Raw genomic sequence first — 55,498 nt, 5'->3', positions numbered from 1 at the left:
ACCAACGGCCTGAGCTACGCCTCGGAAAAGATGAAGGGCAGCCCCCTGTGCTTTCAGATCACCATGACGGCCGACGAATGCGAGCGCTCCGAACTGGCCTTAGACGCCGTTCAGCGCCTGTAAATATAAGGAAAGGATAAGGGAAGGCGCGCCGCACAGGCGGAGCCAAGGCCTTCCCTGCACAGCACGACTATGAAAAAATTTACCTATGAAAACGTAATGAACGCCAAAGAACTGAACATCTACCTCGAACAGGGCAACGAAGTGCTCGGCGTCCTGGGCTACACGGAGCATTCGCGCCGCCACGCCGCCAAGGTCGCCGTCACGGCCGGCAAAATCCTGAAAAAGCTCGGCTACGACGAGCACACCGTCGAGCTGGCCCGCATCGCAGGCTACATGCACGACCTGGGCAACTGCATCAACCGCGTCGACCACGCCCACACGGGAGCCCTCATGGCCTTCCAGTTCCTCCGCCATTGGGGCGCGCCGCCTGAGGACATCGCCGTCATCATCACGGCCATCGGCCAGCACGACGAGGGCAGCGGCACGGCCGTAGACCCCGTGTCGGCGGCCCTGATCCTGGCCGACAAGACCGACGTGCGCCGCAACCGCGTCCGCAATCAGGTCCGGGAAACCTTCGACAAGCACGACCAGGTAAACTACGCCGCCCTGTCGTCGAAGCTGAAAATCGACGCCGCCAAAAAGGTCGTCACCCTGGAAATCGAGCTGGACGAGACGATCTGCTCCATGATGGATTACTTCGAAATCTTCCTCCAGCGCATGCTCATGTGCAAGCGCGCCGCCGAACGGCTGGGCCTGCGCTTTAAGATGACGGCCAACGGCAACAAGATCTGCTGACCTGACCATACGCCGCCTCCGACCCTCTATGCCGGAGGCTTTTTCACGCCTTTATCCCATCCAATCCCCTCCAAGGTAGTCACATCGCCTCAATTCATCATGACAATTCGCAATACATATTATTCACACATAGAAAAAGATTAGATTTTTGCGGAGATTTAGTTTATAATGATGAATAAAACTTAAAACCTTTTTTGATTACCAAGGAGAGATTGCCCATGTTATTTGATAGATGCCGTATCGGCGGTATTGACGCGGCGTGTCCCATCGTCCGCTCGGCTACCTTTGAAGGGATGGCCGACGCCAAGGGATACCCTACGGATAAATTAGCTCAGATGTACGAACGCCTCGCCGACGGCGGCGTCGGCGTCATGATTACGGGAATGATGGCCGTCAGCACGCTGGAACCGCGGCAGCACCGCCAAATCCGCATCGACGACGACAGCTGCGTCGCCCCGCTGGCGGACATGGTACGGCGCGTCCACGGCCGCGGCGGCAAGATCGTCGCCCAGATCGTCGTCATGGGCTCGTCCATCATGATGCCCGAAGGGGAAGGGCGCATCATCGTCAGCCCCAGCGGCGTCACAGAGAAATTAGGCAAAATCGAACAGGAATCCCACGCCCTGACGACGGACGAAATCGCCCGCCTCACGGAAGACGCCGGCCGCGCCGCCCTGCGGGCCAAGGAAGCCGGCTTCGACGGCGTGCAGTTCCACAGCGCCCACGGCTATTTGGCCAGCAAGTTCTTATCGCCCTATTTCAACCGCCGCGAAGACGAATACGGCGGCAGCCTGGAAAACCGGGCCCGCTTCCTCTTGGAATGCATCGCCTCGACCCGCAAACACGTCGGCCCGGAATACCCCGTATGGGTAAAGATCAACAGCGAAGACTTCATGAAAGAGGGGGGCATGACCTTCGACGAAAGCCTGCAGGTCATGGAATGGCTGGCCGACGCCAAGGTCAGCGCCATCGAAGTGAGCGGCGGCAACATGTCGTCCCTGCCGCGCAAGGGCCCCATCCGGGCTATCCGCCGCACGAAGGAGCCCATGTATTTCGTCCCTTACGCTGAAAAGGCTGCGGCGAAATTAAAGGGCCGGACCGATGTCGGCGTCATCGGCGGCTTCCGCCAGGTCGGCGAAATCGAAAGCTGCCTGGCAAATACGGACATCGCCTTCGTCTCCCTGTCCCGGCCCCTCCTGCGCCAGCCCGACCTGCCCAAGCTGTGGCGGGAAGGCAGCACGGAGCCTTCGACGTGCATTTCCTGCTCCCGCTGCTTCGGCGCCGAAGACGTGGACTGCATTTTCAATAAACAAGAAAAGGCCTGACCGATAAAAGGATTTTGCCCCCTTAGCCTCGAATACTATGTACAGGCGGGAATTTCCGCCTGAAAGGGAGGGCAGCGCGTATGGGCATCGTCGTCATAACGGCAGCCGCCGTATTATGCGCGGCGGCCGTGCTGTTCATACCCTTTACCTATCATGTCAGTATCCGCACGGGCCGGCCGTTCCGCCTCTGCGTCCGGGCCGGCTGGTTCGGACGGGCCCTGGCCGGCACCTGGGATTATACCTGGGGTCAGCGGCCCGTTTCGTCGGTATACATAGGCTGGAAGCGGCAGGCCGGACCGCCGCCGGACCTATCGGAAGATCCATCGGAAAAAGGGGCTGACCAGGCCGCCGAGGCCGTCCGGCAGCAGGCGGAGACGGACAGCGCCGTCACCTATGAATCGCTGAAACAGGAAGACGACAGCGGCGCGACGAAGACAAAAGACTTTCATTGGAAGCCCCTGGTCTTCAACAGGGACTTCGCCGCAGCCTTCTTCTGCTGGCTGGGACGCATCCTGCATCATTCGCGGGTCCGCTCGCTGGACATCCGCGGCGTCATCGGCCTGGGACAGCCTCACGAAACGGGCCTTCTGGCCGGCGCGCTGTACGCCGTCGTCCCAGACGCTATCGGCGGCCTGCGCTTCGACTACCTGGAAGAACGGTACGACAGCACGATACGCGGCAGCGGGACCCTGTATCCGGCGGCGCTGCTGTGGTATTCGGCGCTCTTTATAGCGTCCCGTCCCGTTCGCCGTCTCATCGCCGGCTGGCATGCATCGAAAAGGGGAGAGCATCATGGACAACACGATAAAAAACAATCTGGAAACGATCTTCAATAATTTCAGGGAAATGATCAAGGTAGAAACCGTCGTAGGACAGGCCGTCCAAATCGGCGGCGCGACGATCATTCCCTTCGTCGACGTCACCTTCGGCTTCGGCTCCGGCTCAACAGACGGTCAGGGCAGCCGCGCCGGCGGAGGCGGAGGCGCGAAGCTGGAACCGGCGGCCGTATTGGTCATCAAGGGCGACAGGGTGGAAATGTTTTCCATCAAAAAGGACGGCTATCAGGCCTCGGCCTTTGAAAAGCTCATCGCCATGGCTCCGGAAATCATCGACAAGATGAAAAAGGATAAATATATTTACATCAAAGACGAAGACGAGGAAGCACCGGCAGCAGACAAAGAAAAGTAATTTCCAAGGTTACAAAATTGTCTCAGTTTTACGGGGCCCGTTGTAGTTTTTCAATGAGTCTGATATAATAAAAAAACGAATAAAGTTAAATCTATTCAACGCAGGAGGATTGTTAGAATGAAATTGAAAAAGCAGATAGCTTCTCTCGCAGTAATCGGTATGATGAGCGTAGTAGCCGCTACGTCCGCCTTTGCAGCCGGCGTCGGTTACGTCAACTTCGATACCTTGATTTCTTCTCATAAAGATTATCCGAAAGTCAGCGCTCAGATGCAGGAAGCCATCAAAAAAGCCGACGCAGAATTTACGAAAAAAGCTGCCAACATGAAGACGGACCAGGAAAAACGCGATCTGGCAAGACAGCTGAACCAGAACATCGCCGAATTGGAAAATAAACTGGTCGTTCCCATGGAAAAAGACGTCGTACAGGCCGTCGACCAGGTCCGCAAGAACAAGGGCTTAGACGCCATCGTCGTTCAGGGCTCCATCATCGCCGGCTTCGAAAATGCAACGGACGAAACGCAGGAAGTCGTCAATATCCTGAAAAAATAAGGAAACCTACTCCAGTAAAAATACTCCCGCTCAGGGAGTATTTTTTTATCTATGCCCCATAGGCCCCGGCAAATCCAGCAAAATCCCTGCCGATTGCCGGGCAGGCGGATACCCTCGCCTCGGTATAGATACTTTGCAGCCGACGTATTATACTAATTTATATTCAGCCTGTATTCTGTATAAAAAGGTAGGTATACTATGGATTTATTCTATATCATTTCGAACCAGCTGTTCCAATTCCTCGTCATGATGGTCTGCGGATACATTGCCGCCCGCCGGGGGATTCTGGCCCAGCCCTCGCTGGACGTATTGTCCAAGGTCATTATCGGCATTCTGCTGCCCATCCTCATTTTTGCCAACGCCATGAACGGTACGACGCGGCAGGTTCTGTTCGACTGCTACGCCATGATCCTCCTATCTGCCGGCATATACGGCGGCCTGATCATCGTGCAGGCCGTGATGGCCCGGCTGCTGGGCCGCAGGGGAAACCTGGGCCGCATATACCAGGCCACGATGATTTACGGCAACGTAGGCTTTCTCGGCATCCCCTTATTGTCGGCAGCCTTCCCCGAACGGGGCGGCCTGTACATCGCCTTGTTCAGCATTATCGACCAGCTCGTCTTGTGGACCTACGGCATGTACCTCACGACGCCGGGCGAAAAAAAGGCCGCCTTTTCGCTGAAAAAATTTTTTAATCCGGCCTTATGCGCCATCGTCTTGGCTATCATCCTGATCCTGGCCGGCATAGGCCTTCCCAACGTGCTGGAAACATCCCTGCTGACAGTCGGGCGGGCAGCGACGCCCTTGTCGCTCCTGTATCTGGGCGGCCTCATCTACTATACGGACTGGAGCGTCGGAGCCAAGACGAAGGACCTGTACGCAGGCATTGCGACGAAAATGCTGCTCTTTCCCGTCGCCTTCTTCCTCGTCGCCCGCAGCCTGTGCGGCGATCTGGAAATGGTCCAGGCGGCGACGCTCATCGCGGCCCTGCCGACGATGGCCGCCGTGGCCATGTTCGCCCAGTCCAACCGCAATCACGGCGACTACGCCCTGAGCATGGTCCTCCTAACGACGGTAGCCTGCCTGGGAACGATGACCATCGTGTCCTACTTGATGTTCAACGTATTGTAATAGGCCCTTCCTTTAGACGAAATACAGATTTATGTACGGCTTCGTGTCATCCGCGCACGCTGACAGCTAAAAACGCTTTACTGACAAGATAAGAAGGTAAAAAACAGCAAACCGGCAGGGATTGACTCCCTGCTGGTTTGCATATGGGGAAACTATACTTTATAGAGATAAAAGGCAGCCTGCCAGAAATCCATGACACGCTGCCTTTAAATGTTATTCCGATTTTTTTCGGGCCGCCGCAATAAGCCCTTTGGCTTCTTCTGTTTTTAATACCTTCCCATACGATACGACGACGTTGTCTACGACGAGGGCAGGAGTAGTCATGACGCCGTAGGCGGCAATTTGTGAAAAATCCGTCACGTCGTCGATTGCCGCCTCCAGGTGCAGTTCTTCCAAAGCGGCGCGGACAGATTTTTCCAGTGCATGGCACTTAGCGCAGCCCGAGCCTAATATTTTGATTCGGACAGATCCGCCGGTGCCTTGCCCTCCGATTTTCGGCAAGCAGCTGGCTTCGCTACCGTCGTTTTTTGAGGTTTCTTTTTTCTTGTTAAATAAATTCATACTTACCACACTCCTTTTATCAACATATATTGAAATGCGTTAAATACGCAGCCGACGAGGATAATACCGGCTGCGCAAACGCCGATAAACAGGGCCAACAGCGCCGGCTTAACGGCCTTGCGGAGCATAATGAGTGAAGGCAGGGATAAGGTCGTAACGGCCATCATGAAGGACAGGACCGTTCCAAGCTGCGCGCCTTTGGCAAATAAGGCCTCCGCTACAGGGGTGGTCCCGAAAATATCGGCATACATAGGAATGCCCACAATCGTTGCCGCAAGAACGCCAAAGGGGTTGTCCCTGCCAAGAGCTGTTTCTATCCAGCTTTCAGGAATCCAGTTGTGAATGACTGCGCCGATGCCGACGCCTGCCAGAATATACGGAAAGACCTTTTTGAACGTGTCCAGCGTTTGCTCCTTTGCGTACGTCAGACGTTCTCGCCTTGTCGGAACCGGCTCATCTATATCGGCGCTGTCCGCTGCGCGGACAAAAGGTTCTACATGTTTTTCCATACCCAGCTGTCCGATAATAGCGCCGCCGGTGACGGCAATGACAAGACCGAGGGCCACATAGATAATGGCTACCTGGGCGCCGAAAATACTCATGAGCAGCACCAAGCTTCCTAAATCGACCATGGGAGAGGAAATTAAAAAGGAAAATGTGACGCCCAGCGGCAGTCCTGCCCTTGTAAAGCCGATAAACAAGGGAATCGACGAGCAGGAGCAAAAGGGAGTGACGGTTCCCAGCAGGGCCGAAAGGATATGGGCTGAAAATCCATGAAAACGACTTAAAATGCGTTTGCTCCGTTCTGGCGGAAAGTAGCTTTGAACGTACGAAATCATAAAAATCAACAGGCAAAGCAACAGCGTGATTTTCAATGCGTCATATACAAAAAAATGGATACTGCCTCCTATACGTCCGTTCAGGTCCAGGCCGAGCGACGATAGCCCCGTCCCGACCAGGTGCTCAAGCCATTTCATGCCGAGCAGCTGATATTGAATAAATTCCCAGATATGCATGTCAACCGCTTCCTTTCTATTTCCATAATACATCAATATTTTTTGATGTGTTGGGTTAAAAGAAACGCCGTCCAGAGTCCGATGTCTTTTCTATCTGCACGGAGGAACGGGCGTTTCTTGTTCAATAGTAGGCGTCGTGAGCTTTTTCAGTAATTGCACGGCCCGGTCTCTGCCGGAAGAGCTCAACCGGTAGTGCGTCCATTTTCCTTCCTGCCGGCTGACTACGATGCCGGAATCGCAAAGGATCTTCATATGGTACGATAAGCCCGACTGGGTCAAATCCAACGGCTCCTGCAGCACGCAGGCGCATTTTTCGCCGCCCCGCAGCTGCTCCAGAATAGCCAGGCGCTTAGGATCACATAGTGCCTTAAAGACTTTCGCTTGTTCTTGGTATTCCGTTTTCATAGCGTTACCTCACATCAAATTATTTTGATGTGATTAGTATAGGCTTTATGCCGCAGCTTGTCAATACCATCGATAGTCCTTGCCCGTATCGGTTCAGCCGCACAAGGGATTTTCGCCCTCAGCTCTCACGCCGTGCTGTCAGCTTCCCATAGGAGGTTTCACGGGCAGGACGGTATTTCAGCTCCGCAGAAGGCTCTTTTGCCATGACTTTTTATGTTAATTCGTATATAATAAACACATACATACCGACGTGAACTGTTTTCCTAAAAATTGGCTATATACGAGGTGATACTATGGACGTATACCGCGAGTATCAGGCCAAGCTCCGCAGTCCGGAGCAGGCCGTGCAGATTGTCAAAGACGGCGACTGGGTAGATTACAGCCATTGCTGCTCCTTCCCGGCGGCCCTGGACAAGGCCCTGGCAGGGCGGCGGGACGAATTGAAGAACGTAAATGTACGGGGCAGCGTGACCTGCCGGCCCGTGCAGGTGTTGGAGCAGGACCCGGACAACGGGACGTTTACGTACAATGTCTGGCATTGTTCGGCCATCGACAGGAAGTACCTGGACCAGGGACGAGCCTATCATCAGCCCATGCTGTTCCGCAACTGCGGCTCCTACTACGAACGGGGATTCGCCCCCGTCGACGTGGCCATGATTACCGTAGCGCCTATGGACCGGCAGGGGAATTTTTCTTTCGGCCTGACGAACTGCTGCCAGCAGGAGGTCCTCGACGCGGCGGACCACATCATTCTGGAAGTCAATCGGGACATGCCCGTCGTGTACGGCGTAGCCAATGACCATATCCATATTTCCGACGTGGACTGGGTCGTCGAAAGCGACGAGCCGATCAGCGCCATGCCAGGGCGGCCGGCCAGTGAAATGGACAAGAAGATAGCCGCCCAGATTTTTCCCTATCTCCACGACGGCATGACCCTGCAGCTGGGCATTGGCGGCATGCCCAACGCCTTAGGCGAGCTCATCGCCGAGTCGGATTTAAAAGACCTGGGTATGCACGCCGAAATCATGAGCGACGGTTATTTGAAGCTTTACCAGTCGGGGAAGATCACCAATAAGAAGAAGCCCCTCCAGCGGGGAAAGGGCGTGTTTTCCGTCTGCCTGGGCTCGAAGGAGCTGTACGAGTTCCTCCATTACAATCAAGGCATCCTGTCGGCGCCCATGTACTACGTCAACGCCGCCGAGACCATCCGCCAGCTCGACGACTTCATTTCCATCAACAGCTGCATCGCCGTCGACTTGTACGGCCAGGTCTGCGCCGAATCGGTCGGGACGCGGCAGATCAGCGGCACCGGCGGCCAGCTGGACTTCGTGACGGGCACCTACATGGCCTCCCACGGCAAGGCCTTCCTGGCCATGCCCTCCATGTACTTCGACGCCTACGGCGTCGGCCGCTCCAATATCCTGCCGAAATTTACGGACGGCGACATCATCACGACGCCGCGGACCCAGACGCCTTACGTGGCGACGGAATACGGCGCCGTCAACCTGTCGGGCCTGGCGACGTGGCAGCGGGCCGAGGCCCTCATCAGCATCGCCCACCCCGATTTCCGCGACGCCCTGATCAAGGCCGCGGAAAAGCAGCGCATCTGGCGGCGAAGCAACAAGCGATAGGCCGCGCAATTTCATATACTCCATGTACAAAGCCCTGCACGGACGAGACGGTGCAGGGCTTTCTTGCAGTTTTGATATCGTACAGTTCGGGTACCGCCTCTATTTGCATGGCAAATCCATGAAATATAGAACTAATGTCCATTCTAAAACGACTTATTATTGACAATTTAGCATAATCCATATATTATTTACTTATAAGAACCCGAACGTGTACATGGAAATTGAATATAGAGAAACCAGCAGGGACGCCGGCAAAAGACGGCGAAGATAAGGTTTACCGCGCCGTCATCCGAAAAACAGCGCGCCCTTCATATAAACGGTTAGTTTTTATATATCCCCGACTAAAGGCTGCCCAAGGCAGTTTTGGTGATAGAGAAGACCTGTAAAGGAGGAACTGGTATGGAATTGCAGAAGTTGATTTACACGGTAGAAGACGGCATCGCCGTCGTTACGATGAATTACATGAAGAACCTCAACGCCATTGACGAGCAGATGGCCGACGAGCTCATGTACGTCGTCGACAAGGCGGAACACGACCCGGACGTGCGCGTCCTGGTCATTAAAGGGGCGGAAAAGGCCTTCTCCGCCGGCGGCGACATCGGCTATTTCTACAAACTCATCCAGGCCGGCGGCGAAGTCAACATGGACGGCCTGATCAGCAAGGTCGGCAGCGTCGCCGACGGCTTGAAGAAGATGAGCAAGATCGTCATCACCTCGGTCAGCGGCGCGGCGGCCGGAGCCGGCGTGAGCCTGGCCATCGGCGGCGACTTCATGATCTGCGCCGACAACGCGAAATTCATCCTGGCCTTCGTCAACCTGGGCCTCGTCCCCGACACGGGCGCGACGTATCTCCTGACCCGCCTCATCGGCCCGAACCGCACGATGGAACTGGCCGCTACGGGCCGCCCCGTCGGCGCGGAAGAAGCCAAAGCCCTGGGCCTGGCCTATAAGGTCACGACGGTGGAAGAGCTGGACAGCGTGACCATGGCCTTTGCCAAGAAGATCGCCGCAGGGCCGCTCCTGTCGTACAAGAACATCAAAAAGCAGATATACGACGCCATGTATGTCGACTACAAGAAGTGGCTTGACGAAACGGAAGTGCCGACGCAGCGTGAATGCTCGGCGTCCATGGACTTCCAGGAAGGCTGCAAGGCCTTTATGGAAAAACGCAAAGCCATATTCCAAGGGAAATAAGCGTATAGACGCAGTGTTATAGGAGGAAAGGAGGTCATTTTGTGTTTGCAAACAAAGTAGTGACCAAAGAAGAAGCGCTGAGCAAGATTCACGACGGCCAGACGATTATGTTCGGCGACTGGCACGGCGAATTCGCCGCCGATGAAATCATCGACGGCATGCTGGAAAAGGGCGTTACGGACATCCACGCCATCGCCGTTTCAGCCGGCATGCCCGACCAAGGCGTCGGCAAGCTGATCGTAGCCAAACGGGTCAAGAGCATTATTACGACCCATATCGGCCTGAATCCCGTAGCGAAGGACCAGATGCTGGCCGGCGAGCTGGACGTCGAATTCAGCCCCCAGGGCACCTGGGCCGAACGCATCCGCTGCGGCGGCGCAGGCCTCGGCGGCTGCCTGACCCCGACGGGCCTCGGCACGGAAGTGGCTGAAGGCAAGCAGGTATTGACCATCAACGGCAAGGACTATCTCCTGGAGCTGCCCCTGCGGGCTGACGTCGCCCTGGTCAAGGCGACGAAGGCCGACAAGGCCGGCAACATTTCCTTCCGCCTGAACTCGCGGGCGACGAACAGCACCATCGCCTTGGCGGCGGATTTCGTCATCGCCGAAGTCGAAGAGCTGGTTGAAGTCGGCGAATTGGGCCCTGAAGAAATCGACGTGCCGGCACCCATCGTCGACATGGTATACGTGCGGACCGGCGAAAAACGGCCGATGTGCCCCATGTGGCAGCGGGCGAAGGCCAAGGCCGAAGCAAAGGCTAAGGCTGCGGAAGGAGGCGGAAAATAATGGCGGCATTAACTGGACGGGCGCTCATCGCATCGCGGTGCGCTAAATTCTTCAAAAACGGCGACTTTGTCAATCTGGGCATCGGCGTTCCTCTCTTGTGCGTCAACTATCTGCCTGAAGGCGTCAACCTCTGGCTGGAAGCGGAAATCGGCACCGTCGGCAGCGGCGCGACGCCGCCCTGGGACAGCGTCGACATCGACGTCATCGACGCAGGCGGCCAGCCGGCCTCCATCATCACCGGCGGCAGCGTATACGACCATGAAATGTCCTTCGCCTTCATCCGCGGCGGACACATCGACGCTACCGTACTGGGCACCCTGCAGGTCGACCAGGAAGGCAACCTGGCCAACTGGACTATCCCGGGCAAGCTCGTCCCCGGCATGGGCGGCGCCATGGATCTGTGCGCTGGCGTCAAGAAGATCATCGTAGCGACGGACCACTGCGAAAAGAGCGGCAAATCGAAGATCCTGAAAAAATGCACCCTGCCCCTGACGGGCGCGAAATGCGTCACCGACATCGTCACCGAGCGGTGCTACTTTGAAGTCACGCCGGAAGGCTTAGTCCTGCGGGAACTGGCCGCAGGCTACACCGTAGACGACATCAAGGCCTGCACCGAAGCGGATTTCATCGTCCCCGACGAAATCGGCGTCATGGAATAAAAGTATATAACGTATAAAACGACAAAACGGTATGGGACGGCAGCGCTTATAGCAGCTGTCGTCCCATACCGTTTTTTATTTCTCAGCTCCTTCCGTACGTCCGTCCAATCTCTCTTCGGCATCTTGACATATACCCTTACTGGGTATATTATGTTTATATACCGGTATAGGGTATATCATCTCTGCACCTATGTCAGGAGGGATACATATGGATTCTATGAACGATACGAGCTGCTGCGGAGGCGTGAAGCTGAAGCACCGCGACGAGAAGGAATATAAACGACTGATTTCCCGGTTAAACCGGATTGAAGGGCAGGTACGGGGCATCAAGCGCATGGTGGAGACGGACCGCTATTGCATCGATATCCTGATGCAGGTCACGGCCATCCAGTCGGCCCTGAATTCCTTCAACAAGGAGCTCCTCGGCCAGCACATCAAGAGCTGTGTCGTCCACGATATCCGCGAGGGGAAGGACGACGTCGTCGATGAGCTCGTCTGTACCCTGCAAAAATTGATGAAGTAAGGGAGTGATTGCATGAAGCATGAAACATATCAGGTAACGGGCATGTCCTGCTCGGCCTGCTCGTCCCGCGTCGAAAAAGCCGTCTCCAAGCTGGAGGGCATAGAAAAGGCCAGCGTCAATTTGCTGACCAACAGCATGCAGGTCGATTATGACGAAACGATCCTTACGGGCCAGGCGATTATAGACGCCGTCGTCGACGCCGGATACGGCGCGTCCCTGGCCGGCGGGCAAGCAGGAACAAAGGGCGCTTCGCCGCAGGTAAGTCCGGCCAATACGGCCGAGCAGGAAGTCAGGCAGATGAAGCGGCGCCTCCTGTGGTCCATCGTCTTTCTCATTCCTACAGTCTACATCGCCATGCACCACATGCTGGCCGCTCATCTGGGCATTCCCGTCCCGTCAGCTATATCAGCAGTATTCGACGGCCCGGAAAATGCCATTTCCTTCGCCTTCGCACAGTTCCTGCTCATCCTGCCGATCATGTATTTGAACCGCAAGTACTACATCAACGGCTTTTCCAACCTGCTTCGCGGCGCGCCCAACATGGACAGCCTCGTCGGCATGGGCTCCATGGCCTCGGCGGCCTTCGGGGCCTTCGCCATCTTCCGCATGGGCTGGGGCATGGGCCACGGCGACTGGGCCTTGGTACAGACCTATAGCGCCAACCTGTACTTCGAGTCGGCCGGCATGATCGTCACCCTCATCACCGTAGGCAAGTATCTGGAAACGAGGGCCAAGGGCAAGACCAGCGCGGCCATTGAAAAGCTCATGAAGTTAGCGCCTAAGGAGGCGACGGTCCTGCGCGGCGGCGTCGAAACGGTCATTCTCGTCGAAGACTTAGCCGTAGGCGATGAAATCGTCGTCCGCCCGGGCGAGCGCATTCCTGCCGACGGCATCGTGTCTCAGGGCACGACGAGCATTGACGAATCGGCCATTACGGGCGAAAGCATTCCCGTCGAAAAACAGGTCGGCGACAAGGTCACGTCGGCGACGATCAATACGTCGGGCTATATTCACGTCACAGCCCAGCGGGTCGGCGACGATACGACGATCAGCCAGATTATCCGCCTCGTCGACGAAGCCAGCGCCAGCAAAGCGCCTATTGCAAAAATCGCCGACGCCGTCGCCGGTATCTTCGTCCCGGCTGTCATCACATTGGCCGTCGCCGCTACGGCCCTATGGTATTTCGCCATGGGAGCCGATTTGGAATTCGCCTTTTCCATCGGCATTTCCATCTTGGTCATTTCCTGCCCCTGCGCCTTAGGGCTGGCAACGCCTGTCGCCATCATGGTCGGCACGGGGAAGGGTGCGGAAAACGGCATCCTCATCAAGTCCGGCGAAGCCCTGGAACGGGCCCACGCCGTCGATACCGTCGTCATGGACAAGACCGGCACCATTACGGAAGGGAAGCCCCGCGTCACCGATATACAGGCCCTGACCTGCAGCGAAACAGAGCTCCTCGCCCTGGCTGCCGGCATGGAGCAGGGGAGCGAGCATCCCCTGGCCGAAGCCATCGTAGCCTGCGGAAAAGAAAGGGGCGTCGCGCCGAAGGCCGTATCTGATTTCCGGGCCGTCTTCGGAAAGGGCGTCATGGCCTCCGCCGATGGGAAAACCTATTACGCCGGCAACGCCGCCCTCATGGCAGAGCAGGGCATCGCCATCGGCAGCTATACGGACCGTCTCGACGCCTTAGCCGATCAGGGCAAGACGCCCCTCATCTTCGCCGACGCCAGCGGCGTCATCGGCATCATCGCCGTCGCCGACGTAGAAAAAGCCACCAGCGCCGAAGCCATTTCCCGCTTTGCCGCTATGGGCATCGATGTGGTCATGCTGACTGGCGACAACGCCCGCACGGCCGAAGCCATCCGCAAGCGCTTGGGCATTCCCAAGGTCATCGCCGGCGTCCTGCCTCAGGATAAGGAACGGCACATCGCCGAGCTGCAGGCCCAGGGGCGCACCGTCGCTATGATCGGCGACGGCGTCAACGACGCGCCGGCCCTGGCTAAAGCCGACGTAGGCATCGCCATCGGCGCCGGGACCGACGTCGCCATCGAAAGCGCCGACGCCGTCCTCATGCGCAGCGACCTCCTCGACGCCGTCAGCGCCGTCCGCCTCAGCAAGGCCGTCATCAAAAACATCAAAGAAAACCTGTTCTGGGCCTTCTTCTACAACGTCATCGCCATTCCGTTGGCAGCCGGCCTGTTTTACCCGGCCTACGGCCTCAAGCTGAACCCCATGATCGGGGCGGCGGCCATGAGCCTGAGCAGCGTCTGCGTCGTCCTAAACGCTCTGCGCCTGCGCTTCTTTAAGCCCAACCATTCGGCTGGAACTGTTTCACGTGAAACACCACGGGAAACTCCCAATACATCCATATCTGAACAAAAGGAAGGAGAACCTGCTATGAAAACAACATTACACATTGAAGGCATGATGTGCCAGCACTGCCAGAAACACGTTCACGACGCCTTAGCCGCTATGGACGGCGTAACGGACGTAACCGTCGACCTGGAAGGCAAGACGGCCAACGTCACGGCGACGAAGGACATTACGACGGACGAATTCGCCAAAGTCATTACCGACGCCGGATACGAACTGGTAAAATAAGAGGCTCCCAACAAAACGGGACTGCCGATGAAGGATTAGCTTTCTTCATCGGCAGTCCCGTTTTTATGTCTCAACTCCAATGCCGTACATATCGACAAGCCCGCAAACGCCCAATATACGGCAGATTTCCGCAGGCAGAAGATAGGCTGTTATCGTCTTTTAAATCATATAACACAACACAGGGACATACGTTTCACGTGAAACAGTATGTCCCTGTGTTAATATATCAATAGATTTTTTATGATAAAGGCCAGACGGCCCGACGCTCCCGGAAGAGAAGGGGAGGCCTTTACAGAATATATTCAAACAAATCGAATTCGGTCCATCCCGTATCTTCATAAAACATGCGGGCCGTCCGGCAGTAAGCAAATCCAACCTTTCGATAGGCCCGCTCTGCCGGAACATTTCCCTTCAGCACATCGAGGCGAATCGTCTTCATCCCCGTTTCCCGTCCCAGCCGGATGGCATATTGCGTCATCACCTTGGCTATGCCCCGGCCGGCAAAGGACGGGCGCACGCCTAAGGCGTGGACGACGAGAAGCTCGTCGTCCGACGCGTCGACAGACCACGGCGCGCGTCATAGCTTTCGTTGTATTCGTGGTTGACGACCATCGCCGCCGCAAGATGTCCTTTGATTTCGCCGACGTAGAGCTCGCCCTTATCCAGTGACGCCCGCAGAAAGTCCTGCGACGGGTACACGTCCCGTTCCCATCCCGGCTTAAATTCGGCGTCCTTCATTTCGTCGATCACAGCGTAATAAAAATCCCGTACTGCCGCAAATTCCGCCGTACTGGCTCTGCGAATCTGTAGCATAAAACTTCCTCCTGCCGTATTGTCATAGCCTATTGTTCCCGCATGCCGCCGTTTCAGCCCAAAGGGAGATACATGTAAAAGGTCGTGCCCTTGCCGACTTCGCTTTCTACTTCAAGCAGGCCGCCGTGGCTGACGACGAACTGCTTCGCCAGAGCCAGCCCGATGCCGCTGCCGCCGCTCTTGCGGCTCCGCGATTTTTCGCCGCGGTAGAAATATTGGAAAATATGGGGCAGGTCTTCAGGAGAAATGCCGTTTCCCGTATCAGCAATAGAGACGAGGACGTACTCTTTTCCTTCCTTGACGGCCCGCTCCGTGGCGACGGCAATCATATCGCCCCGGTTGATATAGCGAATGGCGTTGTTCAAAATATTGTAGACGACCTGGTTGATCCGGTCCACGTCGATGGAGATCTTCGGCAACTCAGGGCACAGCTGCAGCCGGACGGTCAATTCTTTTTCGTCGCACAGGGGCTGGAGCATGCTGACGGCTCGTTCCAGCAGTATGTTTATATCGGCCCGTTCCTTGTGGAGGACGAGCTTGTCGATTTCCGCCAGGGACAAATCGTTTAAATCCTGCACCAATCGTCCCAGCCGCAGGACTTCGTCTTCCATGGATAAAAACATCTTTTTATTAGCCGGTATGACGTCGTCGATCATGCCTTCCAAGTTTCCCTGGATAATCGCCAAGGGCGTCCGCAGCTCGTGGGCTACGCTGGCAAAGAGGTGGCGGCGCATGGTTTCGTTTTGCTCCAGCTCCGTCGACATGTCGTTGAAGGTCTTGGCCAGGATGCCCACTTCGTCCATCCGTTCAACAGGCACGGTCTGCCCGAATTTCCCTTCCTGCACGGAGCGCACGGCCTCAGTCAGGGAGAGGAGGGGACGGACGAGCTTCTGCACGACGATGTAGCTGACGCCAACGCTGATGACCGTCATGCCCAGTCCGACCCACAGGAGGGAGCGGTGGATGGACTCGACGTACTGCAGCTCCGCCGCGCCGCGCATCATGTGATGCCCCATGCCCATTCCCATGCCGCGGCGGGGAGCCATCTGCAGGTATTGGGTAAAATGCGTATCCATCTGGCTGTTTACCAAAAAGAGGATGACGGCAATCGTCACGGTCAGCAGGATGAAGACCATTGCCGTCAGGCGGAATACTAAGCTATCTGTCCGTTTCATAGGCCGCCTCCGGAAAACTTATAGCCGATGCCGTACACGGTCAGAATATACGTCGGCTTAGCCGGCTCCGGCTCTAGTTTTTTGCGCAGGTTGCGGACGTGCGTATCAATGGTCCGCTCATAGCCTTCAAAGCCGTAGCCGCCCTGGGCCTTTTCCATGATCTGCATGCGGCTGAACACCCGGTCCGGCGAAGAGGCCAGGGCGTCGAGGATATTGAACTCCGTCGGCGTCAGCACGATGGGCTCGCCGCTGCGGAACACGGTAAACTTTTCCCTGTCAATGAGCAAATCCCTGACAGCGTAGCGGGACGAGGTCTGGATGACTTCGCCCCGAGCCCGGCGCAGCAGGCTGTGGACGCGGGCTATGAGCTCCTTGACGTTGAAGGGCTTCGTCACGTAATCGTCGGCGCCGATATTCAGCCCGACGAGGCGGTCCAACTCGTCGTCCTTAGCCGTCAAGAAGATGATGGGGACGTCACTGAACTGGCGGACGCGGCGGCACACTTCAAAGCCGTCCATGACGGGAAGCATCAAATCCAGCACCATAATCTGCGGCTCATGACGCCGTACCATCGAGACGGCCGTCATGCCGTCATTGGCAATATAGACCAGACATTGCTCCTGCTCGAAGTAGGAGCGCAGCAGGGCGCACAATTTCTCGTCGTCGTCGACGATGAGGATAGAGTAGGGAACCATAGGATACACCTCCGTAATGTGTCTATGCAGTCAACTATGTTTCACGTGAAACAACGATACTATTTTCCGCCGCCGTGGAGAAATTCGTCGGCGTAGGGCAGGGTGTCCTTGCCCATCATGTGCTTTTCCGTCCCGGCCTCGACGGCCCGGCGATAGTAGTCGCACTTGTGATTGATGACTTCCAGCGATTTCTGCAGCTCGGCGATCTGCTGCTCTACAGCTTCCTTGCGGCGGACAAATAAGTCGTACCGCTCCTTCAAAGAGCTGTCGCCTTCCTGCACCCATTGGGAAAACTGCTTCATTTCGCTGATAGACATGCCCGTCGCCTTCAGGCACTGCAGCACCTGCAGCATAGCCAAATCTACATCGGAAAAGGCCCGATAGCCCGACTCGCGCCGTTCCAAAAAGGGGAGCAGCCCTTCCTTATCGTAGTAGCGCAGCGTCGTCGCCGGGATATGGGTCATCTTCGCCACCTGCTGAATCGTATACATAGGAAAACCTCCTTAGAGAAGCCTGAGTAAAAATTTCTCAAAATTTTCGAAACGTAAGATTGACTTTAAAGCTAACTTTAATGATATAGTAAAGCTGACCAAACGTCAAGATATTCCGTCGATGTATATACCATAAAGGAGAGTGCATACTAATGAAATCTCGTATGATGAAAGGAGCCGTCCTCGCCGGGCCCCGTCAGATCGTCGTCAAAGAAGTCGCCGTACCGGAAATTCATCCCGGCGAAATCGAAATCGCCGTGTCGGCCTGCGGCGTCGTCACCGATCCCGGCGACAGCTCGTTTGAAAGACATCGCAAAAAGCTCTCTGCCCGCAGTAATGCATCTGCGGACAGAGAGCTTTGTATCATTATAGAGAAAATGTTTCACGTGAAACACATTGGCGTATAGGCAAAGAGAAGAGCCTCGAAATTCTCTTCGTTGAAGATATATTACAAGCCGCCGGCAAGGCCAAGTGATACAATAAGCCATGAGGGGGAATCACCTATGAGGAAAGAAATTAAGACCCTGGTCTACGACGAGGAGCTCCGCCTGGAAGCCTATCGCTTTGAAGGAATGGCCAAAGCCTTTCCCAATCATTTCCACGACTATTACGTCATCGGATTGATAGAAAAAGGGGAGCGCCGCTTATGGTACAGACATCAGGAATACACAATCGGCACAGGCCAGATCCTGCTGTTCAATCCCGGCGACACTCACGCCTGCGTTCAGGCCGACGGCTGTGCCTTAGACTATCGGGGATTGAACATCCCAAAGGAAGTCATGCTGGATTTGGCCGAAGAAATCACGGGAAACAGGACACTGCCGGGATTTTCGCCGGCCGTACTTTGCGACGAAGAAGTGTCCTGCTATTTGCGGCCCCTCCATGACCTCGTCATGAACGGGTCCCTGGAATTTGGAAAAGAAGAAAGCCTCCTCCTGATGCTGTCCCTGCTTATGCAGCGATACGGACAACCCTTTGAAGAATGTATTCCCGAATGCCGGGAAGAAATCGAGCAGGCCTGCGCGTTTATGGAGGAACACACTGCCGAACGCATTTCCCTAGACCAGATATGCCGTCAGGCTGGCTTGAGCAAATCCACCTTACTGCGGGCCTTCACCAAATCAAAGGGCGTCACGCCGTACTGCTATTTGGAAAGCCTCCGCATTGGCAGGGCAAAAAAATTGCTGGAACAAGGCATGTCTCCCATGGAAGCGCCCTGAAGACAGGCTTTTCCGACCAAAGCCATTTCACCAATTACTTTGCCCGCTTCATCGGCGTAACACCCGGCGCATATCGGGATATTTTCCTAAAGAGCAGCGGAACAGGAGGGGAGGGGCAGGCTTCCCCATAGGAGGGTCTTTTCAGCTGGCAAGGCTGCGTTTCAATGGCTGCCGGGACTTACAGCCGTGCCGATTCCCCCAAAAAGTATGCGAAATGAGGTGGAACGCAATGAACGTACACGATGAAAAATGCGTCATGATACTCGACGAACGATTGCCCTTGGGGATTATGGCGAATACAGCGGCGATTCTGGGGATTACCCTGGGAAAGGCCATGCCGGAAATCGTCGGCGCCGACGTGGCAGACAAAACAGGACACGAACATTTAGGCATCATTGAATTTCCCGTCCCCATCTTGAAGGGCAATGGCGAAAGCATAAAAGCCATCCGCGAAAGGCTGTATGGGTCGGAGTTTTCCGACGTGACAGTCGTCGACTTTTCCGATTTGGCCCAAGGCTGCAAGACCTATGACGAATTCGCAGGAAAGATGAAGGCCGCAGCGGAAGCAGATCTGAACTACTTCGGAATCGCCATGTGCGGGGCAAAAAAGAAAATAAACAAATTGACGGGACAGATGCCCCTGCTGCGCTAGACCGGCCCATAGGCAGGAGCTCATCTCTTCATTACACAGCAAAAAGCTCTCCATCTGCATCGCCTTCGTTGCAGACGGAGAGCTTTATCTCGTCGTGGAGAAAGTTTTGATGTTTCACGTGAAACACTGACTTACTTATACACGCACCGCTGGCAGGGCGTCAGGTTATAATCGCATTCTTCCTGATAGTATTTGTCGGCCCAGCGGCAGATGTTCTGCAAGATAGGCACGACGGACCGGCCCTTACGGGTCAGGGAATATTCGACTCGGGGAGGAATCTCGTCGTAGGATTTGCGGAGTACCATCTCGTCGGCAATGAGTTCCTTCAGCGTCGACGCCAGCACGGCGTCGGTAATATTTCCCATTTCGCTGCGCAGCTGGCTGTACCGCAGGGTCCCCAAGGCGGCCAGCACGCAGATAATCCGCGATTTCCATTTGCCGGCGAAGATATCCAATCCGTATTCCAGAGGGCAGCGGATATCGGGCTCCAATTTTTTCTGATACATAGGCAGGCCTCCTTTTTTCCTTTATTGTATCATAGCCCTTCTGGTATTTTAAGTACCTATGGAATGTATGAGCCTGCCGTCTCCTGCAGCTGCGGCGCGCCTTTATGACACAGGCCCGCGCATATGCCGCAGCCGAGGCAAAGAGCTTCCTGCACGACGCAGCGCCAGCCCGGCGTCATGATGATAGCCCCGGCCGGACAGGCTTCGAGGCACGCGCCGCAGCCGACGCAGGCCGCCTCGTCGATATGGGCTGTATACGTCACCATGAGCATATCCTCCTAAACAAAAGGAGCGAGCCCGAAAACAAGACACTCATGTTCAGGCTCGCTGCCAGCCCTCCTTCTTATAATACCTTCTTATTGTCTGCGCCGGGAGTCGTCACGATGACCTGTTCCGGCGTAATGACCAGGGCGCCTTTAGCCGTCGCCGCCCCGCGGAAGGTCTTTTCTACCAGGCCTTCAAACATATCGACGACAGGCCCTTCCGTCACGTATTCAGCCGTGCCTTTGACCTGATAGCCTTCGTAGGTCTTGGCGTCGTATGCCGAAATGGCGACTTTCCCGTTGGCCTTGACGTTGTTCATCGTCGTTTCCATAAACACGTCGCCGACGACTAATTTGCCATCTTCTGTTACGTTCTTAAAGGCTACGGGCACGACGTTCGGATTGCCGTCATCAGAGCAGGTAGCTACGTCCCACATGTAAGCTTTCAATATTTTTACTACGTTTTCGTTCATCATCATCCATACCTCCTGTGTTGTCCTGTTCATTTCCTTACCTGTGCTCATTATAAAAAATTAACTCGCAGCGAACAATATATTAGCAAATTTATAAGTCACTCATAAATTTATGAGCGGCAGCAAAAACAAGCTCCCTCCAGCGGTATGATCGCCAAAGGGAGCTTGTTCGTTATTGCTGAGTCACTGTCTGGGCGTCGTTCTGATGGCAGTAGCCGCGGTGGTGGTGATGACCCCGGCCCTGGCCGCGTCCCCGGCCGTCGCCGTAGGGGCAGTCCTGATGATAGGGGCAGGTATACTGGCTCTGGCTCTGATTCGTCTGAGCCGTATCTGCCGTGCCGTCGGCGGCAAAGGCTGCCGTACAGCCGACTAAGGCGACAACTGCCAGGATATACCGGAATTTTTTAGCCATAACGATCGTTTTCATAACGTATACCTCCTATGCTGAAATCCATTGTATGATGTGTTCCTGATTACAAGTACAGTATATAAGAGGCCTGTGAACAAAGAATGGAGAAGTTATGAAGAAAGTATGAAGATTTTCATCATCCGAAAGGGCGGGCAAGAATAGACAAAAAAAGCTTTCTCTCCTCATCTGCAATGGATAAGGAGAGAAAGCTTTTTACGCTCCTGCGCCAGCGCTACCAGCCGCAGCCGTGATGATGACCGTGGCCGGAGCCGTCGTGGCAGTAAGAATAGGCGTCAGGGCTGACCTGAACGAAAGCAGCCTGTCCGTCGGCGGCAAAGGCCGCCGTACAGCCGGCGAAGGCCATGACGGCCAGGGCGACGCGCAGCTTTTTAGCCAAAAAGAGTTTCATAAGTACGCCTCCTTGTAATACGTGAGTTATGTAAAAGAAAGTATATCTGTTCTTCATTACATCTATAGTATACTGCCTGCCTGTGAAAAAGTCATGAAGAAATTGTCAAGAAAATGTGAAGACAGAAGAGGGAGGCGTTGTTTCACGTGAAACAATGGGCTTGTCCTAATGGGTCTGGCCGTGATGTTCTGCGCAGCGCACTTCGCGGACGGCATTCTGCCCGTCGACCATGACGACAGTCGGCACGTAGGACCGGGCTTCGTCCTCGGTCATAAAGGCGTAGGCCATGATGATGACCACGTCGCCGGGCTGGACGCAGCGGGCCGCCGCGCCGTTTAGGCAGATGACGCCGGAGTTCTTCGGCCCGGGAATGACGTACGTTTCCAGGCGGGCGCCGTTGTTGTTGTCGACGACCTGGACTCGTTCGTTCGGCAGGATATGGGCCGCTTCCATCAGGGCTTCGTCGATGGTAATGCTTCCCATGTATTGCAGGTTGGCTTCCGTAACGGTAGCGCAGTGGATTTTAGATTTCAGTAAATTCAGTATCATTTTGCGGCATCTCCTAAAATAATGTTGTCGATTAAGCGGGTCTTGCCGATGCGGACGGCGATGGCCAGCAGGCACGGTTCATTCACTGTTTCCACAGGCAGGAGGGCTGGGAAGGAAAACAGGTCTACGTAGTCGATGACGGCCATGGGCTCGCTCTGGATTTCTTTCGTGACGATGGCTTTCAAGGCTTCGGCATTCGTTTCGCCGCCGTTGTAAGCGGCTTTAGCCTTTCTCAGGCTGCGCGACAGGACCAGGGCCGCTTCCTTTTCCGCCGGCGAGAGGTAGGCGTTGCGGGAGCTGCGGGCCAGGCCGCTGTCTTCGCGGACGATGGGCACCATGTTGATGTGGACGGGAATATTCAAATCGTCGACGAAGCGGCGGACGACGACGACCTGCTGGGCGTCTTTCTGGCCGAAAAAGGCTTCGTCAGCCCGGGTAATATTCATGAGCTTCGTGACGACCGTCGCCACGCCGCGGAAGTGGATGGGACGCTGAGCACCGCACAGCTTATGAGTAATGTCGCCGTCTACGTTGACGTAAGTGCAGTACCCTTCAGGATACATTTCAGCCGGTTCGGGATGGAACACGGCGTCGACGCCGACGCTTTCCAGCTTGCGGCAGTCTTCTTCAAAGCGGCGCGGATAGGCGTCGAAATCTTCGTTCGGCCCGAACTGGGTCGGGTTGACGAAGACCGAGGCGACGACAACATCGCACTTTTCCTTCGCCGCCCGCATGAGCGTCAGGTGGCCTTCGTGCAAGGCTCCCATCGTCGGGACGAGGCCGATGCATTTTCCTTCTTTTTTTAAGGCAGCCGAAAAGGCCTGCATATCTGCTACAGTTGTAAAAATTTTCATGATAGAGATGCTCCTTTATGCCAAGTGAATTGATTCTACATTCTTTACATCTACGCGCTTCCGTTCATCGCGGCGGGCAAAGTAGTTCGCTACGATAGAGCCGGAAATATTGTGCCATACGCTGAAAATCGCGCCAGGAATGGCCGCGGCCGGGCTAAAGTACAGGACGGCCAGCGAGGCGGCCATGCCGGAATTCTGCATGCCCACTTCGATGGACACGGTGCGGGCCTTTTTGGAATCCAGGCGGAACAGGCGGGCCATGCCGTATCCCAGGACCAGGCCGAAGGCGTTGTGCAGCACGACGATAGCCGCCATGAGCAGGCCAACGTCCAGCAGGCTTTCAGCCCCCAGGGCCACGACGCCGCCGACTAGCAGGACGATGGTGACGACCGATACGACGGGCATGACAGGCAGTATCTTTTCTACAGTCCTTTCAAAGAAATGGTGCGCCGTCAGCCCCAGCAGCAAGGGCAGGAGGACCATCTGGGCGATGGAAATCATCATGGCCGTAAAGGATACTTCTATCCACGAGCCGGCCAGGAGCCAGGTCAGGGTCGGCGTAACGACCGGCGCCAGTAGGGTCGTCGCCATGGTCATGGAAACGGACAAGGCTACGTCGCCCTTAGCCAGGTAGGAAATGACGTTGGACGCCGTGCCGCCCGGGCAGGTTCCCACTAAGACGACGCCGATAGCCAGCTCCGGCGGCAGGGCGAAGAGCCAGACCAGAAACCAGGCCGCCAGGGGCATGATGAGAAACTGGGCCACGACGCCCAGCAGGACTTCCCAGGGACGCTGCAGAACCCGCTTAAAATCCTGGAAGGTGAGGGTCATGCCCATGCCGAACATGACGACGCCCAGCAGCCAGCCCACGTAGGGGCCGACCCAGGTCAGGGTCTGAGGCCGCACGGCCCCGACGACGCCGATGAGCAGGACGAAGAGGGCCATGTTGTTCACTAAAAAGCCGCAACATTTTTTCAAGGTATCAACCTCCTAGTAAAATAGTCGGGGCAAAAGAAAAACGCCTTCCGGCGTAGACCGAAAGGCGCACATACACAAGTGCTGCAACCAGCGCGCAGAGACACGAACGCAGCAATCCCCTGCACGCCTGATTATGATGAGTGACCCTTTCTGTCTCGGTCCGTTACGATCCAAGCAGATGCACGTACATCGCGCAAATATAATTATCCGAAAAAGTATAACTCACAAAGGTGATGTCATCTTTTGCCTTGCCCGTATCTTACCACATCAGGCTGAAAGAAACAAGAGTAAAATTTCACAAACTTTTCCCCAAGGCGAAAAGAGCAACGCCTCTTCGCTGGCCATACCGCAGCGGCATATACAACAATGCGTGTTGTATTATCAAAAAACGAATTGACAAGATTGTCCCCATGCTGTTAAAATAAACTATTATTTGCCGCAGCAAGTTGACATGTATTACCACTACCGGCGATAAAATAGTCCTTACCTGTATGCATATATATCGTATAAATTAAACGCCGGCGCGCGATGATTCTGCGGGCCGTTCTCACTGCCAGGGCGGGGGACGGGCCGGTTTCGCCGCCGTCAGGGTTCACAAAAGAGGAGACTTCCCTATGCTTATTGAAATCGCAAAAGCCGTATTGTTCGGCATCGTCCAGGGCATTACGGAATGGCTGCCCATCAGCAGCACAGGCCATATGATCCTGCTGAACGAATTCGTGACCATGAACATGTCGGAAAAATTCATGGAAATGTTTTTCGTCGTCGTCCAGCTCGGCGCCATATTGGCGGTACTCGTCCTGTTCGGCGACAAGCTCCTGCCCTTTACCCTTCGCGGCGGCTTCCGCCTCAAGGCCGAAGCCCTGGCCTTATGGCCGAAAATCGTCGTCGCCAGTATTCCTGCCGGCGTCGTCGGACTGCTGTGGGGCAACGAGCTGAACTCCCTGTTTTTCACCTATCCCGTAGTCATCGTCATGCTGGCCTTGTTCGGCGTCCTGTTTATCGTCGTGGAAAACAGGAACAAGGGCAAAGCTCCCGTCGTCGAAACGACGGCCGACCTGACCTACAAGGCGGCCCTGTGGATCGGATGTTTCCAGCTCATCGCCGCCGTATTTCCCGGGACGTCCCGTTCGGGCTCGACGATTATCGGCGCCCTCATGATCGGCGTATCCCGCGTCGCCGCGGCGGAGTTCACCTTTCTGCTGGCCGTGCCGATTATGATAGGGGCCAGCGCCGTCAAGCTGCTGGACTTCGGCCTCCATTTCACGGCCACGGAGGGAGCCGTCCTCCTGACCGGCATGATCGTGGCCTTCATCGTATCCGTGCTGGCCATCCGCTTCCTCATGTCCTTCATCAAGACCAACGACTTCAAGGTCTTCGGCTGGTACCGGATTATCCTGGCCGCCGTCGCTTCCTTATATTTCTTTATACTCCAGTAACGATCCCGGGCTCCTGCAAGCATTTCCGCAGGGGCCCGGTTTTATTTGTCAAGAAAATAGATTCATCTATTCAAGTATCAGCGCATCTTTCAGGACAAACGTTTTACGTTTCAGAAAACATATTAAATATTGAGACAAAGGGAGAAGGCCATGTAAAATTTATTGGAAAACTGCGGATATTTTCTTCTTTTTTCAATAAACTACCTTGTATTTTTCTCCGTTTTGGAATACAATAATAACATCTTATGTTACTGTTGTTGCACTGTACGGAACTATGGTTGCAATTAGTAGCTTTTCTGAAGGGGATGAATGGAAAATGTCTATTCAGTTGTGTATTGTCATCTTATATATCGTCTTATTATTCGCCATTTCATTTTACGTCAAACGGCGGGCCAGCAAAAACCCGACGGAATACCTGTTTGCCGGACGGCGCTTCTCTACGGGTCTCGTCGCCGTCAGCATTACGGGCATGGCCGTCGGCGCCGCGTCGACAGTCGGCGTAGCCGAAAGCGCCACGACCATCGGCCTGGCTGCCGGCTGGTACAACGCCGCCTGGGCTATCGGCGCCGTCATCATGGGCTTCGTCGCCGCCGGCAAGTACAGGGCCCTGAATTGTACGACTATTCCCGAGCTCTTTGAACGGAGTTACGACAAAAAAGCCCGGGTCATCAGCGTCATCGGCTTATCGCTCATCATGATCTGCATTACGTCGCTGCAGTACGTCGCCGGCGGGTCTATCCTGCACGCCCTCATGCCCGATATCTTTTCCATGCACGCCGGCATGATTACCAGCGCCGTCGTCTTCATCGGCATTACGGCTATCGGCGGCCTCTGGTCGTCGGGCCTGTCCAATATCCTGAGCGTTACGGTCATTTACCTCGGCATTATCTATTCTATGGTACGCATCCTCATCCGCGACGGCGGCATCAGCGGCATCAACGCCGCCTTGCCTCAGGCTGATTTCGGCTGGTTCACTCCCATGGGCGGCCTGTCCTTCGCCGTCCTCATCGGCTGGATCATCGTCATGACGACCCAGGCCATCACGGCCCAGGGCCCCGTGCAGATCGCCTGCGGCGCCAAAGACGTCAACGCCGCCCGCAAGGGCTATATCTTAGGCGGCATCCTGATTTTCCCCGTCGGCTTCCTCTGCGCCGTACTGGGACTGGCGGCTAAAGCCCAGTTCCCCGAACTGAACCCGACGATGGCCCTGCCGCAGATCATCATGAGCCTTGATCCCTTCTCGTCGGGCATGACCCTGGCAGCGCTTTGGGCTGCCGACGTATCGACGGCCTGCACGATTCTCCTCGGAGCCGGCACCCTCGTCGCCCAGGATATTTTCAAGCGTTTCTTCAAGCCCGATATTTCCCAGGCCAATTACGTCAAGGCCAACCGGCTGATCATCCTGATCATCGGCTTAGGCACGTTGTGGCTGGCCTTCAACGCCGTCGGCATCGTCAAGGTCATGCTCATCGGTTTGAGCCTGACGACGGCCTTCACGCTGGTCTTCCTGTGCACCATGTTCTGCCCGTCTCTGTGCCGCAAAAACACGGCCTTCTGGACGACCCTCGTCGGCATCATCGGCCTCGTAGCCTGGCAGCTGTTCCCGGAAGTCCGCGTGCTGCCGCACGTCATCTACTTCGAATGGCTCATCTGCATCATCACGCTCCTCGTCGTCCGCGTCGTCGACAAGACGCCGATTACGCTGCCTACCATCAAGGCAGAATACGCCGAAGAACCGGAGCCGGTACAGCGCGTGCTCCCTTCGGGCTCGGTCAAAACGGCAAACTAACGACATACGCCTCATACAAGCAGTCAGGCCTGCATGTCTGACTGCTTTTTTATCGCCGGAGCCGTCAGAATCTTGACCGGTGAAAAAATATACGATATAGTAAGCATACGGGTGAGCACCTACCGACAGTCAGGCTGAAAAGTCTGGCTGTTTTTCTATATCAGAGGAAAGGGGAGTCCAAGCCATGACCCTGTATTCCAAAGACCATCCTGCCGCCGTCCTGCTCGTCTTCAGCCTGCCCTTGATCCTGAGCGGGATGCTGCAGCAGCTGTACAGCTGGGCCGACGCCTATATCGTCGGCCACGTCGTCGGCGAAGAGGCCCTGGCCGCCGTCGGCATGACGACGGCTGTGAGCAATTTGTTTACTATGTCCATGACGGGCTTTACCCTGGGCCTGTCCATCTTAGCCGCCCAGAAATACGGCAAAAAAGAGTACGAGACGCTGCCCCGCATCTTGTCGGCCTTTCTCGTCCTCCTCGTCCCGGCCTGCGCCTTCTGCGCCGCCGCCGGCTGTATCTGGGAAGAAGCCCTTCTCGACGCCCTCCGCACGCCGGCAGACATCGCCGAATTTACGGGGCAATACCTGCGCGTCATCCTGCTCGGCATGCCCTTTCTGGCCGTCTACAATCTCTACTCGGCCCTGCTGCGGGCCATCGGCGACAGCAGGACGCCCTTTTTCGCCATCGTCCTGTCGTCTGTCGTCAACGTCGTCCTCGACCTCGTCTTCGTCGCCGTCTGCCGCTGGGGCGTAAGCGGGGCGGCCTGGGCTACGAGTATATCGCAAATCGCCATGGCCATCTTCATCGTCTGGTACGCAGAAACGAAGCGGCCCCTGCTGCACCTTTCCCTGAAAGAAAAACTCGTCCAGCCCCATATCGTCGCCCAGGGATGGCGGTTCGCCCTGCCGCCGGCCGTCCAGAGCAGCGTCATGGCCCTGGGTAATATGGCCCTCCAGCAGTTTATGAACGGCTTCGGCTCTGCTACCGTAGCCGCCGTTACGACGGCTTACCGCATCGACCTCATCATGCTTCTTCCCATCATCAACCTCGGCTCGGCCGTCTCGACGATGGTCGCTCAGAGCAAGGGGGCCGGCAATTTAACCAAGGCTCAATCGTTCTGCCGGTACGGCGTCGCCCTGAACGCAGTCATTGCCTTCCTGCTCATGGTCGTCATGGCGGCCTTCGGCGGCAAGCTGGTAGCCCTGTTCGGCGTTGGAGCCGAAGCGGCGTCCATCGGCAGCGAATTCTTCCGGCAAATCGCCGTCTACTACCTGTGCTTCGGCATCGCCTCAGCCCTCCGCGGCACCGTAGAGGGGATGGGCCTAGTCCTGTATTCCAGCATCGTCGGCATCGCGTCCCTGCTGGCCCGCATCGCCTTATCCTACGCCCTGGCCCCATATCTCGGCAACATGGCCATCGCCCACGCCGAAGGGCTGCAGTGGATCGTCATGCTGATATGCTACGTCCCGTACATCCTATGGCAAAAAAAACAGGCTGGCTCGCCGTAATATGCGCGAGTCAGCCTGTTTGCACAGACAATATTATTTTAACGCTTCTTCAGCCGTAGCCGGCAGATTAGGAGCGTCCGTATTGAACCACTGTTTATACAATTTCTGGAATTCTCCCGTTTCCTTCAGCTTCGCCAGGGCCGCGTTGACTTCCTTCTGCAGCTCCGTGTTGTTCTTATTGAGGGCGAAGGCTAAGTATTCCGATTTCGTATCGGGAATGTCGATGATTTCATACTTGCCCTTGCCGTCCTGAGCCAGGAAGTAATCGGCTACGGGCTTATCCAGAATGCCGGCCTGGGCGCCGCCGACCTGCAAATCCATGATGAGCTCGGAGTTGTGGTCAAACTGCTTGATGTTCAAGCCCTTCTGTTCGGCATAGCCTGCGCCGGTCGTGCCCATCTGCACGGCTACGGTCTTGCCCTGCAAGTCGTCGATGGACGTGATGCCGCTGCCGTTGGGAGCGAGGATAACCAGCTTCGATTCGTAGAAGGGAGCGGCGAAGAGGACGTTCTTAGCCCGTTCCTGGGTCATCGTCATACCGGCGGCGGCAATATCCATATCGCCCTGCTGGATGACCGGAATGATGCCGGAGAAGGGAAGGTTATTGATTTGGACTTCCCGGCCCATTTCCTTGCCGACGGCCTTAATCAAATCCATTTCAAAGCCCTTGTAATCTTCCGGATTCGCTTCGTCCTTAAACTCGAAGGGCACAAAGGTAGCGTTCGTAGCGACGCGGAGCGGTTCCTTCTTTTCAGCAGCCGCCTTATCCTGGCCGCCGCAGCCGGCGATCATCGACGCGGCCATCATGCCGGCCAAGGCTGTAACAACGTATTTTGTAAATTTCATATCGTTCATCCCCTTAGTAATCTCAAATACATATGAATTAATTAAGAAAAATTATACAACATTTATTAGTAAAAATGCAATAGATAGCATAAAAAAAGTAATTCCCAAATCGCATGCTTGGGAATTACTTTTTTATGGTCTGCAAGTTACTTGCTCAAATCGAGAGAGCGTACCTTTTCACGCAGGGGAAGCACCAGGGGCGGGCTAACGGATAATTCGTCGACGCCCATGCGCAGGAACGTTTCGGTCAGCGTCAGGTCCGCGCCGAGCTCGCCACAGATGCCAACCCAGATGCCGGCCTTGTGGCCGTTTTCCACGGTCTGCTGAATGAGGCGGAGCACTGCCGGATGGTGGGCGTCGAAGAAGGCGTCCAGCTTCGTCTGCTGGCGGTCGATCGCCAGGGTGTACTGCGTCAGGTCGTTGGAGCCGATGCTGAAGAAGTCTACTTCCTTCGCCAGCTCGTCGCTCATGATAGCCGCTGCCGGCGTTTCTACCATGATGCCCACTTCCATGTCCTTGTCGTAGGCGACGCCTTCGGCGTCCAGCTCAGTCCGGACGTCGGCCAGGATGGCCTTGCACTGCTTCACTTCGTCTACGGAGATGATCATGGGGAACATGATGGCGATCTTGCCGAAGGCCGAAGCCCGCAGCAGGGCCCGCAGCTGCGTTTTAAACAGCTCCGGACGGGTCAGGCAGATGCGGATGGCCCGCATGCCCATAGCCGGGTTTTCTTCCTTGTCCAGCTGGAAGTAGTCGACCTGCTTGTCCGCGCCGATATCGAGGGTGCGGATGACGACGGTCTTGCCGCCCAGCGCTTCGGCCGTCTTCTTATAGGCTTCGAACTGCTGGTCTTCCGTCGGATAGTCGCTGTTTTCCAGATAGAGGAATTCGCTGCGGAACAAGCCGATGCCTTCGGCGTCGTTGTCGAGGACCTGGGGAATATTGCCGGGGTTGCCGATGTTGGCGAAGATCTTGACGCGGCGGCCGTCTTTCGTTTCCGACGCCGCGCCCCGCACTTCTTCCAGACGGCGCTTCCGGTCCGCTTCTTCGCGCTGTTTTGCTTCCATGGCCTGTAGCGTTTCTTCATCGGGATTGATGTATACCGTGCCGGTCAGGCCGTCTATAATGGCCATCATGCCGTCTACGTCCGTATGCAGAGGCGTATCCGTGCTGACGACGGCGGCGATGCCCAGGGTGCGGGCCAAAATCGCCGTGTGGGAATTCGTGCTGCCTGCCGACGTCACGAAGCCCAGGATCTTATCCGTGTCGAGCTGCAGCGTTTCGCTGGGAGCCAGGTCGTCGGCGGCGATGATGACGTGGTCGTATTTGCTGAAATCGACGCCCGGTCCGCCGCACAGCTGCTGTTCCACGCGGCGCGATATGTCGAGGACGTCGGCGGCGCGGGCCTGCATGTAGGCGTCGTCCATAGAGCGGAACATTTCGGCAAACTGCTGGGCCGTCCGGTCGACGGCCGCTTCGGCGTTGAGCATTTCATCGCGGATCTGCCCTTCGATAGAGTCGATATAATCGTCGTCGTCCAGCATCATCTGGTGTACTTCAAACACGGCGGCCTGTTCTTCGCCTACTTTTTCCAGGGCTTTTTCATACAAGTCCTTCAGCTGTTCAATGGCTACCTTGCGAGCATCCTGAAAGCGGGCTACTTCGGCTTCGGCATCCTGAATCGGACGCTGGGCCGTCGAAATCGTGTTGCGGTGGAACAGCGCCAGCGGCCCGATCGTAATGCCGGGAAAGACGCTTTTCCCTTTTAACGTCAGCATGGATACATCCCCCTTATGTCGTAGATATTAGAAGTTTTCCTTGAGGAAAGTTTCAACCATCGCGGCGGCTGCTTCTTCGTCGGCGCCTTCTACCTGGACCGTAACGGTTTCGCCCTGTTTAACGCCGAGAGCCATAATGGTAAAAATCTTTTTCAAATCGCCCTTGCGGGAGCCCTTGAGCATCGTAATAGCCGATTCATACTTTTTGGCTTCCTTGACCAGCAGTCCGGCCGGACGAGCGTGGATACCCATAGGATCGGTGACAGTAAACGTAAATTCTTTCATGTGTAGTTCCTCCTTCGCAGGCGCGTGCGCCCAATATTATATTATGTGAAAATATATTACATACTATAAGTGTATCTGATTTTACAGCCGAATGCAATTAATCAGCCGACTGTTTTTTACGAACAATTCCCATCAGCACGGCCGCGACGACGACGCCTGCCGCCAGAGCCGCGACGTACATGAGCGGATTGGTCACGACGCCGAAGACGAAGATGCCGCCGTGAGGAGCCGGAACGGCGCAGTGAAAGAGCATGGACAGGGCCCCGGCGACGGCCGCGCCGACGGCGCAGGGCGGAATGATGTGCACCGGGTCGGATGCGGCAAAGGGGATAGCCCCTTCCGTAATGAAAGACAATCCCATGATGAAGTTCGTCACCGTAGACTGCCGTTCCTTCGCCGTGAATTTCTGCTTGAACAGCAGCATAGCCAGGGCAATGGCAATGGGAGGCACCATGCCGCCGATCATGACCGAAGCCATGATACCCGAAGAAATCGCTTCGCCGGAGGCGCTCATGAGGGAGGCCGTGCCGAAGACGTAGGCCGCTTTATTGATGGGGCCGCCGAAGTCGATGGACATCATGCCGCCCAGGATAAAGCCGAGGACGATGCGGCTCGTCGTAGTCATGCTGTTCAGGACGTCAAAGAGCCACGTGTTGAACAGGGCCGTCGGCGGGTTGATGATATAGGTCATGATGACCCCGATGAGGACGAGTCCCAAGACGGGATAAATCAGGATGGGCTTCGTGCCGTCCAGGGCCTGGGGCAGGTTGGAAAATACCTTCTTGAGCAGGATGATGAGGTACCCGGCGATGAACCCGGCAAAGAGGGCCCCGAAAAAGCCCGAGCCGCCTGTCGTGGCCAAAAAGCCGCCGACGATGCCCGGCATGAGGGCGGGCCGTTCGCCGATGCTCATGGCGATGTAGCCGGCCAGGATAGGCATCATCATGCTGAAGGCCAGGCCGCCGATGTTTTTCAGGAAGGCCGCCAGAGGCGTGCCCGTGCCGAATTGGGCCGTGCCGGCGTGTTCCATGTCGAAGAGGAAGGCCAGGGCGATGAGGATGCCGCCGCCGATGACGAAGGGCAGCATGTGGGATACGCCGTTCATGAGGTGCTTATAGATTTGACGGCCGGCGCTTTCCTTTTCCGCCGCATCCAGCGATACGGCCTCGGACGACGAGCTTTCGCCGTGGAAAATGGGGGCCTTGCCGTCGAGGACAGTCTGGATCAGTTCTTCCGGAATCTTGATGCCGTTGGCGACCTTCGTAAAGACGACGGGCTTGCCGGCAAAGCGCTGCGTCGGCACGTCCTTGTCGCAGGCGACGATGACGCCGACGGCCCGCTCGATATCCTCGGCAGTCAGATGGTTTTTGACGCCGCCGGAACCGTTCGTTTCGATTTTAATGTCGACGCCCATAGCAGCTCCCTTGCTTTCCAGAGCTTCCGCCGCCATGTAGGTGTGGGCGATGCCCGTCGGGCAGGCCGTGACGCCGATGACGAAGGGCCGGTCCGACGGAGCGGGGGAGGCCGGTTCGTCAGCCGGAGCCGCTTCTGCCTCGGCAGCTTCTTCTTCCGCTTCCGCCGCCAGCTGGGCCGTTTCCGTCTCGTCGATGACGGCCAGGTATTCGTCGGCCGTCTTGGCGTTCATCAAATTTTCCCGGAATTCGTCGTCCATGAGCATACGGCTCAGACGGCTCAGCACTTCCAGGTGGACGTTGGCTCCGCCGGCCGGGGCGGCGATGAGGAAGAACAGGAAGGCCGGCTCGTCGTCCAGGCTTTCATATTCTACGCCCGAACGGACGATCATCGACGCCAGCCCCGGAGCCGACACGGCGTCCGTCTTGGCGTGGGGGATGGCGATGCCTTCGCCGATGCCCGTGCTGCCTTCGGCTTCGCGGGCCAGCACGGCCTTGCGGTATCCTTCCAGATCCGTCACGTTGCCGCCTTTATCCATCAGGGATACGAGATGGTCGATCGCCGCGCCCTTGTCGGCGACGACGGCTTGTAAGTCGATACTTTCTTTTTTCAATAAATCTACAATCCGCATGAATTTACAATCTCCTTTTACCTACAAACCTGCGTTACGGCAGCTGGCCGTATACTTCTTTAATATCGTCTTCCGTCGCCAGCCAATCGTGGAAGGCCGAAGCGCTGCCGGCGCTGATGCCCATCTTGAGGGCCTCCTGCAGGTCGCCGCCCGACGATTCGAAGCCGGCTAAGAACCCGGCTACCATGCTGTCGCCGGCGCCGACGGAATTGACCAGCTTGCCCTTAGGCGACTGCATGCGGTATACCCGGCCGTCTTCGCCGAGGAGCAGGGCGCCGTCGCCGCCGAGGGATACGAGGACGTTTCGCGCGCCCATATCCTGAAGCTTTCTTGCGCATTCGGCGATTTCTTCGTCCGTCTTGAGGACGGTATCGAACAATTCGCCCAGCTCGAAGTTATTCGGCTTGACTAAAAAGGGCTTATATTTCATGACGTTTTTCAGCAAATCGCCCGTCGCGTCGACGACGACCCGTACGGAGCGCCTTCGAGGCGGCGCAGGATCCGTTCGTATATGTCGTCGGGAAGGGCGGCCGGGATGCTGCCGGCCAATACGAGGGTATCACCGTCGGCCATCCCGTCGATCTGGGCCATCAGGGCCTGCAGTTTGTCGTCGGGGATAACCGGCCCCATGCCGTTGACCGCCGTTTCGTCAGCTGCGCTGATCTTCAGGTTGATGCGCGAATAGCCTTCGTCCAGCACGATGAAATCGCAGTCGCTGCCGCATTCCAAAGCCAGCCGTTCTATTTCCCGTCCCGTAAAGCCGGCGATGAAGCCGAGCATTTTCGCCGGAATGTGAAGATTTCCCAGTACCAGCGCCACGTTGACGCCTTTTCCGCCGGGATAAATCGTTTCCGCTTCGGCCCGGTTGATGTCGCCGGCCTTAAATTCCTTCATCTGCACTACATAATCCAGCGAGGGATTGAACGTAACCGTATAAATCAAAGGATATGCACCTCCGTCAAAGATTCGTAAGAACTATAGTCCATGTCTTCTTCGCCCTTGGCCGTGACGACCGTGACCTGGGCCAGGTCTGCAAAGGTAATGTGCGCCGACTGGCCGAACTTGCTGACGTCGGCCAATACGTATGCCTGCCGGCACTGCCGCACGGCTGCGCCCTTGCAGGCCGCTTCCTCCACGTCGGGCGTCGTGCAGCCCTCCTGAGGCGTCAGGCCGTTCGTGCCGAAAAATCCCTTCGTAAAGTGGTAGCGGCTCAGCATGTCCCGCATTTCGCTGCCGATGACCGATTCGGTCTTTCCCTTGACCAGGCCGGGCAGGACGTACACCTTTACGCCACTGCGGGCCAGCTTCTGGGCCGTCGGCAGGCCGCTGGTCACAAAGGACGCCTCGGAGCCGACGAGAAAATCGGCCATCTGCTCGACCGTCGAGCCGCCGTCGAGATACACGAAGTCGTCCGGCCGGACCAGAGAGGCGGCAAACTGGGCGATGCGCCGCTTTTCCCCGATGTGCAGGGAGTACTTGTCCTGCAAATCTTCCATGGCCGCGTCGTAGGCCCCTTCCTTCAAGGACGTCGCCCCGCCGTGAACGCGCCGCAGCAGCCCTTCTTCATCCAAGGCAGCCAAATCCCGCCGAACTGTCGATTCGGAAATATCCAGGTAATTGACCAGCTCCTGAACCGACACGGCGCCGTGCACGTTGACGATGCGCATGATTTCAGCTTGTCTTTCTTCGGTCAGCATGACCCTCATCCTTTCTGCTAAGTTCCTTTACACCTGCATTATACAATCAAATTCTTTCTTTTTCAATCATTTTCTATCATAATTGCGTATTTTTCAATCATTAACAGTCAATTATGCGCACGAATCATATATTGTGATTTATATCACAGAACAACTGCCAGGGTGGACGCAAATACGGAAGCCAGAAGGCGCAATTTATGATATAATAACGTATAAGCTTACTGATTTTACTACATTAGGAGTGATTGTCATGAATAAAAAAGCCGAAAGCTTCCAGGCATATTTAAAAGAAAAAAATCTGTCCGTCTTTACAGTCGACGAAATCAAGGACGACCCCTTCCATACCGTCGTCTTCCGCTCGCAGCTCAATATCGACGGCAATAACCTGCCGACCATCGTCATCGCCGACGACAGCATTTACGGCATCATCCGCATCTTAGTCGCCCCGAAGGTCCCCGAAGGAAGCGAAGGCCTCGCAAAATTGCTCAACACGTACAACCAGACCTTCAAGGCCTTTAAGTATTACGTTGACAACAAGGGCTCCCTGATCCTGGATATTTCCATCGTCAGCGCCGACGAATCGCTGAACGGCGACCTCGTATACGCCTTGTTCCAGACCGTCATCGAGCACCTGAACGAATCGTATAAGAACATTATGAAAGAAATCTGGAAATAACAATTTGACGTCCCCTGCCGGTAAAGCAGGGGATTTTTTCGATTATATCCCCATTACATTAAAACCATACGAATTTCCTATGGATAGATTAAATACTTTTTCTTGACATGCTGCGTGTAAAGTAATACGCTACTATAGTAAAGTATTACTTTATATCAATAGGGGAATGATAACGTATACCTTTACAGCATAATTACATAGGAGGGGATCCGTATGAAACACACCGCTGCCGCCGTCGCCGTAAGCGACGACACGCGCGGCTCTTTTCTCAAATGGTTGGAACGGGTAGGCAACAAGCTTCCCAATCCAGCTATTCTTTTTTTGATTTTCTTCATGGTGCTGGCCCTTTGCTCTTACGTCCTGCAGCTGGCCGGCGTAACGGCCGTCAATCTCAAGACCAATGAAATCATCCATATCCGCAGCCTCATCAGCGCTGAAGGCTTGGACTGGCTCCTGACGAACCTCATCAAAAACTACATTAATTTCCCGCCCCTGGGCATGATCATCGTCCTGACCTTCGGCCTGGGCGTGGCGTCGGAAACGGGGCTGCTCCAGACGCTCATCCATCACTCCATGCACAATATCCCGCGGAAGTACGTGACCCTGGCCGTCGTCTTCATCAGCCTCATGAGCCATATCGCCTCTGACGCGGCCATCGTCATTATGCCGCCCTTAGCGGCCATGCTGTTTTATTCCATGGGACGCCATCCCTTAGTCGGCTTCGCCTGTTCCCTGGCCGCCATCTATTCGGGATTTACGGCCAACATCCTCATCGTCACGACGGACGTCCTCTTGTCGGGTATTACGACCCAGGCCATCCGTACTATCGACGCGACGATGACTGTCACGCCGATCGATAACTGGTATTTCATGTCCTTCGCCGTATTCTACCTGACGGCCGTGACGACCTTCATTACGGAAAAATTCGTCGAACCGCGCATGGGCGTATATGACCCGGCCCACGCCCAGGAAAATCTGACCATTCCCGACGTGTCGCCGGAGGAAAAAAAGGCCCTGCGCCACACCCTCATCGCCGCCGTCCTGTACTTAGCCGTCGTCTTCCTCATGGCCTTTCCCGACAACGGCCTGCTCCGCAATCCCCAGACCCATTCGCTCCTGGGGTCGCCTCTGCTGCGCGGCGTCATCCCGCTGCTGTGCGGCTTTCTCTTGACCGTCGGCCTGACCTATGGCGTGTCGATCCGTAAAATCAAAAACGCCGACGACATGATACATTGTATGACCAACGCCGTCAAAGGCCTGTCGGGCTTTTTGGTCATGGCCTTTTTCATCGCCCAGTTTATCGCAGCCTTCGCCTGGACCAACATGTCGACGATGATCGCCATGAAAGGGGCTCTGTTCCTGAAAGACGTAGGCATGACCGGCCTGCCGGCTCTCATCTGCTTCATGCTCTTCGGCCAGCTCCTGGGCCTCTTTACATCCAGCGGCTCCGCCGTATGGGCCCTCTTGTCGACGGTCTTCGTCCCCATGTTCATGCTCCTGGGCTATCATCCGGCTTTTATCCAGGCCGCCTTCCGGGCCGGCGACGGCGCGCTGAATACCGTCGCCTTAGTCAACCCGTTCCTGCCCCTGTTCTTGGAAATCATCCGCCGTTACAAAAAAGACAGCGGCATCGGCACCTATTTATCCCTCATGATGCCCTACGCCATGGCTTTCCTGGTCATGTGGTACGCCTTGTTCATCTTCTGGCATCTCACAGGCTGGCCTGTCGGCCCGGGCATTCCGCAGAGACTCTAAGTTGAATTGTTAAACAGACAACAAACAATCAAAATCTTTCCCATTGGACTCACATTCAATGATATCATGCAGGACGACATGGCAATTTGCTATGCCGTCCTGCTTTTTCTTTCCCCTTCAATAGACTGCAAATCACCGTCTTACTTTAATTCTCCGACAAAAATCCACATACTCTGTTTTTCTGTCTCCATCGGCATTTACAATCGCAGAAATATGCTCGGTACTCCTTACATGCTTCGGAATAACCGCCTCGGAAAATTTGCCTATAGTATAGGGGAGCATTTAAAAGGCAGTTTTTTAGAATAAATCATTACATTCTGTATATTGCTTTTTCCAGTCCTATCCCGTCTTTGTTATGCCGTGTCTTTTATTATCGTTTTCCGCATTGACAAAATACTCCTTTAGGAGTATTTTAAATATAAAAAGGGAGATGATGTCCCTATGATCAAAAAACTCTATCATGGTTCTTCAAATATCATTGAGAAGCCTTTATTTGGATACGGTAAGCCTTACAATGACTATGGCCTCGGCTTCTACTGCACCGACAGCCTTGAGATGGCAAAGGAATGGGGAGTCGGCAAGCATCAGGATGGCTATGCCAACTGCTATGAAATCGAGTGCGACGGCCTGCAGATCCTTGAACTGAATGCACCGAAATACTGCATCCTGCATTGGCTTACAGTGCTGCTGCAAAACCGCGAGTTTGATGTTCCTTCTGCTCTGGCATGGGAGGCAAAGGAATATCTGCTTGCCAATTTTTCCGTCGATTACGAAAGCTGCGATGCCATCATTGGATATCGTGCCGACGACAGCTATTTTTCATTTGCACAGGATTTCATAAATGGTACGATTTCTTACCGTCATCTTAATAATGCAATGTATCTGGGTAAGCTCGGCCAGCAGTTCGTTCTCAAAAGCAAGACGGCCTTTGAGCGAATTAAGTTCATCGGCAGCGAGATTGCCGAAAGCAGCGAATGGTATGCAAAAAAAATGCTGCGCGACAAGACCGCCCGCCGCGAATATTTCAGCGTAGAGCGAAACCGCCGTCAGCGCGGCGATTTATATATCATGCAGATTATGGATGAGGAGATGATGCCTGATGATCCACGCTTACGATAAGGTTTATCTTGACAAAGCCCGTACAGCTCTTGGTCGTATGCTGGACTTTGCAGTATACGATCTCAAATATGATATTGCTGAATTTTTCGATCTGTTCATCAAGTCCGGCGTTGCAGAACGCTTTGAAACTGGCGATTTCACTATTATTTCAGGGATGTCCGGTGTGGAAATTGCGTATAAGGTACTTGAGCAGTCCGGCGTGGAAAGAGAACGAATCAAACCGAACTACACCGCCTCTCGAAGCGAGGAATTTTGGACGGGCTGGGCATTAGCATATTATCAGTGGGAAACATCCATGAGCTTTGCAGAAATCGTACAGTATGTTCCCATCAAAGATATACTAGCTCTTTACCAGCCCTATCATGAAATGGATATTCGCCAGTTCGTCGATAAGGTAACTGCGATGTATAAAGCGGCGAAACCGGAAACAAATCTGAAACTTCTGCGGCAGAAAGCCGGATTGAGTCAACGTGAACTTGCAGATTTGTCTAACATCCCAGTGCGTACGATCCAGCAATATGAGCAACGGCAGAAGAATATCAACAAAGCTCAGGCAGAGTATCTTGTCATGCTGGCAAAGGTGCTGTACTGCGAGGTAGGGGACTTGCTGGAAAAAACGGAATAGAGAAATAAAAAAAATCGCGGCCATTCAACACTGTAAATGGTCGCGGCTTTTTGTTTATTCGTCTTGAATTATAATATCCCCGCCATCTATAAGGGACAACAATGTATGCATCATCGCTGGATGATTTTTTTGTTCTATGATAAAACAACAGAATACCATGAGTATCAAAAACGGGATGTACATATGAAGAGCCGATAACGCGCAAATGAACATGCGGTGATCGGCTCTGTTATGTCGTGTTAGACGCAAGTACGCTGATTGCCAATTCTTATTTCTTGCATCTATATATCATAGAGAAGACCCTGATTTTTTATTGCAGAAATCTATTTGACAGACGCTTTTCTCGCCGACCAATAGGCGTCCTGACCAGTGATGCCGTGTCGCGTCTTGTATTTCAGGACGGCCATAACCAGCAGGGACGTGACGAAGAGGGCCGAGAAGACCTGCAGGGTGAGGGAGTAGCTGTTCGTCGTTTCCTTAATCCACGACAGAAGCAGGGGGCCGGCCACGCCGGCGGCCCCCCAGGCTGTGAGGATGCGGCCGTGGATAGCGCTCAGGGCCTTGGTGCCGAACAGGTCGCTGAGGTAGGCCGGCATACAGGAAAAACCGCCGCCGTAGCAGGTAATGATGAGCAGCACGACGATTTGAAAGCTGAAAGCGTTCGTTTCCGTCGACAGCTTGAAGAAGGCCAGGGCCTCGATGAAGAAGAAGAGGACGTACGTATTAGCCCGGCCGATATAATCCGATACGGTCGCCCAGGCGATGCGGCCGGCGCCGTTCAAAAAGCCGATGAGGCCGACCATGGACGCGGCAGCCATGGGCGACATGCCGACGACTTCCTGGGCCATCGGCGAGGCGACGGCCAGGAGGGCGATGCCGCAGGTGATATTGACGAAAAAGAGCCACCAAATCGTATAGAGCTGCCAGGTCTTCATGGCCTCTTTCAGGGAAAACTGCGGCATGGCATCGGCATAGACCGGGCCGGATGGCTTCGCCAGCTCTGTATCGGGACGGGGTATTTCGTCGTCCTTCGGCGGCGCTAAGTACAGGGACGAGGCTGTCATGACGACGAGATACACTGCGCCCAAGATGAGGAAGTTCGTCGCCAGGCCAAAATTAGCGACGAGAAGCTGCATCGCCGGACCGGCGATCATGCTGGCAAAGCCGAAGCCCATGATGGCCAGGCCTGTGGCAAAGCCGCGGTTGTCGGGAAACCATTTGACCAGGGTCGAGACAGGCGTAATATATCCCGTCCCCAGGCCGATGCCGCCGATGACGCCGTAAAACAGATACAGCATCGGCAGGCTGCGGAACTCCATGGCCGCCGCCGTGCCGAACATAGCCGAAACGAAAAATAAAGTCGACACGAGGCCCGACTTGCGGGGGCCGGCCTTTTGGACGAAGCTTCCCAGGCATCCGGCAGACAAACCTAAAAACAAGATAGCCAGCGAAAAGGTCCACGTCGTCTGCTGGAGCGTAAAGCCCATCGATTCCATAATGGGTTTGGTCAAGACGCTCCAGGCGTAGACGCTGCCGATGCAGATATGAATTCCCATGGCGGACAGGGCAATGAGCCAGCGATTTCTCTTCATGATATCGTCTCCTTTGACTTGTCCCGCCGCGGCAATACAAAAAGCCGGCCGGCTGGACAAAGAATAGATGTACTCTTGCCCAGACGGTCGGCGTGTATGTCACCGTGCAGTCCACGTGGTTATTCCACTTCATTCCGTCAGTCCTGCACTGTATAGGTACGTTGTTATGATATGATTATACGGATTTAGAGCATACCTGTCAAGAATTATGCAGATTTTTTCACAGCTGCCGCAGCCATGTCGGCCGTATCGGCGTCCGTTCCGTAAGCTGTTTCCTGCGCGGCTTGACCCTTAGCCTTGGCGTCCGCCGCAGCCTTGGCCTGCTCCATCTGCTGCCGGCCCAATTCGGTCAGCGTCTGACCTGCCGGGGCCTTGCGGATGATGTAGACGTTTTCCAGGGGCTTCAATACGGAAAAGCCGTATTTCATCAGGGCCTGGGCATCGCCGTAGCGGTCTTCCGAATTCATGATAGCCGCGATGACCGTCCGCCCGTTCTGAGTCGCCGAAACGACGAGGCACGGCCCGCCGGCATTCGTCGTGCCGGTTTTAATGCCGTTTGCTCCGGGGAACCCGCTAGTCAGGAATTCGTTCGTCGAAACGCAATGCTTATAGCTGCCGTCGACGTAGGGCATGTCAAAGGTACTGCGCTTGACGATATCCCGGAAGGCCGGCAGCTTCATGCCGTAAGCCCCAATTTTGGCCAGATCCCGGGCCGTCGAATAGTGATTGGCGTCGGGAAGGCCGTGGGGATTGACGAAATGCGTATGGGTCGCACCGAGAGCCGCCGCCTTCGCGTTCATTTTTGCGACGAAGGCATCTTCCGTCGGCTCAACCGTTTCCGCAATGGCCACGGCGGCATCGCAGCCCGACACGAGCATCATGCCCGTCAGGGCGTTGCGCAGGGTAATCTGGTCGCCCTGCTGCAGGCCGAGGACAGAGGCATCGCTTTCGACGCTCAGGGCCTTATCGGTAATGCGAATCGTCTTATCCATGATGCCTTGTCCGTTTTCCAAGGCGACGATACAGGTCATCATCTTCGTCGTACTGCCGGGATATCCTCTCAGGTCAGGCTGTTTGGCGTACAGCTCGTCGCCCGTATCGGCGTCCATGACGTAGGCGGCCTGAGCCGCTACTGCCGGCGATTCCGGATTTTCGGCGAAGGCTATGGAAGATAGGGCTACGCAGGCAGTCAGCGCAGCTAAGATTGTTTTCTTTAAAGACATGATACATGCCTCCCTTGAGCATAAACTTATAGATGATTACAACGGATTTTTAGCGGCCATTTTCGGCTTGCGCGGGTATTTGGCCGGACATTTCTTCGTCTTTTTGATATACAGGACGGCCCGCTTGTCATCCAGCCCCGGCAAATGGACGGGGCGGACTTCCGCCACCGCGCCGCCGAGGATGGACAGGGCCTTTTGGGCTTCGGCCAGCTCTTCCTCGTACTGGGCGCCTTTTAAGGAGATAAATATGCCTTGGCGAGCCGTATAGGGAAGGGCCCATTCGGCCAATATCTGCAGGCGGGCTACAGCCCGGCTGGTCACGATATCGAAGCGTTCCCTGTATTCCTCTTTGTGGGCCATTTCCTCGGCCCGGCCGTGCAGGAAGGAAGCCGGCAAGCCCATCTCTGCCGTCACGCCCTGTAAAAACGTCAGCCGCTTCTGCAGGGAATCGAAAAAGGTCACCTTCAAATCGGGCCGGTAGATGAGCAGGGGCAGGCCGGGAAAGCCGGCTCCCGTGCCGAGATCCAGGACGGAGGCCCCTTCGGGAAACCACGCCGCGTCGTAGCACGACAGGCTGTCTATCATGTGCTTTACGGCTACGTCGGCCGGCTCCGTAAGGGCCGTCAGGTTCATGACCTTATTCGTCTCGACCAGGCGCTCTGCAAACAAGCAGAATCGGTCGATTTGCTCCGCCGTCAGGGCCAGGCCAAAGTCCTTCGCCGCCGCGATGAGTTCGTCTCTAAACATGGCTTTCCTCCCGCTGGCGCTGTTCCAACACGATGAGCAGGGCCGTAATATCCGCTGGCGATACGCCGGAAATGCGGCTGGCCTGCCCTAAGGAGCGGGGCCGTATGGCGTCCAGCTTCTGCCGCGCTTCGCCCGACAGGGTATCGATATCGGCGTATACGATATCTTCCGGCATCAGCTTCTTTTCCAGGCGGTTCATCTTTTCCACCTGTTCCAGCTGGCGGTTGATATATCCCTCGTACTTGACCATGATCTCGATTTCCTCGCATACGTCGTCGGCCAGCTGCGGCAGGGGAAATACCTGGCGCAGCGTATGGTAGGTCACTTCGTTGCGCCGCAGCAAATCGTAGGCCTTGAGGCCGGTACGGACCGGAGCCGTGCCGATAGATGCCAGCTTTTCCTGATTTTCCTTCGTCGGCGTGACGGGCAAGGCCTTCAGCGCCTCCAGTCCCGCTTCGACGGCTTCCTTTTTCTGCATAAAGGCGTCGTACCGTTCCTGCGTGACCAGGCCGATGTCGTAGCCCTTCTGGGTCAGGCGCAGGTCGGCGTTGTCCTGCCGCAGGATGAGGCGGTACTCCGAGCGGCTGGTCATCATGCGGTACGGCTCTTCCGTCCCCTTGGTGACCAAATCGTCGATGAGGACGCCGATATAGGCCTCCGAGCGGGTAAGGATAAAGGGCTCCTTGCCCTGTACCTTGCGGGCCGCGTTGATGCCGGCCATGAGGCCCTGGGCCGCCGCTTCCTCATAGCCGCTGGTGCCGTTAGACTGGCCTGCCGAAAAGAGGCCGCTGATGGCCTTCGTTTCCAGCGACGGCGTCAGCTGCGTCGGGTCCAGGCAGTCGTATTCAATGGCGTAGCCGGGGCGCATGATCCGCACATCTTCCAGGCCGGGAATAGTCCGCAGGAAGGCGTACTGCACGTCGACGGGAAGGCTGGTGCTCATCCCTTGGACGTACATTTCTTCAGTCATTTCGCCTTCGGGCTCGACGAAGAGCTGATGTCGCTTCTTATCGGCAAAGCGGACGATTTTCGATTCGATAGACGGGCAGTAGCGCGGGCCGACGCCCTGGATGACGCCGTTGCACATGGGCGCCCTGTCGAGGTTTTCCCGAATGATGCGGTGCGTTTCCTCATTCGTAAAGGTCAGCCAGCAGCATTCCTTGTTGCGGTTCTTCCGTTCGGACAAAAAGGAAAAGGCGTGGCCCTGCTCGTCGCCTTCCTGCTTCTGCATTTCTTCCGTCCGCAAGGTGCGGCGGTCGACGCGGGCCGGCGTGCCCGTCTTAAAGCGCATAAGCTTGATGCCCGCTGCCAGCAGGGAATCAGACAGGTCTTCTGCAGACCGCTGTCCCATGGGGCCGCCGGAATAGACGCATTCGCCTGTAATGATCTTTCCCTTTAAATAGGTCCCCGTCGCCAGGATGACGCATTTCGCCTTGTACACTTCGCCCATTTCCGTGACGACGCCCGTAACGGCGCCGTTTTCCATCTGGATATCTGTAATCATGAGCTGCTTGACGTCCAGATGTTCCTGATTTTCCAGCACCTGGGTCATGGTCATCTGGTACATCTTCTTATCGGACTGGGCCCGCAGGGAATAGACGGCCGGCCCCTTGCCCGTGTTGAGCATGCGCATTTGGATGCACGTCTTATCCGTATTGATGCCCATTTCGCCGCCCAGCGCATCGATTTCCCGTACGAGGTGGCTCTTGCCGGGGCCGCCTACGGCGGGATTGCAGGGCATGAGGGCGATATTATCTAAATTAAGCGTCGCGACGAGGGTCCGCGCGCCTAACCGCGCGCTGGCCAGGGCCGCTTCGCAGCCTGCATGGCCTGCGCCGACGACGATGACGTCGTATGTATCGACTACAAACATGATTTCACCCTTTTTCTACTTACCTAAACAAAATCTGCTGAATATTTCTTCTATGATGTCGTCGTGGACCGTATCGCCCGTAATAGAACCCAGGAGCTCCCAGGCTTCGCGGATATCGACGATAGCGCAGTCGACGGGCATGCCTGCTTCTATCGTGTCTAGGGCCCGCTGCAGGGCTTCGCGGCTTTGCCGGACCAGCTCGATATGGCGCGTATTGGCCAGCAGGGCGCTCTGGGCCGCCGTCAGCCCCTGCTTCAGGGCCAGCGACAGCATGGCGTCCTTCAATGCTCCCATGCCGGCTCCCGTACTGGCAGAAATCGAAAGGATGGGCAGCCCGTAGGACTGCAGTTCTTCCGTTTCAAAGGCCGGCTGCAAGTCTTCCTTATTCAATACGATCAGGGCCTGCCTGCCTCTGGCCGTTTCCAAAATCTGCCGGTCTTCTTCCTGCAAAGGCCGGGACTGGTCGACGACGACGAGGATAATATCGGCCCGATCCATGTATTCCTTCGCCCGGCGCACGCCGATTTGCTCGACCGTATCGTCAGTACTGCGGATGCCGGCCGTATCGACGAGGCAAATCGGCACGCCCTGTATGGTAATCCACTCTTCGATGACATCCCGCGTCGTGCCCGGCACGTCGGTGACAATGGCCCGTTCCGTTTCCAAAAAGCGGTTGAGCAGACTCGACTTTCCGGCGTTAGGCGTGCCGGCGATAGCCGCCATGACGCCGTCCCGCATCATGCGGCCGCTTTTGGACTCGGCCAGCATATCGTCCAGACGCCGCTCCATCTCCCGGATAGCGCCGGCAATATCGGGCACTTCTATGTCTTCCAGGTCTTCTTCGGGATAATCGACGGTTACTTCCAGCCGCGTGATAAAGTCGGTCAGGTGGAGGCGCATGTCGCCGACGACCCGGGACAGGCGGCCTTCAAGCTGGCTGACGGCGCTGGTCAGGCCCTGGGCGCTCTTGGCCTGAATGACGTCCATGACGGCTTCGGCCTGAGCCAGGTCGATGCGGCCGTTGACGAAGGCCCGCTGGGTAAATTCGCCGGGATTGGCCAGCCGCGCGCCGTGGTGCAGGACCAGTCCTAAGATTTCGCTCAGGGACTGGCGGCCGCCATGGCATTGTATTTCCAGTACGTCCTCCGCCGTATACGAGCGGGGCCCCTTCATGATGAGCAAGATGACTTCGTCCACCGCTTTGCCGTCGTCGTCTACGATCAGGCCGTACTGTATGGACCGATCGCGCCGTTGCGCTAAGGGAAGGGAGGATTTGCTCTGAAAAATCGCGTCGCCTACGTCGTAGGCCTTGCTTCCGCTGATTCGGATGACGCCGATGCCGCTTTCGCCCAGCGGCGTGGCGATGGCGGCTATCGTATCGGTTGTATCGTACACAGTGAACGCTCCTTTCAAAAAAACCGGCGCCGCGGCGCCGGTTTTTACTGTACCAGTGACTCGTCCGCTTTATAGCCGCCGACTCACTGCCGTGTCATATTCAAGCTTATTTTTCGTAATAAATAACCACGTGGCGATACGGGTCCTGACCTTCGCTTTCCGTCCGCACATGGGCTTCGTTCTGAAGCGCGACGTGGATAATCTTTCGTTCGTAGCCATTCATCGGCTCGAGGACGACCTTTTCGCCGCTGCGCTTCACCCGCCCGGCCAGCCGTACGGCCAGCTGCTTCAGCGTTTCTTCGCGGCGCTGGCGGTAATTTTCTACGTCCAGCATGATGAAATGGCGCGTTTCTTCGCCCTGGTTCGTCGTCAAATTCGTCAAATACTGAAGGGCGTCCAGCGTCTGGCCATGCTTGCCGATGAGGATGCCCAGGTTCTTGCCGTGCAGGTGAAGGATGATTTTATCGGATTTAATCATCTTTTCGATCATCACTTCGATGCCCATGTTGCGCAGCACGTCCTGCAGGAAGGCCTTGGCCTTGGCGGCCGCTTCTTCAGCCGTAAAGGTTTCCTCTGCCGGTTCGGCTTCGACGGCAGCCGGTTCTTCGACCGGTTCTTCCGGCGTTTCCGCCGTCACGTCTTCGGCCGGCGCAGCTTCCGCCGCCTTGGGCTCTGCCGGAGGAGCTGCTTTCCGCTCTTCTTCTTCAATATCATAAATCGGAGCATTCTTTCTGGCCTTTTCCGTCAGGCGCACCTTGGCCGGCTTGCTGCCGAAGCCAAGAAAGCCGCTTTTCGGTTCGGCCAGTACTTCGATCGTCACTTCTTCTTCCATCAATCCGAGGCGGACCAGGCCGGAACGGACTGCGTCTTCTATCGTTTTTCCTGTCGCTTCAATGGTTCTCATGCTTTTGCACCCTTTCCCTTATTACGGAACATAATCATCTGCTGGGCCCACTGGAACACGTTGGAAAGGAACCAGTAAATAACCAGGCCGCTGGGGAAGCTCAAGCTGATCCAGCCGATAAACAGCGGCATGATGACGCGCATGATCTTCTGCTGCTTTTCCTGCGCTTCCGAAGCCGCTACCTGCGTGCCCGACATCTGTTTCTGGATGACGTAGGTAGACGCTGCGGATAAAATCGGCATGATATACGTCGGGTCGGCCGCGCCTAAGCTGGGCAGCCATAAAAAGCTTTCGTACGCCGGATCGTAAGGGTAGGAACGAAGGGCGTAAAAAATAGCGATGAGGAAAGGCATCTGAATCAGGATCGGCAGGCAGCCGGACAGGGGATTGACGCCGGTCTGCTTGTACAGCTTCGCCATTTCTTCCTGAAGCTTTTTCTGATTGCCTTTATATTTCTGCTGTAATTCTTTAATCTTCGGCTGCAGGGTCTGCATGCCTTCCATGGAACGAATCTGCTTGGCCGTAAGAGGCGAGAGGGCCAGCTTGATTACCAGCGTCAGGATGATGATGGCCAAACCGTAGCTGGGATATCCGATGCTCTGCGTAAAGGCATAGCAATAATCCATAAACGTGGTCATGATGCCACTGAGAAAATCCATTATTCCACTAAAAAAATCCAATATTCTCAACTCCAGTCAAGGATAAAATACCAGCAGGCAGCCTCTATTTCATCTGCCTGATACTTACGGCACAGGATCATATCCGCCTTTATGAAAGGGATGGCATTTCAAAATGCGCCTGACTGCTAAATAACTCCCCTTCACAGCGCCGTATTTCTGCAGCGCCTCGATGGCGTAAGCAGAACAAGTAGGGTAAAACCGGCAGCACGGCGGTTTTAATGGTGATATACAAAGCTGATAAAACCGTATTAGAATGATGAAACATCTTTTCATGGCATCTCGTTCTTTCGCAATATCCCGGCCTGTCGGAACAGCTGCAGGATGCTTCGTTCCGCCTGGGCGTATCCGGCGTATTTCAGGCTGCTGCGTCCGATAAGCACCAAGTCGACGCCGTTTGCCAGCTCGAACTGATGAAGGCGATATACCTCTTTCATCAGGCGCCGGCAGCGGTTCCGCTCTACGGCGCAGCCGATTTTCTTGCCCGTTACGAAGCCGATGCGGGCCGGCTGCTTAGGCGACCGCTTCAAGACGTACAAGACGGCCAAGCGGTTCACATAGGATTTTCCCCGTCGGTACACAACCTGATATTCCCGATTTTTGCACAGCCTTTTTTCTTTTTTTAACTCATACATACGTTATTGTCCCGAAAATGCCAGAAGAACAGAAAAATTCCTTAGCGGAACTTTTCTGTTCATCTTGTAATAATTACGCGGAGAGTCTCTTTCTGCCTTTCAAACGGCGTCTTTTCAAAACCATGCGGCCGCCTTTGGTTTTCATTCTTTCACGGAAGCCGTGCGTTCTTTTTCTCCACAGCGTATTCGGCTGATATGTCTGTTTCACGATAGGCACCTCCTTTGTCTCAATCAACAGTAGATGAACTTACACCATAACAGCATAATTATATTCAAAAAGGATAGGGCTGTCAATCGTTTTTTCCGGAATCGCGGCGATGATGCCGCATTTGTCATAGGGACAGCGTCGTGAACGTATACCGTTTGTATATGGCGGCACAGGGTGTCGCCGCCCTTTGCTATACTGGAGCTGTCAGAGGGAGGAAATTCTCATGGAAAGATGTTTCCACATGCATTGTGGACAGCATGGCAAGTTATCAACACGTTGTTCACAAAATGTGGACAAGTAGAAAATACCTATAAGCCCAGGTGTATACTAGCGTTTCTCCCTTCTTTCAAATCGAGTTATGCACTATATCCACAATATGGCCGTAAACATATCCCCAATCATCCTTGCGAAGAAGGATTCTGTTTACGGTATGAACAGAGGACGAGAGAGAATGGCATTATGAATTTTTTGACAAATTCAGCTGCTTCTATGTATTTTTCGAGGATTTTGTTGTACAATGTAATCAGATGTGTGGATAAAAAGTTCAGTTATCAACAGGTTGTTCACAATGTGTGGATAAATCAAAATCAGGCCGGAAATTCGATATTTATCGCGTTTCCGCTTTTTTCAGCCTCTAAATGCGCACTTATCCACATTGTGCTGCAACGCACATATCCACAATATTATGCGGGAAGGACTTTGCTATTATGGAATCAATGGATCTAGCTACATTATGGGCGGGAATGCTGGAACAGCTGAAAAAGGTTCTGCCAAAACCGATTTACGAAACGTGGTTCGTCTCGTCCCTCATCCCGACGTCCTACGAAAACGACGTCCTCGTACTGGCGGCGGCGCAGAAATTCGTATGCAATTTCGTCAACAAGAATTATGCCGATCAGCTCAACGAAGCCGCCGAAGCCGTCACGGGGAGGCCTACGACGGTCAAGTTGGAAGATATGAACGCCCCCGCCGCGGAACCGGCAAAGCCAGCGGAAACGGACGATTTATATAAGGACACTCTGTTTTCCGACGAAGACTTGCCGAAAGCGCCGCCAAAGAAAAAGGCGGAGCCCGAGCCGAAGGCCGTCATGGTCAAGGAAGCGAACGAATCGATCTCGCCGCCGCCGGAAGAACCGACGACGGAAGACAACCTCATTCCCAATTATACCTTCGACAATTTCATCGTCGGCAACAGCAACCGCATCGCCTATTCCATCGCCGCCAGCGTGGCGGAAGCGCCGGCCAAGAAATATAATCCCTTATATATATACGGCGGCAGCGGCCTGGGCAAGACCCACCTCATGCACGCCATCGGCCACCAGATTCTGAAAAACTTCCCCCACATGCGCCTGCGCTGCATTACGAGCGAAGACTTCGTCAACGATTTCATCCAGGCCATACAGGATAAAAACACGGAAAACTTCCGCCAGCAGTACCGCAACATCGACGTCCTCCTCGTCGACGATATCCAGTTCTTAGGACAGGGCGACAAGGACAGCTCGAAGGAAGAGTTTTTCCACACCTTCAACAAGCTCTATCAGGGTCAAAAGCAGATGGTATTTACCAGCGACCGGCCGCCCCTGGATATTAAAAGCCTGGAAGACCGCCTGCGCTCGCGCTTCCAGAGCGGCACGGTGACGGGCATCGAGCCGCCGGATCTGGAAACGCGGACGGCGATTCTGCGGACCTGGGCCCAAAAGGAAAAAATCAACATCGACAAGGACGCCATCAACTACATCGCCGCCAACGTCAGCGACAATATCCGCGACCTGTACGGCGCGTACAACAACGTCCTGTCTATGGCTTCCATTGAAAAAAACGACGTGACCTTGTCACTGACGCAGCGGGCCCTGAAATACCTGGTTGCGGAAAAGGAAGAAAAGAAGTACATCACCATCGATGAAATCACCAGTTCGGTCTGCCGGTTTTACAGCGTAAACTACAACGAGCTCATGGGCAAGAAGCGGACGAAAAATATCGCCCTGGCCCGGCAGGTAGCCATGTACTTATGCCGCGAGCTGACGGGGAATACGTACCCTCATATCGGCACGGCCTTCAGCGGCCGCGACCATACGACGGTCATGCACGCCTGCGAAAAAATCACCAAGATGATGAACGACAGCGACACCTTCAAGGAAATGATCGAGCGGCTGAAAGAGAAGATTTTAGACGTGGACAAGTAAGTGCATAGTCTGTAGATAGTTTGTGGACAGCGAAAATTTGCAAAAGAAAAGTGAATTTGTGGATAGGCAGGCATGAATTATACACAGGTTATACACAGCTGTGCATAGCTGAAAATTCAGAGTTTTCCCCAGTTTTCCACACTATCCACACCCTCTACTACTACGACTTCTACTCTTTTAACTTACTTCAATTAAAGAACTAAACGCAGAAAAGGGGATACACCCATGAAACTTATCTTAAAAAAGGAAGATTTAAACAAAGGCCTTCAGACCGTCCAAAAGGTCGCCCAGAATAAAAACAACAACCTGACCTCAGAAAACGGCCTGCTTATCAAGGCCATGAACGACGTAATCGAATTTCAGGCCAACGACTACGATATGGGAATCAAAACCATTGTTCCCGGCATCATCGAAGAAAAAGGCGAAGCCTTCGTTGCCAACCCGTACTTAATGGAGCTGACGCGCAAGCTTCCCAGCGACGAAATCGAAATTACCAAAAAAGACGCCGACACCCAGATGATCATCAAAGGCGGCAAGCTGAAATTTGAATGCCTGACCATGAATCCCAACGACTTCAACGAAGTGGAAATCCTGGAAAACGGCTATTCCCACTTTACGACGACCAGCGTCGTATTAAAGGATCTCATCGACAATACGTCTTACGCCTGCGCGACGGACGTAGCCCGGCCCATCTTTATGGGTACCTATCTGGACGTTCAGGGCGATACCATTTCCATGGTCGCTACGGACACCCACAGGCTGGCGCTGAAGACGGCGCCCCTGGATAGTCCGATTGAAAATCCCCTCCAGGCCGTCATTCCCAGCCGGCTGCTCACGGAAATTTCCCGCCAGCTGCCGACGGACATTCCCGAAGCGGTGGAAATCACGGCGGTCCGCAGCTATTTAGCCATTAAGTTCGGCAACGTCTACATCCGCACCCGCCTGATCGAAGGGGAATTCCCCAACTACCGCCGCGTCATCCCGACGGACTTCCAGTGCAGCATCACCGTCGGCCGCAGCGAATTTACGGGAGCCGTCGAACGGGCCTCCATCGTCGCCAAAGACGCCCAGTACAACGTCATCAACTTCGTATTCGGCGACGGGGAAATTCATCTCATGAGCCAGAATCCCGACTACGGCACCATCGAAGACTACGTAGCCTGCCAAATGACCGGGGAGCCGTTGGAAATTTCCTTTAACGGCAAGTTTATTTTAGATATTTTAAAACACTGCCACGACGACGAAGTCGTGTTAAATACGCGGCAAAACAGCCCCATGCTGGTACAGGATAAAGGGAACGAAGCGAGCGTATTCGTCGTGACGCCGATGAGGACAAAATAATGGAAAAGGTAAAAATTGAAACGGAAATGATACAGCTGGACCAGTTTTTAAAGTGGGCCAGCATCTTGCAGAGCGGCGGCGAAATCCGCTTTTTGCTGGACGAACAGCGGATTTTTGTCAACGGCGAACTGTGCTCGGCAAAGCGGAAAAAGCTTTATGCCGGCGACATCGTAGAAATCAAGGGCATCGGGACGTATGAAATCGTTGGTGCATAAGTATGAATATACAATCTGTACGGCTTCATCAATTCAGAAATTATACACAGGAAACAATAACCTTTCCCAAGTCTATTATCTTATTGTACGGTCAGAATGGACAAGGTAAGACGAATTTGCTGGAAGCCCTGTACCTGGGAGGTATAGGGAAATCCTATAAGGGGATGGCCGACACGGACTTGATTCAATGGGACTGCGGCGAAGGCAGCGTCATCCTGGATTTTGTCCGCAGCGGCGTCGCCCAGCAGATCAAAGTCATCTTATCGAAGACGAGTAAAAAGGAATTATGGGTCAACGAGACGAAGGTCCCACAGAAGGAGCTAGTGGGGACGCTGAACGAAGTCTTGTTTTCCCCGGAAGACCTGCAGCTGATCAAGGGCAGCCCGTCCTTGCGGCGGCGGTTTATGGATATGGAAATATCTCAGGTCAACCCGGCCTACTACCGCCTGCTGCTGCAGTATAACCGGGCCGTATCGCAGCGGAACCTGCTGCTGAAGCAGATGAAGTACGAAGGAAGGGCGTCGCTGGAGGAATGGGACCGGCAGATCGCTTCCTTTGCCGCGGCGATCGTGCGGCGGCGCCTCGACGCCCTGCGGAAGATGAGCTTTCTGGCCGGTGTCATTCACCGCCGCCTGACGGGCGGCTCGGAGCTGCTGACGATGGATTACGTACAGCCCTACGGCGACGGGGCGGGAGGCATTACCGACGCTCAGCGGTACTACGACCTGCTGCAGGAGCACCGGCAGGACGACATATACCGCATGTCCACGTCGATAGGACCTCATCGGGACGACCTGGCCTTGGCCGTAGGCGGAGCCGATTTAAAAAAATACGGCTCCCAGGGGCAGCAGCGGACGGCCGTGCTGGCCCTCAAGCTGTCGGAGCTGGAATATATGAAGTCCGAGACGGGCGAGTATCCCGTCCTGCTGCTGGACGACGTGATGAGCGAGCTCGACGCCGGCCGCCGTCAGGCCCTGCTGGATTTTGTGCGCGGCCGGATACAGACCTTTATTACGACGACAGAGCCGCTGATTTTCGAATCCATGGCTGGCTGCTGTCATATCTGCATCGCGCAGGGAAAGGTAATATCCCATGGAGGAACGGAATCATAAGATGGAGAAGGCCGGCCTTTCCATTCCCAAAATATTGGAACGGAACCGGCTTCTCGTCCCCTATAAGCTGTATCAGGCGAAGCTGGACTGGAAGACCATCGTCGGCCCTCAAATTGCCAAATACTCCTATATTCAGGGCTTCGACGAGTCCGTCGTACAGGTAGCCGTGCTGAATTCCGTATGGATGAACCAGCTGTTCATGTACAAGAAAAAGATCATTGAGGCCATCAACGAGTATATCAAGGAACCCTTCGTCACGGACATCCGTTTCGTGCGGAGCGGCCGAAAGCCCCCAGCCGTTACGTACGCCAATACTGCAGGGGAAGAAGAGGAAGGCTTTGCTGTACGCGTGGGGAACGCGCGGCTTTCGGAAGAAACGGTGCGGCGCATCCGGCAGGAGACGGCGGCCCTTCCCGAGGCCATCCAGGAAAAAATGGCCCAGCTGCGCTTCGCCCAGGCGAAACGGCAGACGGCGTACCAGGCAGCAGGAGTCCGGCAGTGCCCGTCGTGCGGGCGGTGGCTGGAAAAGGGCGAGGAGCTGTGCTTTATCTGCCGGCTCCGGGCCCGTCAGGAAAAGAAAAAAGCCGTCTATGCCACGGTTATGGACATGCCCTGGCTGACGCTGGACGAATTGAAGGCCTACGGCATGATCGGAGACGAGGGACGGCTGTACGAGGAATTGTACAACGAGGTGCGGCGCGAGTGCATTTATAAATACATGGAGCGCATTTACCACGGCTGCGATACGCCGGAAGACGATATGATGCTGGCCCTGCTGATTACGCGGCGGAATCCGACGGAGATGACCGACGCGTTTATTCGCAATTTAACGGAAAAATACAGGAGAAAAAGCGATGTATCTTCACATAGGCGGACAGAAAATGATTGATATACGCCGCATTGTCGCGATGTTCAAGGCCCATCCGCGAAAGATGAACAAGTCGAACCCGCTGCGGCAGTATTACCGCCCCCTCGTGCTGCTCGACGGCATAGATGAAGGGCAGATTCGCTGCTACATCGTAACGGAGGAATGCATTTACGCTTCGCCCATTACGCTGGAAACGATTATCGGGCGGTACAAGCGGCTGTTTTCGTCAAAGGGGCCCGTGCAGCGATTGTAAACTAGCTATCCCAGGGGGATTTGCTGTATAATAAGATGTTAAGTATGTTTGAAGAGGAGGAATTGCTGCATGCCGCAAGATAAAAAAGTAAATTATGGCGCGGAACAGATTCAGGTCCTGGAAGGCCTGGAAGCCGTTCGCAAGCGTCCTGGTATGTATATAGGGAGCACGTCTCTGCGCGGTCTCCATCATTTAGTATATGAAGTCGTCGACAACAGTATCGACGAAGCGCTGGCAGGATACTGCACGCACATTGAAGTGACGATTGAAGCTGACAACAGCATTACCGTCGTCGACAACGGCCGCGGCATTCCCGTAGCCATGCATAAGATCGGCAAGCCTGCCGTCGAAGTCGTACTGACGGTGCTTCACGCCGGCGGCAAATTCGGCGGCGACGGCTATCCTATTTCCGGCGGCCTGCACGGCGTCGGCATATCCGTCGTCAACGCCCTGAGCCTGTGGACGAAGGTCGAAGTCAAGCGCGACGGGTATTTGTGGAACATCTCCTTTGCCCGGGGCCTGACGGCGGAACCGCTGAAAAAAATTCGTCCCATGGAACGGGGCGAAGAAACGGGCACCAAGGTAAGCTTTAAGCCCGACGCGGACATTTTCCCCGACACGACCTATGATTTTGACACGCTGAAGACGCGTCTCCGCGAGCTGGCCTTCCTGAACAAGGGCCTGCATATTACCCTGACGGATAAGCGCGGCGAAGGGCGCAGCGAAGTCTACTGCTACGAAGGGGGCCTGACGTCCTTCGTAGAATTTCTGAACGAAAACAAGGAAGCCGTCAACCCGA

The 55,498-nt window shown here is 55.2% G+C and carries 61 protein-coding genes, 1 pseudogene and 1 riboswitch (2 of these 63 only partly in view); of the genes and pseudogenes, 30 read left to right on the top strand and 32 right to left on the bottom strand.

Annotated elements, in window-relative coordinates:
* From CJ260_RS02355 to CJ260_RS02325, 7 genes are all read left to right on the top strand, one after another.
* A protein-coding gene (locus CJ260_RS02355; RefSeq protein ID WP_087478432.1) for a PhoH family protein crosses the window boundary here: on the top strand, positions 1-123 show its final stretch. 1,242 nt of this gene lie to the left of the window's left edge; only the last 123 of its 1,365 coding nucleotides appear in the window; its start codon lies beyond the left edge, outside the window; the stop codon is at positions 121-123.
* A gap of 69 nt (positions 124-192) precedes the next feature.
* Positions 193-858: an HD domain-containing protein gene (locus tag CJ260_RS02350; RefSeq protein ID WP_095629025.1), complete on the top strand. Its 666-nt coding sequence runs from the start codon at positions 193-195 to the stop codon at positions 856-858.
* A gap of 218 nt (positions 859-1,076) precedes the next feature.
* The gene (locus CJ260_RS02345) at positions 1,077-2,183 is read left to right on the top strand and encodes an NADH:flavin oxidoreductase (RefSeq protein ID WP_095629024.1); all 1,107 of its coding nucleotides are present in this window, start codon (positions 1,077-1,079) and stop codon (positions 2,181-2,183) included.
* An 80-nt stretch (positions 2,184-2,263) separates the two neighbouring features.
* Positions 2,264-3,019 (top strand): hypothetical protein, encoded by a 756-nt coding sequence (locus CJ260_RS02340; RefSeq protein WP_095629023.1) that lies wholly within the window; start codon positions 2,264-2,266, stop codon positions 3,017-3,019.
* Entirely contained in the window at positions 2,976-3,371 is a 396-nt protein-coding gene (locus tag CJ260_RS02335) for a GerW family sporulation protein (RefSeq protein WP_095629022.1), read from the top strand. Before CJ260_RS02340 ends, CJ260_RS02335 begins: the two co-directional genes overlap by 44 nt.
* Before the next feature lie 117 nt (positions 3,372-3,488).
* Positions 3,489-3,920 (top strand): OmpH family outer membrane protein, encoded by a 432-nt coding sequence (locus CJ260_RS02330; protein ID WP_087478427.1) that lies wholly within the window; start codon positions 3,489-3,491, stop codon positions 3,918-3,920.
* 198 nt (positions 3,921-4,118) lie between these two features.
* Positions 4,119-5,051 carry an AEC family transporter gene (locus tag CJ260_RS02325; RefSeq protein ID WP_095629021.1) on the top strand — a complete coding sequence of 311 codons (933 nt, stop codon included), beginning with the start codon at positions 4,119-4,121 and terminating at the stop codon, positions 5,049-5,051.
* A 213-nt stretch (positions 5,052-5,264) separates the two neighbouring features.
* Here CJ260_RS02325 and CJ260_RS02320 read toward each other — a convergent pair whose 3' ends face one another.
* From CJ260_RS02320 to CJ260_RS02310, 3 genes are all read right to left on the bottom strand, one after another.
* Positions 5,265-5,612: a thioredoxin family protein gene (locus tag CJ260_RS02320; protein WP_087478425.1), complete on the bottom strand. Its 348-nt coding sequence runs from the start codon at positions 5,610-5,612 to the stop codon at positions 5,265-5,267.
* A 2-nt stretch (positions 5,613-5,614) separates the two neighbouring features.
* The gene (locus CJ260_RS02315; RefSeq protein ID WP_095629020.1) at positions 5,615-6,628 is read right to left on the bottom strand and encodes a permease; all 1,014 of its coding nucleotides are present in this window, start codon (positions 6,626-6,628) and stop codon (positions 5,615-5,617) included.
* 90 nt (positions 6,629-6,718) lie between these two features.
* A complete protein-coding gene (locus tag CJ260_RS02310; RefSeq protein ID WP_087478423.1) occupies positions 6,719-7,033 on the bottom strand; it encodes a helix-turn-helix transcriptional regulator in 315 nt (104 codons plus the stop codon).
* Between the two features lie 293 nt (positions 7,034-7,326).
* On the opposite strand from CJ260_RS02310, the gene CJ260_RS02305 reads away from it, so the two are divergent.
* The 6 genes from CJ260_RS02305 to CJ260_RS02280 all read left to right on the top strand — a co-directional run bounded on the left by CJ260_RS02305 (position 7,327) and on the right by CJ260_RS02280 (position 14,426).
* Positions 7,327-8,664 carry an acetyl-CoA hydrolase/transferase family protein gene (locus tag CJ260_RS02305; RefSeq protein WP_095629019.1) on the top strand — a complete coding sequence of 446 codons (1,338 nt, stop codon included), beginning with the start codon at positions 7,327-7,329 and terminating at the stop codon, positions 8,662-8,664.
* Positions 8,665-9,063: 399 nt separating this feature from the next.
* Positions 9,064-9,858, top strand: coding sequence for an enoyl-CoA hydratase/isomerase family protein (locus tag CJ260_RS02300; protein ID WP_087478421.1), 795 nt, complete (start codon positions 9,064-9,066; stop codon positions 9,856-9,858).
* A gap of 41 nt (positions 9,859-9,899) precedes the next feature.
* On the top strand, positions 9,900-10,643 hold the full coding sequence (locus CJ260_RS02295) for a 3-oxoacid CoA-transferase subunit A (RefSeq protein ID WP_087478420.1): 744 nt from the start codon (positions 9,900-9,902) through the stop codon (positions 10,641-10,643).
* Positions 10,643-11,302: a 3-oxoacid CoA-transferase subunit B gene (locus CJ260_RS02290; protein WP_087478419.1), complete on the top strand. Its 660-nt coding sequence runs from the start codon at positions 10,643-10,645 to the stop codon at positions 11,300-11,302. Before CJ260_RS02295 ends, CJ260_RS02290 begins: the two co-directional genes overlap by 1 nt.
* A gap of 217 nt (positions 11,303-11,519) precedes the next feature.
* The gene (locus tag CJ260_RS02285; RefSeq protein ID WP_095629119.1) at positions 11,520-11,825 is read left to right on the top strand and encodes a metal-sensing transcriptional repressor; all 306 of its coding nucleotides are present in this window, start codon (positions 11,520-11,522) and stop codon (positions 11,823-11,825) included.
* Positions 11,826-11,837: 12 nt separating this feature from the next.
* Positions 11,838-14,426 carry a heavy metal translocating P-type ATPase gene (locus CJ260_RS02280; RefSeq protein ID WP_095629018.1) on the top strand — a complete coding sequence of 863 codons (2,589 nt, stop codon included), beginning with the start codon at positions 11,838-11,840 and terminating at the stop codon, positions 14,424-14,426.
* Between the two features lie 289 nt (positions 14,427-14,715).
* Here CJ260_RS02280 and CJ260_RS02275 read toward each other — a convergent pair whose 3' ends face one another.
* From CJ260_RS02275 to CJ260_RS02255, 5 genes are read right to left on the bottom strand one after another with little or no spacing between them, the layout of a single operon-like run.
* Entirely contained in the window at positions 14,716-14,943 is a 228-nt protein-coding gene (locus CJ260_RS02275; RefSeq protein ID WP_095629017.1) for an N-acetyltransferase, read from the bottom strand.
* Between the two features lie 2 nt (positions 14,944-14,945).
* A complete protein-coding gene (locus CJ260_RS02270) occupies positions 14,946-15,239 on the bottom strand; it encodes a hypothetical protein (protein ID WP_095629016.1) in 294 nt (97 codons plus the stop codon).
* A gap of 53 nt (positions 15,240-15,292) precedes the next feature.
* A complete protein-coding gene (locus tag CJ260_RS02265; RefSeq protein WP_095629015.1) occupies positions 15,293-16,414 on the bottom strand; it encodes a cell wall metabolism sensor histidine kinase WalK in 1,122 nt (373 codons plus the stop codon).
* Positions 16,411-17,109 carry a response regulator transcription factor gene (locus CJ260_RS02260; protein ID WP_095629014.1) on the bottom strand — a complete coding sequence of 233 codons (699 nt, stop codon included), beginning with the start codon at positions 17,107-17,109 and terminating at the stop codon, positions 16,411-16,413. Before CJ260_RS02260 ends, CJ260_RS02265 begins: the two co-directional genes overlap by 4 nt.
* A gap of 59 nt (positions 17,110-17,168) precedes the next feature.
* Positions 17,169-17,600 carry a MerR family transcriptional regulator gene (locus CJ260_RS02255; RefSeq protein ID WP_087478413.1) on the bottom strand — a complete coding sequence of 144 codons (432 nt, stop codon included), beginning with the start codon at positions 17,598-17,600 and terminating at the stop codon, positions 17,169-17,171.
* 164 nt (positions 17,601-17,764) lie between these two features.
* On the opposite strand from CJ260_RS02255, the gene CJ260_RS02250 reads away from it, so the two are divergent.
* From CJ260_RS02250 to CJ260_RS02240, 3 genes are all read left to right on the top strand, one after another.
* Positions 17,765-18,007 (top strand): hypothetical protein, encoded by a 243-nt coding sequence (locus CJ260_RS02250; protein WP_143747668.1) that lies wholly within the window; start codon positions 17,765-17,767, stop codon positions 18,005-18,007.
* A 96-nt stretch (positions 18,008-18,103) separates the two neighbouring features.
* A complete protein-coding gene (locus CJ260_RS02245) occupies positions 18,104-18,820 on the top strand; it encodes an AraC family transcriptional regulator (RefSeq protein ID WP_198947372.1) in 717 nt (238 codons plus the stop codon).
* A 229-nt stretch (positions 18,821-19,049) separates the two neighbouring features.
* Entirely contained in the window at positions 19,050-19,472 is a 423-nt protein-coding gene (locus CJ260_RS02240) for a DUF2000 domain-containing protein (RefSeq protein ID WP_095629012.1), read from the top strand.
* Between the two features lie 131 nt (positions 19,473-19,603).
* Here CJ260_RS02240 and CJ260_RS02235 read toward each other — a convergent pair whose 3' ends face one another.
* The 8 genes from CJ260_RS02235 to CJ260_RS02205 all read right to left on the bottom strand — a co-directional run bounded on the left by CJ260_RS02235 (position 19,604) and on the right by CJ260_RS02205 (position 23,913).
* A complete protein-coding gene (locus tag CJ260_RS02235) occupies positions 19,604-19,978 on the bottom strand; it encodes a helix-turn-helix domain-containing protein (RefSeq protein WP_095629011.1) in 375 nt (124 codons plus the stop codon).
* 56 nt (positions 19,979-20,034) lie between these two features.
* On the bottom strand, positions 20,035-20,244 hold the full coding sequence (locus CJ260_RS02230) for a 4Fe-4S dicluster domain-containing protein (RefSeq protein WP_198947371.1): 210 nt from the start codon (positions 20,242-20,244) through the stop codon (positions 20,035-20,037).
* A 77-nt stretch (positions 20,245-20,321) separates the two neighbouring features.
* Positions 20,322-20,720 (bottom strand): pyridoxamine 5'-phosphate oxidase family protein, encoded by a 399-nt coding sequence (locus CJ260_RS02225; RefSeq protein WP_233127864.1) that lies wholly within the window; start codon positions 20,718-20,720, stop codon positions 20,322-20,324.
* Positions 20,721-20,886: 166 nt separating this feature from the next.
* Positions 20,887-21,141 carry a hypothetical protein gene (locus tag CJ260_RS02220; RefSeq protein WP_095629009.1) on the bottom strand — a complete coding sequence of 85 codons (255 nt, stop codon included), beginning with the start codon at positions 21,139-21,141 and terminating at the stop codon, positions 20,887-20,889.
* Positions 21,142-21,355: 214 nt separating this feature from the next.
* A complete protein-coding gene (locus tag CJ260_RS12785) occupies positions 21,356-21,532 on the bottom strand; it encodes a hypothetical protein (RefSeq protein ID WP_158221356.1) in 177 nt (58 codons plus the stop codon).
* Positions 21,533-21,697: 165 nt separating this feature from the next.
* Positions 21,698-22,081 carry an aspartate 1-decarboxylase gene (gene panD, locus CJ260_RS02215; RefSeq protein ID WP_095629008.1) on the bottom strand — a complete coding sequence of 128 codons (384 nt, stop codon included), beginning with the start codon at positions 22,079-22,081 and terminating at the stop codon, positions 21,698-21,700.
* Positions 22,078-22,935 carry a pantoate--beta-alanine ligase gene (gene panC / locus CJ260_RS02210; RefSeq protein ID WP_095629007.1) on the bottom strand — a complete coding sequence of 286 codons (858 nt, stop codon included), beginning with the start codon at positions 22,933-22,935 and terminating at the stop codon, positions 22,078-22,080. Before panC ends, panD begins: the two co-directional genes overlap by 4 nt.
* A gap of 15 nt (positions 22,936-22,950) precedes the next feature.
* Entirely contained in the window at positions 22,951-23,913 is a 963-nt protein-coding gene (locus CJ260_RS02205; protein ID WP_087478856.1) for a bile acid:sodium symporter family protein, read from the bottom strand.
* Positions 23,914-24,527: 614 nt separating this feature from the next.
* On the opposite strand from CJ260_RS02205, the gene CJ260_RS02200 reads away from it, so the two are divergent.
* The 3 genes from CJ260_RS02200 to CJ260_RS02190 all read left to right on the top strand — a co-directional run bounded on the left by CJ260_RS02200 (position 24,528) and on the right by CJ260_RS02190 (position 28,648).
* Positions 24,528-25,352, top strand: coding sequence for an undecaprenyl-diphosphate phosphatase (locus tag CJ260_RS02200; RefSeq protein ID WP_095629006.1), 825 nt, complete (start codon positions 24,528-24,530; stop codon positions 25,350-25,352).
* Between the two features lie 316 nt (positions 25,353-25,668).
* Positions 25,669-27,141, top strand: a complete 1,473-nt coding sequence (locus tag CJ260_RS02195) for a sodium:solute symporter family protein (RefSeq protein WP_233127863.1) — start codon at positions 25,669-25,671, stop codon at positions 27,139-27,141.
* 184 nt (positions 27,142-27,325) lie between these two features.
* Positions 27,326-28,648 (top strand): MATE family efflux transporter, encoded by a 1,323-nt coding sequence (locus CJ260_RS02190; RefSeq protein WP_095629005.1) that lies wholly within the window; start codon positions 27,326-27,328, stop codon positions 28,646-28,648.
* Positions 28,649-28,681: 33 nt separating this feature from the next.
* Here CJ260_RS02190 and CJ260_RS02185 read toward each other — a convergent pair whose 3' ends face one another.
* The 6 genes and pseudogenes from CJ260_RS02185 to CJ260_RS02160 form a co-directional block, all read right to left on the bottom strand.
* A complete protein-coding gene (locus tag CJ260_RS02185) occupies positions 28,682-29,494 on the bottom strand; it encodes a basic amino acid ABC transporter substrate-binding protein (RefSeq protein WP_095629004.1) in 813 nt (270 codons plus the stop codon).
* 146 nt (positions 29,495-29,640) lie between these two features.
* Complete coding sequence (gene ptsP / locus CJ260_RS02180; RefSeq protein WP_095629003.1) at positions 29,641-31,272, bottom strand: phosphoenolpyruvate--protein phosphotransferase; 1,632 nt, start codon at positions 31,270-31,272, stop codon at positions 29,641-29,643.
* A 27-nt stretch (positions 31,273-31,299) separates the two neighbouring features.
* On the bottom strand, positions 31,300-31,557 hold the full coding sequence (locus CJ260_RS02175) for an HPr family phosphocarrier protein (protein ID WP_087477747.1): 258 nt from the start codon (positions 31,555-31,557) through the stop codon (positions 31,300-31,302).
* A 97-nt stretch (positions 31,558-31,654) separates the two neighbouring features.
* Positions 31,655-33,601 (bottom strand): fructose-specific PTS transporter subunit EIIC, encoded by a 1,947-nt coding sequence (locus CJ260_RS02170; protein WP_095629002.1) that lies wholly within the window; start codon positions 33,599-33,601, stop codon positions 31,655-31,657.
* Positions 33,602-33,635: 34 nt separating this feature from the next.
* A pseudogene (gene pfkB, locus CJ260_RS02165) lies at positions 33,636-34,543 on the bottom strand (1-phosphofructokinase).
* The gene (locus tag CJ260_RS02160) at positions 34,540-35,298 is read right to left on the bottom strand and encodes a DeoR/GlpR family DNA-binding transcription regulator (protein WP_095629001.1); all 759 of its coding nucleotides are present in this window, start codon (positions 35,296-35,298) and stop codon (positions 34,540-34,542) included. Before CJ260_RS02160 ends, pfkB begins: the two are co-directional and overlap by 4 nt.
* 250 nt (positions 35,299-35,548) lie before the next feature.
* Between CJ260_RS02160 and CJ260_RS02155 the strand changes: the two genes are divergently transcribed.
* From CJ260_RS02155 to CJ260_RS02140, 4 genes are all read left to right on the top strand, one after another.
* The gene (locus CJ260_RS02155) at positions 35,549-35,974 is read left to right on the top strand and encodes a YbjN domain-containing protein (protein WP_095629000.1); all 426 of its coding nucleotides are present in this window, start codon (positions 35,549-35,551) and stop codon (positions 35,972-35,974) included.
* A gap of 213 nt (positions 35,975-36,187) precedes the next feature.
* A complete protein-coding gene (locus CJ260_RS02150) occupies positions 36,188-37,729 on the top strand; it encodes an AbgT family transporter (protein WP_095628999.1) in 1,542 nt (513 codons plus the stop codon).
* Positions 37,730-38,170: 441 nt separating this feature from the next.
* Complete coding sequence (locus CJ260_RS02145; RefSeq protein ID WP_095628998.1) at positions 38,171-38,848, top strand: DUF3990 domain-containing protein; 678 nt, start codon at positions 38,171-38,173, stop codon at positions 38,846-38,848.
* Positions 38,829-39,473 carry a helix-turn-helix domain-containing protein gene (locus CJ260_RS02140; protein ID WP_095628997.1) on the top strand — a complete coding sequence of 215 codons (645 nt, stop codon included), beginning with the start codon at positions 38,829-38,831 and terminating at the stop codon, positions 39,471-39,473. The genes CJ260_RS02145 and CJ260_RS02140 overlap by 20 nt, the downstream gene beginning before the upstream one ends.
* 323 nt (positions 39,474-39,796) lie before the next feature.
* On the opposite strand, the gene CJ260_RS02135 is transcribed toward CJ260_RS02140, so the two are convergent.
* From CJ260_RS02135 to rpmH, 10 genes are all read right to left on the bottom strand, one after another.
* Positions 39,797-41,065, bottom strand: a complete 1,269-nt coding sequence (locus tag CJ260_RS02135; protein ID WP_095628996.1) for an OFA family MFS transporter — start codon at positions 41,063-41,065, stop codon at positions 39,797-39,799.
* Between the two features lie 70 nt (positions 41,066-41,135).
* A riboswitch (ZMP/ZTP riboswitch) is annotated at positions 41,136-41,220 on the bottom strand.
* 51 nt (positions 41,221-41,271) lie between these two features.
* Positions 41,272-42,288: a D-alanyl-D-alanine carboxypeptidase family protein gene (locus tag CJ260_RS02130; RefSeq protein ID WP_095628995.1), complete on the bottom strand. Its 1,017-nt coding sequence runs from the start codon at positions 42,286-42,288 to the stop codon at positions 41,272-41,274.
* Positions 42,289-42,324: 36 nt separating this feature from the next.
* Entirely contained in the window at positions 42,325-43,035 is a 711-nt protein-coding gene (gene rsmG, locus CJ260_RS02125) for a 16S rRNA (guanine(527)-N(7))-methyltransferase RsmG (RefSeq protein ID WP_095628994.1), read from the bottom strand.
* A complete protein-coding gene (mnmG, locus tag CJ260_RS02120; protein WP_095628993.1) occupies positions 43,028-44,908 on the bottom strand; it encodes a tRNA uridine-5-carboxymethylaminomethyl(34) synthesis enzyme MnmG in 1,881 nt (626 codons plus the stop codon). The genes rsmG and mnmG overlap by 8 nt, the downstream gene beginning before the upstream one ends.
* A gap of 15 nt (positions 44,909-44,923) precedes the next feature.
* Positions 44,924-46,303: a tRNA uridine-5-carboxymethylaminomethyl(34) synthesis GTPase MnmE gene (gene mnmE, locus CJ260_RS02115; RefSeq protein ID WP_095628992.1), complete on the bottom strand. Its 1,380-nt coding sequence runs from the start codon at positions 46,301-46,303 to the stop codon at positions 44,924-44,926.
* Positions 46,304-46,409: 106 nt separating this feature from the next.
* Complete coding sequence (jag, locus tag CJ260_RS02110) at positions 46,410-47,207, bottom strand: RNA-binding cell elongation regulator Jag/EloR (protein ID WP_087477758.1); 798 nt, start codon at positions 47,205-47,207, stop codon at positions 46,410-46,412.
* On the bottom strand, positions 47,204-47,866 hold the full coding sequence (locus CJ260_RS02105; protein ID WP_095628991.1) for a YidC/Oxa1 family membrane protein insertase: 663 nt from the start codon (positions 47,864-47,866) through the stop codon (positions 47,204-47,206). Before CJ260_RS02105 ends, jag begins: the two co-directional genes overlap by 4 nt.
* A gap of 84 nt (positions 47,867-47,950) precedes the next feature.
* Positions 47,951-48,160 (bottom strand): membrane protein insertion efficiency factor YidD, encoded by a 210-nt coding sequence (gene yidD / locus CJ260_RS02100; protein WP_095628990.1) that lies wholly within the window; start codon positions 48,158-48,160, stop codon positions 47,951-47,953.
* On the bottom strand, positions 48,157-48,519 hold the full coding sequence (gene rnpA / locus CJ260_RS02095; RefSeq protein WP_087477761.1) for a ribonuclease P protein component: 363 nt from the start codon (positions 48,517-48,519) through the stop codon (positions 48,157-48,159). The genes yidD and rnpA overlap by 4 nt, the downstream gene beginning before the upstream one ends.
* Positions 48,520-48,592: 73 nt before the next feature.
* On the bottom strand, positions 48,593-48,727 hold the full coding sequence (gene rpmH, locus CJ260_RS02090) for a 50S ribosomal protein L34 (protein ID WP_087477762.1): 135 nt from the start codon (positions 48,725-48,727) through the stop codon (positions 48,593-48,595).
* Positions 48,728-49,443: 716 nt separating this feature from the next.
* Between rpmH and dnaA the strand changes: the two genes are divergently transcribed.
* From dnaA to gyrB, 7 genes are all read left to right on the top strand, one after another.
* Positions 49,444-50,910, top strand: a complete 1,467-nt coding sequence (gene dnaA, locus CJ260_RS02085; protein ID WP_087477820.1) for a chromosomal replication initiator protein DnaA — start codon at positions 49,444-49,446, stop codon at positions 50,908-50,910.
* A 225-nt stretch (positions 50,911-51,135) separates the two neighbouring features.
* Positions 51,136-52,251, top strand: coding sequence for a DNA polymerase III subunit beta (dnaN, locus tag CJ260_RS02080; RefSeq protein WP_087477763.1), 1,116 nt, complete (start codon positions 51,136-51,138; stop codon positions 52,249-52,251).
* Positions 52,251-52,466 carry an RNA-binding S4 domain-containing protein gene (locus CJ260_RS02075; protein ID WP_087477764.1) on the top strand — a complete coding sequence of 72 codons (216 nt, stop codon included), beginning with the start codon at positions 52,251-52,253 and terminating at the stop codon, positions 52,464-52,466. The genes dnaN and CJ260_RS02075 overlap by 1 nt, the downstream gene beginning before the upstream one ends.
* Positions 52,467-52,468: 2 nt before the next feature.
* Positions 52,469-53,578 carry a DNA replication/repair protein RecF gene (gene recF, locus CJ260_RS02070; RefSeq protein WP_095628989.1) on the top strand — a complete coding sequence of 370 codons (1,110 nt, stop codon included), beginning with the start codon at positions 52,469-52,471 and terminating at the stop codon, positions 53,576-53,578.
* Positions 53,559-54,467, top strand: a complete 909-nt coding sequence (locus CJ260_RS02065) for a DUF721 domain-containing protein (protein WP_095628988.1) — start codon at positions 53,559-53,561, stop codon at positions 54,465-54,467. The genes recF and CJ260_RS02065 overlap by 20 nt, the downstream gene beginning before the upstream one ends.
* Positions 54,460-54,699 carry a DUF370 domain-containing protein gene (locus CJ260_RS02060; protein WP_233127862.1) on the top strand — a complete coding sequence of 80 codons (240 nt, stop codon included), beginning with the start codon at positions 54,460-54,462 and terminating at the stop codon, positions 54,697-54,699. Before CJ260_RS02065 ends, CJ260_RS02060 begins: the two co-directional genes overlap by 8 nt.
* A gap of 69 nt (positions 54,700-54,768) precedes the next feature.
* Positions 54,769-55,498, top strand: partial view of a DNA topoisomerase (ATP-hydrolyzing) subunit B gene (gene gyrB, locus CJ260_RS02055; RefSeq protein WP_095628986.1) — the 5' end (the start) only. It continues 1,190 nt past the right edge of the window; the window shows 730 of its 1,920 coding nt (coding positions 1-730); it begins with the start codon at positions 54,769-54,771; its stop codon lies off the right edge, out of view.

It is taken from the genome of Megasphaera sp. ASD88, from assembly GCF_002287425.1.
GTDB classification, from domain to species: Bacteria; Bacillota; Negativicutes; order Veillonellales; family Megasphaeraceae; genus Megasphaera; species Megasphaera stantonii.
Note: the sequence above shows the minus strand (reverse complement) of the source record. Positions and strands in the feature narration are given on the sequence as shown.

Coding starts and splice junctions, on each gene's coding strand:
- CJ260_RS02175 (WP_087477747.1), bottom strand. CDS start 31,557: ATGAAAGAATTTACGTTTACTGTCACCGATCCTATGGGTATCCACGCT.
- CJ260_RS02350 (WP_095629025.1), top strand. CDS start 193: ATGAAAAAATTTACCTATGAAAACGTAATGAACGCCAAAGAACTGAAC.
- CJ260_RS02195 (WP_233127863.1), top strand. CDS start 25,669: ATGTCTATTCAGTTGTGTATTGTCATCTTATATATCGTCTTATTATTC.
- CJ260_RS02345 (WP_095629024.1), top strand. CDS start 1,077: ATGTTATTTGATAGATGCCGTATCGGCGGTATTGACGCGGCGTGTCCC.
- CJ260_RS02265 (WP_095629015.1), bottom strand. CDS start 16,414: ATGAAACGGACAGATAGCTTAGTATTCCGCCTGACGGCAATGGTCTTC.
- dnaN (WP_087477763.1), top strand. CDS start 51,136: ATGAAACTTATCTTAAAAAAGGAAGATTTAAACAAAGGCCTTCAGACC.
- CJ260_RS02225 (WP_233127864.1), bottom strand. CDS start 20,720: ATGATGATGAACGAAAACGTAGTAAAAATATTGAAAGCTTACATGTGG.
- rsmG (WP_095628994.1), bottom strand. CDS start 43,035: ATGTTTAGAGACGAACTCATCGCGGCGGCGAAGGACTTTGGCCTGGCC.
- CJ260_RS02155 (WP_095629000.1), top strand. CDS start 35,549: ATGAATAAAAAAGCCGAAAGCTTCCAGGCATATTTAAAAGAAAAAAAT.
- CJ260_RS12785 (WP_158221356.1), bottom strand. CDS start 21,532: ATGAAACTCTTTTTGGCTAAAAAGCTGCGCGTCGCCCTGGCCGTCATG.
- CJ260_RS02065 (WP_095628988.1), top strand. CDS start 53,559: ATGGAGGAACGGAATCATAAGATGGAGAAGGCCGGCCTTTCCATTCCC.
- panC (WP_095629007.1), bottom strand. CDS start 22,935: ATGAAAATTTTTACAACTGTAGCAGATATGCAGGCCTTTTCGGCTGCC.
- CJ260_RS02260 (WP_095629014.1), bottom strand. CDS start 17,109: ATGGTTCCCTACTCTATCCTCATCGTCGACGACGACGAGAAATTGTGC.
- CJ260_RS02310 (WP_087478423.1), bottom strand. CDS start 7,033: ATGAAAACGGAATACCAAGAACAAGCGAAAGTCTTTAAGGCACTATGT.
- yidD (WP_095628990.1), bottom strand. CDS start 48,160: ATGAAAAGATGTTTCATCATTCTAATACGGTTTTATCAGCTTTGTATA.
- CJ260_RS02220 (WP_095629009.1), bottom strand. CDS start 21,141: ATGAAAACGATCGTTATGGCTAAAAAATTCCGGTATATCCTGGCAGTT.
- CJ260_RS02150 (WP_095628999.1), top strand. CDS start 36,188: ATGAAACACACCGCTGCCGCCGTCGCCGTAAGCGACGACACGCGCGGC.
- CJ260_RS02235 (WP_095629011.1), bottom strand. CDS start 19,978: ATGTATCAGAAAAAATTGGAGCCCGATATCCGCTGCCCTCTGGAATAC.
- rnpA (WP_087477761.1), bottom strand. CDS start 48,519: ATGTATGAGTTAAAAAAAGAAAAAAGGCTGTGCAAAAATCGGGAATAT.
- CJ260_RS02140 (WP_095628997.1), top strand. CDS start 38,829: ATGATCCACGCTTACGATAAGGTTTATCTTGACAAAGCCCGTACAGCT.
- CJ260_RS02250 (WP_143747668.1), top strand. CDS start 17,765: ATGATGAAAGGAGCCGTCCTCGCCGGGCCCCGTCAGATCGTCGTCAAA.
- CJ260_RS02240 (WP_095629012.1), top strand. CDS start 19,050: ATGAACGTACACGATGAAAAATGCGTCATGATACTCGACGAACGATTG.
- CJ260_RS02160 (WP_095629001.1), bottom strand. CDS start 35,298: ATGCTGACCGAAGAAAGACAAGCTGAAATCATGCGCATCGTCAACGTG.
- recF (WP_095628989.1), top strand. CDS start 52,469: ATGAATATACAATCTGTACGGCTTCATCAATTCAGAAATTATACACAG.
- dnaA (WP_087477820.1), top strand. CDS start 49,444: ATGGATCTAGCTACATTATGGGCGGGAATGCTGGAACAGCTGAAAAAG.
- CJ260_RS02335 (WP_095629022.1), top strand. CDS start 2,976: ATGGACAACACGATAAAAAACAATCTGGAAACGATCTTCAATAATTTC.
- CJ260_RS02135 (WP_095628996.1), bottom strand. CDS start 41,065: ATGAAGAGAAATCGCTGGCTCATTGCCCTGTCCGCCATGGGAATTCAT.
- CJ260_RS02300 (WP_087478421.1), top strand. CDS start 9,064: ATGGAATTGCAGAAGTTGATTTACACGGTAGAAGACGGCATCGCCGTC.
- CJ260_RS02130 (WP_095628995.1), bottom strand. CDS start 42,288: ATGTCTTTAAAGAAAACAATCTTAGCTGCGCTGACTGCCTGCGTAGCC.
- CJ260_RS02280 (WP_095629018.1), top strand. CDS start 11,838: ATGAAGCATGAAACATATCAGGTAACGGGCATGTCCTGCTCGGCCTGC.
- CJ260_RS02075 (WP_087477764.1), top strand. CDS start 52,251: ATGGAAAAGGTAAAAATTGAAACGGAAATGATACAGCTGGACCAGTTT.
- CJ260_RS02145 (WP_095628998.1), top strand. CDS start 38,171: ATGATCAAAAAACTCTATCATGGTTCTTCAAATATCATTGAGAAGCCT.
- CJ260_RS02270 (WP_095629016.1), bottom strand. CDS start 15,239: ATGCTACAGATTCGCAGAGCCAGTACGGCGGAATTTGCGGCAGTACGG.
- CJ260_RS02285 (WP_095629119.1), top strand. CDS start 11,520: ATGAACGATACGAGCTGCTGCGGAGGCGTGAAGCTGAAGCACCGCGAC.
- CJ260_RS02315 (WP_095629020.1), bottom strand. CDS start 6,628: ATGCATATCTGGGAATTTATTCAATATCAGCTGCTCGGCATGAAATGG.
- jag (WP_087477758.1), bottom strand. CDS start 47,207: ATGAGAACCATTGAAGCGACAGGAAAAACGATAGAAGACGCAGTCCGT.
- mnmG (WP_095628993.1), bottom strand. CDS start 44,908: ATGTTTGTAGTCGATACATACGACGTCATCGTCGTCGGCGCAGGCCAT.
- CJ260_RS02200 (WP_095629006.1), top strand. CDS start 24,528: ATGCTTATTGAAATCGCAAAAGCCGTATTGTTCGGCATCGTCCAGGGC.
- CJ260_RS02305 (WP_095629019.1), top strand. CDS start 7,327: ATGGACGTATACCGCGAGTATCAGGCCAAGCTCCGCAGTCCGGAGCAG.
- CJ260_RS02060 (WP_233127862.1), top strand. CDS start 54,460: ATGATTGATATACGCCGCATTGTCGCGATGTTCAAGGCCCATCCGCGA.
- CJ260_RS02340 (WP_095629023.1), top strand. CDS start 2,264: ATGGGCATCGTCGTCATAACGGCAGCCGCCGTATTATGCGCGGCGGCC.
- CJ260_RS02190 (WP_095629005.1), top strand. CDS start 27,326: ATGACCCTGTATTCCAAAGACCATCCTGCCGCCGTCCTGCTCGTCTTC.
- CJ260_RS02325 (WP_095629021.1), top strand. CDS start 4,119: ATGGATTTATTCTATATCATTTCGAACCAGCTGTTCCAATTCCTCGTC.
- CJ260_RS02105 (WP_095628991.1), bottom strand. CDS start 47,866: ATGGATTTTCTCAGTGGCATCATGACCACGTTTATGGATTATTGCTAT.
- CJ260_RS02185 (WP_095629004.1), bottom strand. CDS start 29,494: ATGAAATTTACAAAATACGTTGTTACAGCCTTGGCCGGCATGATGGCC.
- panD (WP_095629008.1), bottom strand. CDS start 22,081: ATGATACTGAATTTACTGAAATCTAAAATCCACTGCGCTACCGTTACG.
- CJ260_RS02255 (WP_087478413.1), bottom strand. CDS start 17,600: ATGTATACGATTCAGCAGGTGGCGAAGATGACCCATATCCCGGCGACG.
- CJ260_RS02230 (WP_198947371.1), bottom strand. CDS start 20,244: ATGGTGACGTATACAGCCCATATCGACGAGGCGGCCTGCGTCGGCTGC.
- ptsP (WP_095629003.1), bottom strand. CDS start 31,272: ATGCTGACGTTAAAAGGGAAAAGCGTCTTTCCCGGCATTACGATCGGG.
- CJ260_RS02330 (WP_087478427.1), top strand. CDS start 3,489: ATGAAATTGAAAAAGCAGATAGCTTCTCTCGCAGTAATCGGTATGATG.
- CJ260_RS02320 (WP_087478425.1), bottom strand. CDS start 5,612: ATGAATTTATTTAACAAGAAAAAAGAAACCTCAAAAAACGACGGTAGC.
- CJ260_RS02245 (WP_198947372.1), top strand. CDS start 18,104: ATGAGGAAAGAAATTAAGACCCTGGTCTACGACGAGGAGCTCCGCCTG.
- CJ260_RS02170 (WP_095629002.1), bottom strand. CDS start 33,601: ATGCGGATTGTAGATTTATTGAAAAAAGAAAGTATCGACTTACAAGCC.
- CJ260_RS02290 (WP_087478419.1), top strand. CDS start 10,643: ATGGCGGCATTAACTGGACGGGCGCTCATCGCATCGCGGTGCGCTAAA.